Consider the following 56,782-nt stretch of genomic DNA (forward strand, 5'->3'; position numbering starts at 1 on the left):
CCGGGGTCAGGTGGGGACCACGGTGCCTCGGACCTCGCCGAAGCCGATGCGGGTGCCGTCCGGGCCGGGGGCCGTTGCGGTGATCGCGACTTCGTCGCCGTCCTCCAGGAAGGTGCGGGTGGTGCCGTCGGGCAGCTCGAACGGTTCGCGGCCGCCCCAGGACAGTTCCAGCAGCGAGCCCCGCTGGTGCGGCTCCGGGCCCGTCACCGTGCCGGACGCGTACAGGTCGCCCGTGCGCAGGCTCGCGCCGTTGACCGTCAGGTGGGCCAGTTGCTGCGCGGCGGTCCAGTACTGGGTGGCGAACGGCGGGCTCGACACCAGGTGGCCGTTGAGCCGGACCTCCATGGCCAGGTCCAGGCCCCACTTCTCGCCGGCGCGCAAGTATTCGAACGGCTCCGGCTCCTGCGGCGGGCCGGCGACGCGGGCGTGCTCCAGCGCGTCGAGCGGGACGATCCACGGCGACACCGACGTCGCGAACGACTTGGCCAGGAACGGGCCCAGCGGCTGGTACTCCCACGCCTGCAGGTCGCGGGCCGACCAGTCGTTGACCAGGCAGACGCCGAACACGTGCGCCGCGAAGTCCTCTGTGGACACCGGAGTGCCCAGAGTGGACGGGACGCCGACGACGAAGCCCACCTCCGCCTCGATGTCCAGCCGCTGCGACGGGCCGAACGACGGCGCTTCCGCGTTGCGCGGCTTGCGCTGCCCGTTGGGGCGGACGACCGGCGTGCCCGACGCGACCACCGTGCCGGCCCGGCCGTGGTAGCCGATCGGCAGGTGCTTCCAGTTCGGCGGCAGCTCCACCGCGTCGGGCCGGAAGATCTTGCCCGCGTTGAGCGCGTGGTGCTCGCTGGAGTAGAAGTCGACGTAGTCCGCGACCTCGATCGCGAGGTGCGTGGTCACCTCGGTCAGCGGCACCAGGTGCGGCCGCAGCTGATCGGCGTACCGCGGCTCGGTCAGCCACTCACGGATGCTCTCGCGCACCTCCCGCCACGTCGCCGGCCCGGCGGCCAGCAGCGGGTTCAGCACCCCGGACGTCAGCAGCGGCGCGAACGACGCCGCCGTCTCCGCCGCCGCGGCGGTCAGGTCCAGCACCCGGTCGCCGACCGGCACGCCGATCCGGCGCTGCGGCGCCCCGCCCACGGAGAACACGCCGTAGGGCAGGTTGTCCAAGCCGAACGGTGTGTCGTCGGCGAGTTCGAGCCAGGTCACGGTCACTCCTCGTCCCGGGCGGCGCGCGCGGCCACCCACTCGGCGACGGCGGTGGCGAGCACCGGCAGCGGGAGCGTCCCGTTGCCGAGCACGACGTCGTGGAACTCGCGGATGTCGAACGCCTCGCCCAGCGCCTGCTCGGCCTCGGCCCGCAGCCGCTGGATCTCCAGCCGCCCGACCATGTACCCGAGCGCCTGACCCGGGTTCGCGGCGTAGCGGTCGATCTCCGCCTCGATCTCGAGCTGAGCCATCGGCGTGTGCTCGACGAGGTAGTCGACGGCCTGCTGCCGGCTCCAGCCGAGCGCGTGCAGCCCGGTGTCGACGACCAGCCGGCCCGCCCGCATCGAGTCCTGGGTCAGCATGCCCAGCCGCGAGACGTCGTCGGAGTAGAGCCCCATCTCGTCCGCGAGCCGCTCGGCGTAGAGGCCCCAGCCCTCGGCGTACGCGTTGACGTGCGCGATGATCCGCAGCAACGGCAGCCCGGTGAGCTCCTGGGCGAGGCACAGCTGGAAGTGGTGCCCCGGCACGGCTTCGTGGAACGCGATCGCCTCGCTGGTGAACCGCGGGCGCTTCTCGGCCTCGTGGGTGTTGGCGTAGTAGACGCCCAGCCGGGTCCCGTCGAGCGACGGCTCCAGGTAGTACGCGATCGTGCCGCTCGTCGCCTCCGCCTCGGGTACCGGCGCGACGCCGCACTGCTGCGCCGGGACCCGCGAGAACCATTGCGGTGCCACGGCTTCCGCGCGCGTGATGGCCGTGCGCGCGCCTTCCAGCAGCTCCTCGCCGTCGCGCCAGCGCAGCGCGGGATCGGTCCGGATCCGGTCGAAGATCCCGGCCAGGTCCGTGGTGCCGAACAGTTTCCCGCCCAGCTCGCGGTACTCCCCCGCGAGCCGCTCGATCAGCGCCCGGCCGGTGTCGTGCAGGTCCTGCGCCGTGCGCTCTGTCGTCGTCTCCGCGCGGATCAGCGCCGCGTAGCGCTCGGCGCCGCCGGGCAGCTGCCCGATGCCCGCGGACGTCTCGGGCCGGGCCGCCGGCGTGACCTCGTCGGCCAGGAACGCGCGGTAACGCTCGTAACCCGGGCGGACGACCTCGGCGAGCAGCCGGTCGCGCTCGGCCTCGAAGCCGTCGAGCGCGTACGGCGGTGTCACCTTCAGCGGGTCCTTCTCCGGCGCGCCGAGATACCGCTCGACGTAGCCGATCCCGATGCGCACCAGGAACTCCGGCGGCACGAAGCCCTCGGCCACGGCGGCGCGCTGGCGCGCGATCAGCGCGTCGAGGTAGTCCCCGATGCCGGCGAGCCGGCTGAGGTAACCGCGCACCTTCGGCTCGTCGTCCAGCACCGTCTGCGGCAGGTAGAGCAGCAGTTCCAGGGCGGGCGCGGCGAGCCCGTCGCTGACCGCGACGTCGGACCGGCGGGAGTCGATCACGTCGATCTCGGTCTTCGCCTGCGAGACCACGACTTCCCGGGTGATCCGCGTGGCGGCCGGCAGCCCGGTGACGTCGAGCGCCTCGGCCCGCGCCGCGATGTCCGCGTACCGGGCCCGGAAGCGGGCCTCGGCTTCGGCGCTCTGGTCGGCCAGCTTGTCGTGGTGGCCGGGCAGGCCGAACACCGACGGGAAGACCGGCTGCCGCTCGAAGTTCACCGCGACCAGCTCGTCGGCGAGGCTGTCCGGGGTGTCCCCGGCGCCCGCCGCCACCCAGTCCGCGACGACCTTGGCGAGGGCCGTCAGCGGCAGCATCCCGTGGCCCAGTACGACTTCGTGGAACCCGCGGATGTCGAACCGCTCGCCCAGCGCCTGCTCGGCCTCCGCCCGCAGCCGCTGGATCTCCAGCCGCCCGACCATGTAGCCGAGCGCCTGCCCCGGCCACGCCGTGTAGCGGTCGACCTCGGCCTCGATCTCGAGGCGCGCCATCGGCGTGTGCTCGACGAGGAAGTCGATCGCCCGTTGCCGGCTCCAGCCCAGCGCGTGCAGCCCGGTGTCGACGACCAGCCGGCCCGCGCGCATCGAGTCCTGGGTCAGCATGCCGAAGCGCGAGACGTCGTCGGAGTACAGGCCCATCTCGTCCGCGAGCCGCTCGGTGTAGAGCCCCCAGCCCTCGGCGTAGGCGTTGAACATGCCGATCCGCCGCAGCAGCGGCAGCTCCCGCAGTTCCTGCGCCAGGCTGAGCTGGAAGTGGTGCCCCGGCACGGCTTCGTGGAACGCGATCGCCTCGCTGGTGAACCGCGGGCGCTTGTCCGCCTCGTACGTGTTCGCGTAGTACGTGCCCGGCCGGGACCCGTCGAGCGACGGCTGCAGGTAGTAGGCGATCGTGCCGCTCGCCGCGTCCGCCTCGGGGACCGGCGCGACCTCGCACTTCTCCGCCGGGACGCGCGAGAACCACTGCGGGGCCACGGCTTCCGCCCGGGCGATGGCGTCGCGGGCGCCGGCGAGCAGCTCGTCGCCGTCGCGCCAGCGCAGGGCCGGGTCGGTGCGCAGCCGCTCGAAGATCCCGGCGAGGTCGGTGGTGCCGAACACCTTCCCGCCCAGTTCGCGGTACTCCCCCGCGAGCTGCTCGATCAGCGCGAGGCCGGTGTCGTGCAGGTCCTGCGCGGTGCGCTCGGTCGTCGTCTCCGCGCGGATCATCGCGGCGTACCGCTCGGCGCCGCCCGGGACGTGCCCGATCCCCGGCGCCGTTTCGGGCCGCCCGGCCGGTTCGACCTCGGTGCGCAGGAAGTCGCGGTAGCGCGCGTACGCCGGGTGGACGACCTCGGCGAGCAACCGGTCGCGCTCGGCCTCGAAGCCGTCGACCGCCGCGGTCGTGTCCGCCTTCAACGGGTCGCCCTCCGGCGAACCGAGGTAGCGGTCGATGTACTCGACGCCGACCCGGGCGAGGTGGGCCGGCGGCACCAGGCCGTCGGCGAGGCTTTCCCGCTGCCGCTCGGTCAGCTCCGCGAGGAACGGCTCGATCGCGGCGAGCCGGGCGAGGTAGCCGCGCGCCTTCTTCTCGTCGTCCAGCTTGTAGAAGGGCAGTTGCATGAGCAGGCCCAGCGCGGGCGAGGTGAAGCCGGTGCTGACGGCGATGTCGGTCATCCGCGACGCGAGCCGATCGGCCTCGACCTCGGCGGAGGCGACGATGACCTCGCGCGTCACGGCCTCTTCCGGCGTCAGCTCCCCGGCCGGCAGGGCCCGGGCCCGCGCGGCGAGCGCGGTGTACGCCGCGCGGAAGTGTTCCTGGCCTTCCCGGGTCTGGTCGGCGAGCCGGTCGTGGTCTCCGGGCAGGCCGAGCACCGACGGGGCCAGCGGGTCGTGCTCGAACATCAGCGCGCCGAACTCGTCCGCCAGGCCGCCGACGGTGTCGCCGTGCCCGGCCACCCACTCGTCGACGACCGACGTGAGCACCGACAGCGGCAGTGCGCCGCCGGCCAGCACGACGTCGTGGAACGCGCGGATGTCGAACCGGGCGCCCAGCCGCCGCTCGGCGGCCGCGCGGATGCCCTGGATCTCCAGCCGCCCCACCATGTACGCCAGGGCCTGGCCCGGCCACGCGATGTAGCGGTCGACCTCGGCCTCGATCTCGACGCGCGCCATCGGCGTGTGCTCGACCAGGTAGTCGACGGCCTGCTGCCGGCTCCAGCCCAGCGCGTGCAGGCCGGTGTCGACGACCAGCCGGCCCGCGCGCATCGAGTCGCCGGCGAGCATGCCGAGCCGGGCGACGTCGTCGGAGTAGAGGCCCATCTCGTCGGCGAGCCGCTCGCTGTAGAGGCCCCAGCCCTCGGTGTAGGCCGTGAAGTCGCCGATGCGGCGCAGCAGCGGCAGGTCGGTCAGGCCGAGCGCGGTGCTGAGCTGGAAGTGGTGGCCGGGCACCGCTTCGTGGAACGCCGTCGTCTCCGCCGTGTGCCGGAGCCGCTCGGTGGCCTCGTAGGTGTTCGCGAAGTAGATGCCCGGCCGGGAGCCGTCGGTCGCCGGGTGGATGTAGTACGCCATGGGCGCGCCGGGCGCGGCGTCCTCCGGGACCGCCTCGACCGTCCACGGCTGCGGCGGGATCCGGCCGAACCACTTCGGCGCCTCGGCGTCGGCCCGGGTGATGGCCGCGCGGGCGGTCTCCAGCAGCTCTTCGCCGCTGGTCCAGCGCAACGCGGGGTCGGTGCGCAGGCGCTCGAAGATCTCGGCGAGGTCGCCGGTGCCGAACACCTTGGCGCCCAGCTCGCGGTACTCGACGGCGAGCGCGGCGATGATGTCCAGGCCGGTCTGGTGCAGCTCGGCCGGGGCGCGGTCGGTGGTGGTGTGGAGCCGGGCCTGCCGCGCGTAGATCTCCTCGCCGCGCGGCAGCCACGACACGCCGGGCCGGTCGTCCGGGCGGCCGTGCGGCGCCACCTCGGTGACCAGGAACTCGCGGTACCCGGCGAAGGCCGGGCGGACGACGTCGGCGAGCAGCTCGTCGCGCCGGCGCGCGAACTCCTCGTCCGGCGCGGGCTGGCGGCGCAGCGGGTCGGCGGCCGGGTCGGCGAGGTAGCGGTCCACGTGCGCGACGGCGGACTCGACCAGGCGGGCCACCGGGGTCAGGCCGTCGGCCAGGCCCTCGGTGTGCCGCCGGGCGGCCTGGCGCAGGAACTCGGGCACCGCGGCGAGCCGCCCCAGCTGGGCTTCGGCCGCCGCCCCCGCGGTCACGGAGGTCATCGGCAGCGCGGTGAGCAGCATGGCCGCCGGGCCGGTGAACATGTCGGTCACGGTGAACTCGGTCAGCCGGGAGTCGATCGCCGCGATCCGGTCTTCCGCCGAGGTGATCAGGACCTCACAGGTGACGCGGTCTTCGGCCGACAGCGCGGCCGGGTCCAGCGCGCGGGCGCGCTCGGCGAACTCCGCGAGCTGGGTGCGGTGGGCCCGTTCGGCCGCGGCCGTGACGTCCGGCAGCCCGGGCTCCGCCGGGCGCGTGCCCAGCAGCGCGGGCATCAGCGGATCGGCGTCGTACAGGGCTTCGACGAACTCGTCGGCGAGTTCGGTGACCGCGGTCATGGGCAGGACCCCCAGCGTCGATGGTGTGCTCGTTCGCGACCCTAACGGAGATCACCGACAGGAACGCGCGCTCGCCGCCCGGGGGCGGACGGCCTTCGACGCGACCGGACGGGCGAGGCGGTAGCGTGCACCGAGTGGCTGTGACCGATCCCGTGGATACCCGCCTGCTCGCCGCGCTCGCCGAGCTGGGCAAAGCGGCCGTGCACGAGCTCGCGGCCAAGGTCGGCATGGATCCCCGCGAAGTCGCCTACCGGCTGGTCGCGCTGTCCGGCAGCGGGCTGCCCCTGCTCGTCGGCGTCGAAAGCGACCCGAACGGGCTGCGCGCGGCCATCGCGGGGTCGCCGCCGTCGTGGGCGAACCGGCCGCCCGGCTCGCAGCAGTTCCCGGCCCAGGCCCCGCCGTCGCAGCCGATGCCACCGCCGCACGCGCAAGGGGTGCCCTCGGGCCCGTACAACGTCCAAGGCGCGCCTTCAGGACCGTACAACGTCCAGGGCACGCCCTCGGGGCCGTACAACGTCCAGGGCACGCCGTCCGGGCGCTACCCCGGCCCGCCGCCCCGGCCGCCACAGCAGCAACAGCAGTTCGCCCCGCCGCCCCCGGCGCGGCCCGACCCCGTGGTGAGCACGTGGGGCGTGCCGCAGACGGCGTCGTGGGCCCGCGGCGACGAGCCCGCGCGCCCGGCCGGCGCGCCCGGCGGCAAGAAGGGCCGGCTCGGCGAGGTCATGGAGACCCAGGGCCTGGAGGGCGAGCAGCTGACGGTGCAGCTGCTCGAGGTCCAGGACCCGGCGGACTTCCTGTTCGGCGCGGCCGGCTACCGCCTGGAGGAGGGCGAGCGCTCGGTGGTCGTGCACACGGAGATCACCAATCGCGGCGCGATCCCGTTCGCGTCCCTGCCGGACAACTACCTCGAGCTGCTCACCGTCGACGGCAAGACGATCGGCAAGGCCCCGGTCTCGCTGACCTCCCGGCCGCCGCACAAGATCGGCGTCAAACCGGGCGAAACCCTGGGCGGCCACACGGTGTACGTCCTGCCGGACACGACCCGGGTGGTCGCGGTCCGCTGGAGCCCGCGCCCGGAACCGGACGAACGCACCGTGATCTGGTCGATCGAGGACTAATAGCTCTCGTCCTGCAGGATCTTCAGCGCGTTCGCCAGGTCGTCCGGGTACTCCGACTCGAACTGGACCCAGCGGCCGTCCGCCGGGTGGGCGAAGCCGAGCGTCTTGGCGTGCAGCCACTGGCGGTTCAGCCCCAGCTTGCGGGCCAGCACCGGGTCCGCGCCGTAGGTCAGGTCGCCGACGCACGGGTGCTTCAACGCCGAGAAGTGGACGCGGATCTGGTGCGTCCGCCCGGTTTCGAGCTTGATGTGCGCCAAGGACGCGGCGCGGAACGCCTCGACGACCTCGTAGTGCGTCACGCTCGGGCGGCCGCCCTGGACCACCGCGAACTTGTAGTCGTGGCGGGGGTGGCGGTCGATCGGGGCGTCGATCGTGCCGCGCGTCGGGTCCGGGTGACCCTGGACGATCGCGTGGTAGCCCTTGTCGACCGTGCGTTCCTTGAACGCGCGCTTCAGCACGGTGTACGCGTGCTCGCTCTTGGCCACCACCATCACGCCGGTCGTGCCCGCGTCGAGCCGGTGCACGACGCCCTGGCGCTCGGCCGCGCCGGACGTCGCGATGCGCAGGCCCGCCGCGGCGAGGCCGCCGACCACCGTCGGGCCGGTCCAGCCCGGGCTCGGGTGCACGGCGACGCCGACCGGCTTCGAGATCACCACGATGTCGTCGTCGTCGTGCAGGATCTGCATGCCTTCGACCGGCGCGGCGACGATCTCCACCGGGTTCGCCGGCTCCGGCAGCGTGACCTCCAGCAGCCCGCCCGCGGCCAGCCGGTCCGACTTGCCCGCCGGGTGGCCGTCCAGCAGCACGTCCCCGGACTCGGCCAGCTCGGCGACGACCGTGCGGGACAGCCCGAGCATCTTGGCGAGGCCGGCGTCGACCCGCATCCCGTCGAGCCCGTCGGGCACCGGGAGCATCCGCGAGCTCACGCCTGGTCCTCCTGCTTGGTTTCCCCGGCCGGCTCGGCCTGCTTCTTGTCTTTGGGCTTGTCCTTGGTCGACGTGCCGTCGTAGTCCTTGCCCAGCAGGGACAGCAGCACGATCAGCGCGCCGCCGACGCAGATCGCCGAGTCGGCGATGTTGAAGATCGCGAAGCCCTTGCCGTTCGGGGCGAACGCCGAGATGAAGTCGACGACGTGGCCCTGCAGCCCGCCGGGCGCGCGGAAGATCCGGTCGGTGAGGTTGCCCAGCGCGCCGGCCAGCACCAGCCCGAGGCCGATCGCCCAGCCGATCGAGCGCAGCCGCCGCGAGATCCAGATGATCGCGATGACGACGGCGAGCGCGACCAGCGCCAGCACCCACGTCATGCCGGTGGCCATCGAGAACGCGGCACCCGGGTTGCGGATCACCTGCAGATAGATCAGGCCGCCGAGGATCCGGACCGGCTCCTTGCCCTCCAGGTTGGCGGTGACCAGGTTCTTCGTGATCAGGTCGATCGCCCAGAGCACCACCGCGACGGCGAACACCCAGCCCACCCGGCGCTTCGGCAACGTCGCCGCCGTCGCCGCCGGGGTTTCCGGCGTCTCCCGGACGGGCTCGGGCACCGCCTCGGCGGTGGCGTCGGTGTCGGGTTCTCCAGCGCTGGACTCGGTGCTCACCGGTCCATTGTCCACGCCTGGTCAGGGTGCCCCGGCGGCAGTGTCGCGGGGACGCCGCAGGAGGACCGCGAACGCGGCGGCGAACAGCACCCCCGCCGCGCTCAGCGCCCCGGTCACCGGCGTCGAGAACACCAGGCTGACCAGCGCGAACACCAAAGCCACGGCCACCAGGAACCCGCTGCGCTCGTACGCCGCCAGCACCAGCAGCCCCAGCGCCGCCACGAGCGCGCCCCGGACGTCGCCGGCCAGCCGCAGCTCCAGCGCGCCCACCAGGTCGAGCAGCGGGACGGCCGCCAGCGCGCCCAGGGTGCCGAGCACGAAGCGGACGGGCCGGGGCGGCGTGCCGGCGCCTCGCAGGCTCAGCCAGTACCAGCCCGCGACGACGAGGACCACGCAGGCGAGGGCGGCGAGCCAGCCGAGCACCGCCGGGGGCACCACGTCGACCGCGGTGGACCAGCCGCCGTCGGGGAGGCCGGTGCCGCCGACCCCGCCGGTCCCGAGCCCGTGCAGCTCCTGGGTCATCGGGTAGCCGCGCAGGTTCACGAACTCGCCGGTCGCCGGCACCGCCGGCACCAGCGCGACGACCGCCATCACGAGCTGGGCGAACCCCAGCGCGGCCAGCGGGAACCAGAAACGCCGTCCCTCCCCCATCGGGGCAGGATAGCGGCGAACGCCCCGGCCACGAGCACGGTCGCGGAGATCAGCACGCCCGGCAGGTCCGCGATCACCACGGCCACCGCGAGGACCAGCGGACTGCGTTCGTACCAGGCGGCCAGCGCGAGCCCGAGCGTCGCCAGGAGGGGGCCGCGGGTGGCCGCGTCGAGACCGAACCGGCTGAACAGCAGCAGGTCCAGCACCGGGACGGCGAGGATGACGGCGACGATCGACATCACCACCGTCCTCGCGCGCAGCCCGCCCGCCACGGCGTAGGAGACCACCATGGCGAGGAACGCCGCGATGAGTGCGTACTGCCACGCCGGACCGGCGCCGCCGGTGTAGGCCACGACGGTGTCATCGAGGCTGAGGAACCGGGCCTTGGTGCCGTAACCGTCGATCGACAAGCCGAACAGGCCCACGTAGCCGGCGGTCGCCGGCGGCAACCGCGCCGTCAGTTCCGCGGTGACGGCCGACCGGTGGAACAGTTCGGCCGTCACCAGGACCAGTTCCGCGAAACCCAGCAACGCCAACGGAATCCACTGCCGCCCCATCGGCCCAGGCTAGCGCTCAGCAGAACGGCGGCAGTTCCCGCGGGTCGCCGACCGGGGCCCAGCGGCCGCCCGCATTGGTGTACCCCCAGCGCGCGCCGCGGGCGACGATCTGGCGCAGCGCCAGCAGCACCCGATCCACGTGTTCCTCGGTGCTGCCCAGGCCGAGGCTGACGCGCACCGCCTGCTGCCCTTCGCCGCCGGTGACGCCGATCAGGCGCTTGGCCGCGATGTGGGCGCAGAAGGCGCCGTCGCGGACGCCGATGCCGTACTCCGCCGAGAGAACCGCCGCGAGCCAGCCGGGGTCGAAGCCGGCGACGACGAAGCTGACCGTGCCGACGCGGTCGACCGGCGCGTCGAACAGCCGCAGCTCGGAGCAGCCTGGGATGCCCTCGAGGCCCTTGCGCAGCCGGACGAGCAGGGCCTGCTCGTGCGCTTCGACGGCGGCCCAGTTCCGGCTCAGGGTTTCGCAGGCGACGCCGAGCGCGTACACGCCGACGGTGTTGGGCGAACCGGCTTCGTGCCGCTCCGGGCCGGTGTTCCAGACGACGGCGTCCTCGGTGACGAGCTTGGTCGCGCCGCCGCCGGCGAGGTAGGGCCGGGCGGCGCGCAGCCAGTCGGCGCGGCCGATCAGCGCGCCCGCGCCGAAGGGCGCGTACAGCTTGTGGCCGGAGAGGGCGACGTAGTCGACGTCCAAGTCCTGCATGGCGATCCTGCGGTGCGGCGCCAGCTGGGCGGCGTCGAGGGCGATGCGGGCGCCGTGCCGGCGGGCCACCGCGGCGATCTCCGCCACCGGGAGCAGCTCACCGGTCACATTGGACGCTCCGGTGACGACGACCAAACGCGGCCCCTGCGGGGATTCCGCGAGGGCTTCGTCCACAGCGGACACCGCCGCGAGCCGGGTGCGCGGGGTCGGCAGGCGCCGGACGTTCGGGCCCTGCCACGGCAGCAGCGCGGCGTGGTGCTCGGTGTCGAACACGATCACCGCGGTGCGCGGCGGGAGGCTGCGGGCGAGCAGGTTGAAGGAGTCGGTGGTGTTGCGGGTGAACACGACCGTGTCGGTCCGGCGCGCGCCGACGAAGCTGCGCAGCGTGGCCCGGGTGCGCTCGTAGAGCTTGGTCGAGACCTGCGAGGCGAAGCCCGCGCCGCGGTGGACGCTCGCGTACCAGGGCAGGAACTCGTCGACGGCCACGCGGACGGCGTCGAGACAGGGCGCGCTGGCCGCGTGGTCGAGATTGGCGTAGCCGATGTCTCCGCCGGTGACGAGCGGAACTCGCAGCGAGGCACCAGCGACCGTGGGGATACCTTGGGACGCAAGGGAATCCTGGGTCTGTGTGCTGGTGCGGTCGATGGCGAGAGTCATCGTTGGCCTCCTCGGCGTTCCGGGGGGCCCCGGCGAGGGGCCCGCGCTTGCCGGTCGCACGGCGCGACCGGCCCGGTCTTCACCCGGGGCACCCCACCGCGGTAGGAGGGTTGCCGGCCAGCAAGCCGGGGCTTGACGCTGGCACTCATGACCTGATTCAAAAGGTAACCGAGAATCGGCGTGACGGCCAGCCCCCACAGCACATTCTGAGACACCGACCACAAGTCGAGCAGGAATGGAGAAACGTCAGAGCTTCGCGCGGAAACGGCCCGGGAGCTGCGTCACGGCGTGGTCCGAGAGGTGCGTCGCGGTGCCGGTGTACTGGTCCGCACCCGCCGTGAACAGCCAGCCGCCCAACGTCTTCCCGTCGATCGGCTCGCCGTGCGCCGCCGCGACGGTCGTCGAGACCTGGCTGTAGGCGAGGCCGTCCCAGTTCGCCGCGTCCGGCAGTGTCCAGAGCGTGAAGTGCACGTGGGCCCCGGTGCTGCTGCCACCGCACGGCAGGGCGTTGCCCGTCGAGCCGAGCACGTCGCCGGCCTCGACCTGCTCACCGTCGGTGACCTTGATGCCTTCCATGTGGTAGTACCCGGTGCGCCACCCGCCGGCGTGGTCGATGGTCACCCAGTCGCCGCCCGCGCAGTGCTGCAGGTGCACGGTCCCGGCCAGGGGCGCCCGCACGGTCTTGTCGGCCGGGCTGAGGTCGAGGGCGTTCTCCACGCCGGTACTGCCGTCGTCGGAGTGGATGCCGGCGGAGTACACCTGCTGGCCGGCCTTGAACGGCAGCGCCAGCGCCGGAAAGGGCCCCACCTCGGCGGCCGCGCCCGGAGCGGCGGCGAGCCCCACACCCAGGACGATCGCCGCGACCAGACCGGCCCCACGCACGTATCGTTTCGTCACCCTGTGTGCTCCTTCGGCTTTACGTTCACCCATTCGAGGTAATGAATGGAGCGCAGAGTAAGCCAAAAGAGGTAACACAGGGAAGATCAGGTGAGATTTTTGTGAGGATCACTCACCCTCGCGGTAAAAGATCACCAGGTCAACGCGAAGAGCGGACAGGCACCGGACAACCGGCCGGCCCCAACGCAGCCCCCACCACTCCCTGGGGGGCGTCCCCTGTCCAGTCTACCGCCGCTGACCTGCGAAAACGTGGGCGCCGGAAATCTGTGGACAACCGGAGTGGATGTGGACAACTCGCGGAGCCCAGCGGACGACACGACCAAGCGGTCAGATGCCCGATTCGCCGCGCCAGCGGGCCAGGCGGCCGGCGCGGTCGACCGCGCGCAGCCGGCGCTCGGCGTCGTCGCGGGCCGTGGCCGTCGTGACCACCAGGAGCTGGTCGTGCTCCTGCAGGCGGCTGGTCTTCTGCGGCGTGAAGCCCGAGCCCGCGCGCACGACCAGGCTCACCGTCGCGCCCACCGGCAGCCGCAGTTCCGACAGGTAGACGCCGTGCAGCTTCGAGCCCGGCTGGATGCGGACCTGCAGCAGCTCGGCGCCCAGCTCGTCCAGCGGCGCGGAGTCGACGTCGAGCTCGTACGCCTCGGACTTCTTCGACAGCCCGAGCCAGCGCGCGAGCGGGCCGAGGGTCGCGCCCTGAAGCAGCGTCAGCACGATGACCAGCACGAACACCGCGTCGACCAGGCGCTGGGCACCCGGCAAGCCCTCCGACAGCGGGATCATCGCCAGCACGATCGGCACCGCGCCGCGCAGGCCGGCCCACGACAGGAACGCCTGTTCCCGCCACGGCAGCCGGAACGGCAGCATCGACAGCACCACCGAGATCGGCCGCGCCAGCAGCAGCACGACGGCGCCCGCGACCAGGCCCGGCACCAGCGTCTCGAGCAGCCGGCTCGGCGAGGCGAACAGCCCCAGCAGCACGAACAGCCCGATCTGCGCCAGCCAGCCCAGGCCTTCGGCGAACGACAGCGTGTCCGAGCGGTGCGGCAGCCGCGAGTTGCCCAGCACCAGCGCCGCGACGTACGTGGCGAGCAGGCCCGACGCGTGCAGCAGCTGCCCGGACGAGTACGCCACGACGCACACCGCGACCGTGGCCAGCGGGTACAGGCCGGTCGCCGGGAGCGCGGCGCGGCGCAGCGCGATGCCGCCGAGCCAGCCGAACGCCAGCCCGATCGCCAGGCCCGCCGCCAGCTCGTAGACCGCCAGGAACGGCAGCGTCCAGTCCACAGTGGTGCCCTCGGCCAGCACCACGACGGCGATGTAGGCCGGCGCGTCGTTGATGCCGGACTCCAGCTCCAGCGCGCCCACCAGGCGCTTGCCGATCCCGGCCGTGCGCAGCACCGAGAAGACCGCCGCGGCGTCGGTCGACGAGAGCACCGCGCCCCACAGCAGCGCGAGCCGCCAGTCGAGGCCCAGCAGCCAGTGCAGGGCCGCGCCGGTGACCGCGATGCTGACCACGACGGCCACTGTGGACAGTACGATTCCGATGCCCAGCGAGGGTTTCACCGCCGACCACCGGGTCGTCAGCCCGCCTTCGGCGAGGATCATGACGAGCGCGGCGAGACCGAGCGACTGGGTCAGGCCGGGGTTGTCGAAGCGGATGCCGAAGCCGGCTTCCCCCAGCACGACGCCGATGGCGAGGTACAGCAGCAGCGAGGGCAGGCCGAGCCGGATCGAGACGCGCACGGCAAGCACGGAGGCGAGCAGGACGACACCGCCGACGCCGAGCAGCACGGGAAGCTGGTCCATGCCGCCTCCCTCCCGAGTGCTGTGGGGCCCTCAGAATAATGAAGCGGCCGGGTTAACTCGTTCGTGTACCACTGGGACGAGTCGGACAACCGGTGTGTTAGGGCCGGAGCAACGCCAGATCGACGCCGAGCGCGGCGAACGGCTTCTCCGCCGCGGGCAGCACCTTCACCGCGCGATGGCCTTCGGCGGCGACCCAGCCGGCGTCGACGGCCTTGCCGAGCAACGCCGCGGGCAGCGACCCGGCGAGGTGATCGCGGCGCTCCGTCCAATCCAGACAGTCGCGCAGCAGGGCGCGCCGCCCGTCCGGCACCGGCACGCCCAGCTCGGCGAACACCTCGAGGCCGCGGCCGGTCAGCGTCAGCCCGGCGTCGGTGCTGACCAGCCCAGCGGCGATCATGCCGTCACGCAGCGCGACGCCGACCAGGCCGGCGAGGTGGTCGTAACAGGTGCGCGCGAACCCGAGCCGCCGCACCCGCACCGACGACTTGAGCCCGGTCACCGGCCGGTGCTCGGCGTGCTGGGCCAGGTGCTCGATCAGCTCGGCGACGCGCGGGTCGGCGATCCGGACGTAACTGGCCCGCCCCTGCTTCACCCGGGCGACGAACCCGGCGTCGACCAGCCGGGTGACGTGCTCACTCGCCGTCGACAACGCGATCCCGGCCGCCTTGGCCAGCTCGCCGACCGTCCACGCCCGCCCGTCCAGCAGGACGAGGCACATGGTGGCGCGGCTCGGGTCGGCGAGCACCGCGGCCACCTCCGCCAACGCGATCGTCTCCATGTCCCCACGGTACGACCCGCCGGCTTCGGTGGCCGCCGAAGCGTCAGACGCCCTTGAGGAACTTCGCGGCCAGCTGCACGGCCGGCCCCGAGTCGTTCGAGTTCTCCAGGACGACGGCGAAGGCGACGTTCCCGCGGTAGCCGACGAACCAGCCGGTGGCCTGCTGCCCGTCGCCGAACTGGGCGGTGCCGGTCTTGCCGAACACGCTCCCGGCACCCGCCGCCGCCTTGCCGGTACCGCTGGTGACGACCGCGCGCATCATCTTCCGCACCTCGCCCAGCACGGACGCGGGCGGCGGCGAGTAGCCCTTGACGACGACGGTGTCGAGGTCGTGCCACAGCTTCGGCGTGATCGCCTTGCCGCCGGCGACCGTCGCGGCCATCATCGCGCCGCCGAGCGCGCTGGCCTGGATCCGGCCCTGGCCGAACCCGTCCTCGACCTGCTCGTCCTTGCTCGCCGCGGGCTCGACCTTGCCCAGCTCGGTCTTGAGGCCCGGGATCTCGTAGTCGGCGTTGAGGCCCAGCTCGTTCGCCGCTTTCACGAGCCCGTCCGCGGGCAGGTTCAGCGCGAGCTGACCGAACGTGGTGTTGCAGGAGCGCGCGAACGCCGTCTGCAGGTTCGTCGCGCCCAGCTCGAAGCCCTCGTTCTTGACCGTGCGCGTGCCGATCGTCGCGACGCCGGGGCAGTCGACCGGCGAAGCCGCGTTGAGGCCGCTCTGCTGGATCGCCGCGACCGAGGTGGCGATCTTGAACGACGACCCCGGCTCGTACAGGCCGTTCAGGGCCTTCGGCGAGAGGCCGGCGGCCGCGTTCTGCGCGACGGCGAGGATGTCACCCGAGCCGGTGTCGAGCGCGACCAGCATCGCGGACCCCGAATAGCCGTCGACCGCGGCTTGCGCGGACTGCTGCGCGCCCAGGCTCAGGCTCGACGTCAGCGGCTTCGCGCCCTCGTCCGACGCCTTCCCGAAGAGCGTCTCCAGGTTCTTGCCGCTGGTGTCGGTGCGGACGACCGCGAACCCGGTGCCCGCCGCGGCCGTGGCCTGGCCGAGCAACGCGGACCGCAGCAGCGGCGCCGGGTTGCCGTCGGCCGGGCGCAGGCCGCCGGCCCCGCTGATGATCAGCGGCTTGCCGTCGCGGTCGGCGACGGCGGTGCTGTCCTGGACGGCCGTGCTGATCGCCAGCCGCTGGCCCGCTTCGAGCTTCGGGTGCAGCAGCGTCGGCGCCCAGTGCACGAGCCACTTGCCACCGGCCTGGGCCAGGGTGAACGGCACGTCGTAGGACCAGACCTGACGGTCCTTCAGCGTCCAGGCCAGGTGGTAGGTCCCGCTCGTCTGCTTCGCCCCGGCCGGGGTCGGCTGCAGCAAGGTCAGCTTCGCGGACAGCGCCGACGGCTGGAGCGTGTTGCGCGCGTCCCGCACCGCCACCGCCGCCGCCGTGGTGTCGTCGGTCAGCCGGGCCGCGGCGTCCGGGTTGTTCTCGGCGAAATCCTGCAGGTACTCGGTGATCGCCGAGTTCGGGTCGAGCGCGCCGGGGCTTTCGACGGCCGTCTCACCCGGGCCGGCGGCCGCTTCGGGTGTACTCCCGCCGTTCAAGAGGAAGAACGCCGCCACCACGACCGCGACCACGGCCAGCGCGCCGCCGATGAGAATGCCGCGTTTTCTGCCAGGACTCATTTCTCGCGTACCCCTCCCCAGTGCGCGCCTCCCGCGCGCACAAGGGCCCAGCTTGCCGATTCCCGGCCCTTTCGGGTGAGAAAGCGACCGATTCGTGACCGGCCTCGTGAGTGGTAATGAGGGTTCTAACCCTCATTACCACTCACGACGGGTTCAGGCCTTGGCGACCGAGACAGTCACCTTCGTACCGTCACCGACCGTCCCGGCGAAGCCGCCGTCCACCGCCGCGTGGGTCACCGACGTCGCCAGCGTCTCCGAGGCCAGGAACTTCTCGTGCCGCGTCGCCGCTTCGACGACGTCGGGCACCGAGTCGATGGTCAGCGCGATCCGGTCGGCGACGTCGAAGCCGGCGTCGCGGCGGGCCTGCTGCACGACCCGGATCAGGTCGCGGACCAGGCCTTCGGCCGCCAGGTCCGGCGTCACCTCGGTGTCGATCAGGACCAGCCCCGAGCCACCGGGCAGCTCGGCCGCCGCGCCGCCGCCCTTGGCGACCAGCCGCCGGTCGAACTCGCCCTCGCGCAGTGTGATATTGGCCGCGACCACCTTGCCGTCCTGGAGTGACCAGTCACCCGCCTTGACCGCCTTGATCACCGTCTGGACGTCCTTGCCCAGCCGCGGCCCGGCGGCGCGCGCGTTCACCGCGACCTCGAACCCGCCGTGCGCGGCGACGTCGGCGGTCAGCTCGACCGCCTTGACGTTCACCTCGTCGCGCAGGATGTCGGCGAAGGCGCCCAGCGACTCGGCGTCGTCGGCCGCCACGACCAGCGACGACAGCGGCAGCCGCACGCGCAGCTTGTTGCTCTTGCGCAGCGACAGCGCCGACGACGCCACCTGCCGGACCCGGTCCATCGCCGTCACCAGCGCCGCGTCCGCGGGCAGGTCGAGCGCGTTCGGCCAGTCGCTCAGGTGCACCGAGCGGCCGCCGGTGAGCCCGCGCCAGACCACCTCGGTGGTCAGCGGCAGCAGCGGCGCCGCGACCCGCGACGTCACCTCCAGGACCGTGTGCAGCGTGTCGATCGCGTCCGCCTCGCCCGCCCAGAAGCGGTCGCGGGAGCGCCGGACGTACCAGTTGGTCAGGGTCTCCAGGAAGTCCCGGACCGTCTGGCACGCGCCCGCGACGTCGTAGTGGTCCATCGCGGACTCGACGTCGGTGACCAGCTCGTGCGTCTTCGCCAGCACGTACCGGTCGAGCACGTGCGGGGAATCGGTGCGCCACTTGCCTTCCACGCCCTCGGCGTTCGCGTACAGCGCGAGGAAGTAGTACGAGTTCCACAGCGGCAGCACGGCCTGGCGGACGGCGTCGCGGATGCCCTTGTCGGTGACGACCAGGTTGCCGCCGCGCAGGATCGGGCTCGCCATCAGGTACCAGCGCATGGCGTCGGAGCCGTCGCGCTCGAAGACCTCGTTGACGTCCGGGTAGTTGCGCAGCGACTTGGACATCTTCGCGCCGTCGGAGCCCAGCACGATGCCGTGCGAGACGCAGGTGCGGAACGCCGGCCGGTCGAACAGCGCCGTGGCCAGCACGTGCAGCAGGTAGAACCAGCCGCGGGTCTGGCCGATGTACTCGACGATGAAGTCGCTCGGGTAGTGGTGCTCGAACCACTCGGCGTTCTCGAACGGGTAGTGCACCTGGGCGTAGGGCATCGAGCCCGAGTCGAACCAGACGTCCAGGACGTCCGGGACACGGCGCATGGTGGACGCGCCCGTCGGGTCGTCCGGGTTCGGCCGGGTCAGCTCGTCGATGTGGGGCCGGTGCAGGTTGTCCAGCCGCACGCCGAAGTCGGCCTCCAGCTCGTCGAGCGAGCCGTAGACGTCGGTGCGCGGGTAGGCCGGGTCGTCCGACTGCCACACCGGGATCGGCGTGCCCCAGTAGCGGTTGCGCGAGACCGACCAGTCGCGCGCGTTCTCCAGCCACTTGCCGAACTGGCCGTCCTTGACGTTCTCCGGGTACCAGGTGATCTGCTGGTTGAGCTCGACCATCCGGTCCTTGAACTGCGTCACCGCGACGAACCACGACGACACCGCGCGGTAGATCAGCGGGTTCCGGCAGCGCCAGCAGTGCGGGTAGGAGTGGTCGTAGGTCTCGTGGCGCAGCAGCACGGAACCCTGCTGCCCGGCCGAACCCGTGCCGTTCTTGAGGTCGCGGACGATGTTCGGGTTGGCGTCGAAGACCTGCTGCCCGGCGTAGTCGGGCACGGTGTCGTCGAACTTGCCGTGCGCGTCGACCGGCGTGACCGGCGGGATCCCGGCGGCGTCGGTGACGGCCTTGTCCTCTTCACCGTAGGCGGGCGCGATGTGCACGACGCCGGTGCCGTCGTCGGTGGTGACGTAGTCGGCCGCCAGCACGCGGTGCGCGTTCTCGGTGCCGGTGAAGTACGGGAACGGGGGTGCGTAACGGTTCCCGAGCAGCTGCGCGCCGGTGTAGCGCGCGACGACCGCCGGCTCCTCGCCGAGCTCACGCGCGTACGCGGCGACCCGCGCCTCGGCGAGCAGGAACCGCTTGCCGGGGAAGTTCTCGCTCTCGACGACGACGTACTGCACCTCGGGGTGCACCGCGGTGGCGAGGTTCGACGGCAGCGTCCACGGCGTGGTCGTCCAGATCAACAGGTAAGTGCCGTCGAGCTCGTTGTCGTTGCCCGCCATCCGGAACCCGACGGTGACGGCCGGGTCCTGGCGGTTGCGGTAGACGTCGGCGTCCATGCCCAGCTCGTGGTTGGACAGCGGCGTCGCGTCGCGCCAGCAGTAGGGCAGGACGCGGTAGCCCTCGTAGACGAGTCCCTTGTCCCACAGGCGTTTGAACGCCCACAGCACCGACTCCATGTAGGTGACGTCGAGCGTCTTGTAGTCGTTGTCGAAGTCGACCCAGCGCGCCTGGCGGGTGACGTAGTCGCGCCACTCGCCGGTGTAGCGCAGCACGGACTCGCGCGAAGCCTCGTTGAACTTCGCGATGCCCATCTCTTCGATCTCGGACGTCTCGGTGATGCCGAGCTGGCGCATCGCCTCGAGCTCGGCGGGCAGGCCGTGGGTGTCCCAGCCGAAGCGACGCTCGACCTTGCGGCCCTTCATCGTCTGGTAGCGCGGCACCAGGTCCTTGACGTACCCGGTGAGCAGGTGGCCGTAGTGCGGCAGGCCGTTGGCGAACGGCGGGCCGTCGTAGAAGACGTACTCGTTGTCACCGTGCTCGCCGGCGGGGCGCGCGTCGATGCTCGCCTGGAACGTCCGGTCGCTCTCCCAGTAGGCGAGGACGTGGGTCTCCAGCTCGGGGAAGGACGGCTGCGACGGCACTCCGGCGCTGTCGCCGAGCTTGGCCTGGGGGTACATCCGGGTGCTCCTCGGTTCGTCACTCTCGTACGGACGACCGGCTCCCGGTCACCCACACGGGGACGAGACGCCTTCCGGCGTTCCGCGGTACCACCCCGCTTGCCCGGCGGTGGAGCTGCCGGGCCGCTCGTTCCACGGCTGTCACGGGCCGCACCCGTCCGGTTCTACTGCGAGCGGTGAGGCTCGGTTCTTCCGGAAGCTCCCCGGTGATGGCCGGATCGACGCTGTGCTGATACCAGGTTAACCGCTCCACGCAACCGGGTTGTCACGAGGGCCGCCGCCGGAAATGGAGGCGCCTTCGCGGACGCGTCGCCGCTAGCATCGCCGGGCGCCGTTTTTCGGCGTGCAGCGGGGAAACACGGGGGACGTTCATGGATTTGTCCGGCGTGGAGCTGGTCGACCTCGCCGAGCGGGAGTCCTTGCTGGGCCGGGCCACCGGCGCGATCCGGGCCCGGTTCGACGAGCAGTGTCCCGAGCCCACCGGCGAGCTGCTGGCGTCGCGGCTGATGGCGGCGGCGAACCGCGACGACCCCGCTGCCGCGTCGCGAGACCTCGAGCGGGCCGCCGCGGTGGCCGAGGAGGCGGGCAACGCCGTGCTGGCCGAGTCGGCACGGGGCGCCCGGCTCCTGCTGCTCGCGCCGGCGGCCGCCGAGACCGCGCTCGAAGCCGTCGCCGACCGGGTGGCGGCGCTCGGCGACGCCGAAGGACACAGCTTCGCCTTGCTGCGGCTGGCCACCGCGCACTTCGCGCGGCAGGACTTCCGGGGCGCCCGGGAGGTCCTCGACCGCGCCGAAACCCCCATTCACGCGACCGGCAAGCCCGAGCTGGCCGGGCTGTGGCTGGCCCGCCAGGCGGTCCTGTCCGCCAACCTCGGCGACTTTCCGCGGGCGATCGAGCTGGCCGCGGAGGCCGCGGCGCACTACACCGAAGCCGGGTCCCCGGAGCGCACCGCGCACGCCCGGCTGCTGGCCGCGCGATTCCGCCGGAGCCTGGGCGACGTCGAAGGCGCGTTCGCCGCCACCACCGGCATCGACGCCGGCACGGATCTGGGCATCCAGGCCCAGGTCGGCCGATTCCGGGGGAGGCTGGCCCGGCGGCTGGACCGCCCGGATGACGCGATCGTGGCGTTCAACTCGGCGATCGCGGACTTCACCGCGGCGGAGCAGCCGGTCGACGCGGCCGCCACCCGCGTCGACCTCGCACGGGTGTACCTGGACCTCGACCGCCCGGAGGACGCGGCGGCGGCCGTCACCGACGCGGAGCCGGTACTGGCGCGGGCCGGGGCCGAGCGGGAACAGGCGAACGGCCGGTCGCTGCTGGGCCACGCGTACCGCGCTCTCGGCCGCCCGGCGCAGGCGGCAGCGTTGTTCGGTGAGGCGGCGGCGTACTTCGCCGTCGCCTCACCCGCCGCCGCGGGCGAGGCGAGGGAGGCGCTGGCGGACGTCCTCACCGAGCTGGACCGCGACGCCGAGGCGGCGGCCGACTACACCCGAGCGGCGGGGCACTTCGAGCAAGCAGGCCTGAGGGCGGCCGAACTCCGCGCGCTGCGGCGACCGCCGTCGGCCTGGCTCCGGAGCGGCGACGCCGACCGGACGCTGACGGCGCTGGCCACAGCGGACGCGGCCGAGTCGGACCCCACGGACCCGGACGCGGCGTGGGAGCACGCGATGACGACCTTCGACGGCGCTCGCGTGCTGTCGGAGCTGGGCCACCCGGAGGCGGCGTACGCCCGGGCGACCACGGCGGCGGCCGAACTGCGGGCGATCGACGCGACTCCGATGATCGTCGTAGCGGAGTTCCTGTGTGGACAGTTGCTGGTCGAACTCGGAAAGTTCGCCGAGGCCCGGGAAAAGCTGACCGAGACGCTGGCCCTGCTGCCGGAAGACGCGGGCCGCAAACGGAGAGATGTCGAGGCGCTGCTGGCGGACCTGCCGGACTAGGAAGGGCCCCGCCGAAACTCCCCCCACCCTTCCCTGGGGGGCGGCCCCGAGGCCAGTCTATCGGCGCCCCCGGACAACAATGGCGTCGAAGCCACCAGCCGCCCCGGGTTGTCCACATTCCGGGGCGGCTGTGGACAACCCCGGCGGTTCACCGGTCGACAGCCTCCCGGGTTCGCACGCCGGCGAGTGTCACGAGGATCGCCGTCAGCCACAGGGCCGCCGCGATCGCGCCCGCCGTGCGCGGGCCCGTCACGAAAGTCGCCGTCCGGGTCGGTTCGCCGACCGCGCTCGGAGAGCACCTCCGCGACCGCAGCCGTCGTTGGCAGGCCACGCCCACGCCAGCCCAGGAGGGTCGGCAGCAGGCGGGATATCCGCACCAGCACCAGGTTCAGCATCCCGAGCACGCCCAGGGCCAACCCCGACAACATCAGGGACCGCGCGGACACTTCCGGCGCGGTGGAAGTGTGCCGGGGGCACCATGGACCGCATGAACGGTGACGCCGACATCGCCCGCACCGCCGCGCTGTTCGCGGATCCGGCGCGGATCCGCGTGCCACTCGGGGACGGCCGCGCCCTGGCCACGTCGGTGCCGGCCGCCGAGGCCCGGCTGTCCGCGCAGGGCGTCAGCGCGCACCTCGCGAAGCTGCGGGCGGCGGGCCTGGTTCGCCGTCACCTCGGCGCTGCCGGCCCGGGGCGCACTGGCCACCGTGGACGGTGAGCGGACCACGCGCCGCCGCGCGGGCGACCGGATTTTCGGCTCCCCTGCGCGATCACCCGTACACGCTGGGTTCCCGGGCCGCCGAGGTGTTCGCCGGGCTGGGGGTGGACGTCGACACGGCCGCGGCCGGACGCCGCTGAAGTTCTGTTCGGACTGGAGCAGCGCCACCACCTGGCGGGCGCGCTGGGCGCCGCCGTCGCGACGCGGTTCGTGGACGCGGGCTGGGTCACCCGCCGGGCCCGGGCGCACGCGCTTGACGCCGGCCGGCGAACGGGCGCTCGAAACCTGCCTCGGCGTGGTCAGCGGTGAGCGGCCACCAGCGTCGCGTCCGGGGCGCAGCGAGCACACGGGGTGAAGCCCAGCTGCCGGGCTTCGCCGATGCCGATGGGGATCGTGTCGCGGGTGCCGACCCAGGTGCAGCCCCGGACGTGGTAGCGGGGGTGCTCGTCGACGACGACGACCTCGTCCTCGAGGTCGGCCAGCACCGCGATGTCCGCGTCCGACGTCGATTCCTCACCGGGTTCGGCGTCGTCGGGTTGTTTTTCCGCCACGGAAGCCGCGGAAGCCGCGGACGCGGCCGTGGCGGCAGAAGCAACGGGTGCCTCAGGAGACTCGGAAACCTCGGCGGCGGGCTCTTCGACGACGTCGGGTTCGGGCGTGTCGGCCGGATCTCCCAGCTCACCGGCGGCGGGAATGAGGACGGTTTGTTCCTCGTCGACCGGTTTCTCCGGCTCCTTGAACAGGCTCGGCTCCGCGTCGGCCGCCGGTTCCGAAGGTTCGGCGACGGAAGCAGGCGCGGCGGAGGGTGTCGCGGATCGCCGGCGACGGCGCAGCCAGTCGACGACGAGGATCACCCCGGCGAGCACCGAGAGGCCGATGGAAACCCACGCCCACAGCGAAGAAGCCGTGATGAGCGCGGAGACGAGCAACCCCAGAGCCGCCAGTACCAGTACCAGCACGATGTAGAGCACGGTGAATTACAGCATGAACGGGCCGGGTTCGGTCCACGACCCGCCCACGTGCGGTACCGGATCGACTCCTGACCGTGGCAGAACCCCGCCGGCGCCGCAGAACTGCCGGCGCCGGCGGGGTGTGCCCGGAGAAATCAGCCCGCTTCGGCCCGGGGGCCGAAGGAGTAGCCCTGGCCGCCGCCCGACGATCCGGACGACTGCCCGGAGTTCGAGGAGGCCGAGGCCGGTGCGGCGGAGCCGCGGTCGTCGAGCTCGCGCAGCTGGGACTCGAGGAACCCGCGCAGCCTCGTGCGGTACTCCCGCTCGATGGTGCGCAGCTCTTCGATCTTCTTGCCCAGCCCGCCCTTCTCGGAGTTCAGGCTGTTCATCGTCTCGGTGTACTTGCGCTGCGACTCGCGTTCCAGCGTGGTGGCCTTGTCGCGCGCCTGGCGCTCCAACGTCTCCGCACGGGTCCGCGCGTCGTTCAGCATCGTGTCGACGCGCGTGCGCGCCTCGTTGACCATCGAGTCGGACTTCGCCCGGGCGTCCGAGAGCAGCTGCTCGGACTTGGTGCGGGCCTCGGCCAGCATCCCGTCGGACTCGGTCTTCGCCTCGGCGGTCAGCCGGTCGGCCATCTCCTGGGCGAGCCCGAGAACCTTGGCCGCCTGCACGTTGGGCTCGCCGCTGTCGGCCACCATCGAGTGGGCCTGGGTCTGCTCCATCGCGGACGCCGGCGGCGGCACCGGCGCGAGACGCCGGGACGGCTCTTCCCGCATCGGGGGCTGTGCGGATTTCGCGCTGTCGAGCTCGCCACGAGTCGATTCGAGCTCGGCGTCGAGCTGCTCCATCTGCTGGCGCAGCTCGTTGTTGTCCTCGATCAAGCGGGCCAGCTCGGTCTCCACCAAGTCGAGGAACGCGTCCACCTCGTCCTCGTTGTAGCCCCTCTTGCCGATGGGCGGCTTGCTGAACGCGACGTTATGCACGTCAGCGGGGGTCAACGACATCAGATCACCTCACGCACTCCATGGTCTGCAGGGTCCACCCAAGTCTCCCCGATCAACTTGGAGTCGCCAGTTGCATCGCGAAGAACACAACCAACAGCAGAACCATAATCGATAAGTCCAGTCCGACGCCGCCGATCCGCACCATCGGGATGATTCGCCTGAACAGGCGAACCGGCGGGTCCGTCACTGTGTAGATGGTCTCGAGCGTCACCGCAACCCCTCCGGCCGGGTGCCACTCCCGTGCAAAGGTGCGGACGAGTTCGACCACGATACGTGCCGTCAGCAACAGCCAAAACGCGAACAGCACGTACCAGACGACCAGCCACACAGCTTCCACGTACCTACTCTAACCGGGCGTCCTCGTCGAAGACGCAGTTGAGGGGGTCGACGCGGCATCGGGTCGACAAAATCACGTTTGCTTGCGCTCAGCGGTCCGCGCGACTTCAGCCGCGCAGAAACAATCCGCCCTCGGCAATCCGCCGGCGGTCTTCCGCGGTCACGTCCACATCGGGCGGTGAGAGAAGGAACACCTTGTTGGTGACCTTGTCCATCGACCCGCGCAGCGCGAAAGCGAGCCCGGCGGCGAAGTCGACGAGCCGCTTGGCGTCCGCGTTGTCCATCTCGGTGAGGTTCATGATCACCGGGATGCCCTCGCGGTAGTGCTCGCCGATGGCGCGCGCTTCCGCGTAGCTGGTCGGGTGCAGCGTCGTGATCCGGCTCAAGGGGTCACGCACCGGCTGGCGCACGACCGGCTCGGTGACCGGTCGCAGGCGCGCCACGGGCTCCGGCTGACGGTCCATGGCGAGCGCGCCGTGGACCGCGGGTCCCGCACCGGGCACGGAGCGTGAACGGGCTCGGCTGACGGGCTCGTCGTACGTGTCCTCGCTGTCGCGGTACCGTGAGCGCGACCGAGGAGCAGGCTCCTCGTAGGAGTCGTACTCGTCGTCCGCGTAGCCGCGTCGATAATCTTCTTCGACGTCGTAACCGTCGTCGTCAGCGGGCACCATCCCGAAGTAGGCCTTCAGCTTCTGCAGCGCGCTCATGCCTCTCCCTAGCCCTAGCCGCTCCCGCACCAACGCTTCTCCACGCCGTCAGTGCCCCGTATGGACGACCACTAAACGTGACCGGCATACGAGCTCCCTACGGCGAGGCTAAACCGCGCCCGCCGAGCAGTGCGGTTCCGACACGCACACAGGTTGAGCCGTGCGTGATCGCCTGCTCGAGATCATGGCTCATCCCGGCGGAGACTTCTGCGGCATTCGGGTGATCTTTTCGGAGGGTTTCCGCCGCGCGGGCGAGCTTCTCGAAGGCTTCCCCGGGATCGGCGCCGAGCGGGGCGACGGCCATCAGGCCACGAAGCCGCAGTTCACCCGTGTGAGTGACGTGCTCGGCGAGCGCCGCGAGCTCGCCGAGCGGGCAGCCGCCGCGCTCGGTGTCGTCGTCGAGGCTCGCCTGGATCAGGACGTCGAGCGGTTCGTCACGTTTACCGGCGTAACGCACGGTGTGCACGGCCTTCGCGAGCGCGTCGGCGAGCCGGGCCGAGTCGAGCGACTGCACCTCGTGTGCCCACTCCACCACGGACCGGGCCTTGTTCCGCTGCAGCCGGCCGACCATGTGCCACCGCAGCGCGGACCCGGGACGCAGTTCCGCGACCTCGGCCGCCTTCGGCCCGGCCTCCTGATCGCGGTTCTCGCCGACGTGGGTGACGCCGAGATCGGCGAGCAGCGCGGCGTCCGACGCCGGGAAGGTCTTGGTCACGGCGATCAGCTGGACCTCGTCGCGGGCCCGCCCGGCGGCGCGGCACGCGGCCGCGATCCGCGCCTCGACCTCGGCCAGGTTCGCGGCCAGCTCGGCCTTGCGGTCGGTCATGCGGTCGGTCATGCGGTCGGTCACGCCTCGATCCAGGTGATGCCGGCGAGCCGCCCGGTCGTCCCGTCGCGCCGGTAGCTGAAGAGCGTCTTGTCCTCGTTCGTGCACCGCGGGTCGACGCCGATCTTGCCGACGCCCAGGCCGGCGAGCTGCTGCCAGAGCCCGGCACGCAGGTCGAGCCCGGGCGTGCCCTTGCGGGTCTTGCAGGCGGTGCCGGGGACGTGTTTCTCGACGTCGGCGGCCATCGCGGCCGGCACCTCGTAGCAGTCGCCGCAGATCGCCGGGCCCAGCAGCGCCTCGATCCGCCGCGGCTCGGCGCCCGCGTCCCGCATCGCCGCCACGGCGGCCGGGACGACGCCGACCCGGGTGCCGACGCGGCCCGCGTGCACCGCCGCGACCACCCCGGCCTCGGCGTCGGCCAGCAGGATCGGGACGCAGTCGGCGACGAGCACCACCAGCGCGACGCCCGGCGTCGCGGTCACCAGCGCGTCGGTCGCCTCGGCGGCCCCGGTCTCCGAGCCGTCCACGGTGGTCGCCGTCCGGCCGTGGACCTGTTCCATCCAGGCCAGCTTGTCCTCGGCCAGGCCCAGCTCGGCCGCGAGCCGCTTGCGGTTCGCGTAGACGTCACCCTCGTCGTCGCCGACGTGGTCCCCCAGGTTGAACGTGTCGTACGGCGGTCGTGACGCGCCGCCCGCCCTGGTCGTGACCACTTGCCGAACCCGCATGGTGCCATCCTCCCAAACGCCGTGAAGGCCTCCTTCCCGGCCTTTAGAGCCGGTAAGGAGGCCTTCACGGACCACAGTTTCTAGCGCCGCATGAACGGCGGCACGTCGACCTCGTCGTCCGACGGGTCGTCGTGCACCGGCATGGCGCGCCCGGGCAGGCTGCCCTGGGTCGCGTTAGAGCCCATCGGCGAGTAGCCGCGCGAACCGCCGCCGGGCTGCGGGAGCCCGCCGGTGTTCTGGCCGCCGGCAGACGGCAGCGGCGTGTGCGACCGCGGCGGCGCGACCGGGTAGCCCGACCCCGAGGCCGACGGCACCGGGGTGGCCCCCGACGGCGGCCCCTGCTGGTTCGAGACCTGCCCGGCCGAAGCCGACGCCGTGCCCTGGCGCGAGCCGGAGCCGAACGTCGACGGGTCGAGCTTCTTGTGGGTCGGCGCGCCGGCGTCGAAGCCGGCCGCGATCACCGTGACGCGCACCTCGTCGCCGAGCGAGTCGTCGATGATCGTGCCGAAGATGATGTTGGCGTCCGGGTGCGCGGACTCCTGCACCAGCGACGCCGCCTCGTTGATTTCGAACAGGCCCAGATCCGAACCACCCGCGATCGAAAGCAGTGCGCCGTGCGCACCATCCATGGAGGCTTCGAGGAGGGGCGAGTTGATCGCCTTCTCCGCGGCCTGGATGGCTCTGCCTTCACCGCGTGCGCTCCCTATACCCATCAGGGCGGAGCCCGCGCCGGACATGACGCTCTTGACGTCGGCGAAGTCGAGGTTGATCAGGCCGGGGGTGGTGATCAGGTCGGTAATGCCCTGGACACCGGAGAGCAGCACCTCGTCCGCGGAGCGGAACGCGTCCATCAGCGAGACGCCGATGTCGCCGAGCTGCAGCAGCCGGTCGTTCGGGATCACGATGAGGGTGTCGCACTCGTTGCGCAGCGACTGGATGCCGTCTTCGGCCTGCTTGCCGCGGCGCTTGCCCTCGAAGGTGAACGGGCGCGTCACGACGCCGATGGTCAGCGCGCCCAGCTTGCGGGCGATCTGCGCCACGACCGGGGCGCCACCGGTGCCGGTGCCACCGCCTTCGCCGGCCGTCACGAACACCATGTCGGCGCCCTTGATGACCTCTTCGATCTCTTCACGGTGGTCTTCGGCGGCCCTCTGGCCGACCTCGGGGGCGGCGCCCGCGCCGAGGCCACGGGTCAGCTCGCGGCCGATGTCCAGCTTGACGTCGGCGTCGGACATGAGCAGTGCCTGGGCGTCGGTGTTCACCGCGATGAACTCGACACCCTTGAGGCCGACCTCGATCATGCGGTTCACGGCGTTCACGCCGCCACCGCCGATGCCGACCACCTTGATCACCGCAAGGTAGTTGTGCGGGGGCGTCATCGAAGTCCGCCTTCCTGATCGTTGTGCCCGTACAGCCCGCCGACCGGTGATCAACTCTCAACCTAAACCCCAGATTGAGAGTTATGTCAACCGCCGACGTTAGGCAGGACGGTAGGCACCAGGCAGGCTCTAATCCAGTAGGCACGCCGTGTGTCGCAAAGGTGTTTTGCCACAACACGTTCGTGCGCGCAAGAGCGAGGAGCCGGAAGTGGCCCCCGCGCCCGGTCTGCTATGGCCCGCGAACAGCCGCAGATCAGCCGCAGATCAGCCCCGGAACAGCCGCAGATCAGGCCGGCATCGGCATGACCAGCGCGATGGTCGACGACGGTGCCCCGGTCGTCGATCCCCCGGTCTGCTCGACGCTCAGCCCGACCTGTTCGGCGCCGCCGATGCCGTCCGCGACCACCAGGGAACCGTCGTCGGCGCCGGTGATCAGCCCGGCCGGGCGCGGCGGGGTCGTGCCCGCTATCAGCCAGGCCTGGTAGACGTGCCCTTCGGTGGGCGCGGGCAGGCCGGCGTCCATCACCATCACGCGGTTGAGCGAGCGCGACGCGATCACCGTGGCACCGCCGCCGAGGGGCGACGTGCCGTGCCCGGTCTTCGCGTCCGGCGCCGAGAGCAGCGCCGCCACCGGCGCGTACTGCGCCTTCGCCTGGTCGAGCTGGGTCTGCGCGGACTGCAGCTCCTGCTGCTGGGTCAGCGCGATCCCGCCGAACACCCCGCCCGCGGCGAGCCCGACGACGGCCGCGGCGGCCGCCGTGAGCACGGCCCAGCGCGGAGCGCGCCCCGACCGGCGGTGCCGCTCGGGCGAGCCGGGCCGGGTGCGCGGCGGCAGCTGGCGGGTCGCGTGCATGGCCACCATGACGCGGTCCTTGAACTCCGGCGGCGGTTCTTCGGCCATCGCCGCACCGAGGCGGGCCGCGGTCGCGCGCAGCTCGGCGACCTCCTGCGCGCACGACTCGCACTGCTCGAGGTGGCGCGAGAACTCCGCGCGCTCGATGTCCGACACGGCGTCGAGCGCGAACGCCCCCGCCAGCGTGTGCATCTCCGGTGTGCTCACGCGGTCACCCCCAAACAGTCCCGCAGGCGGATCAGGCCGTCCCGCAACCGCGTCTTGATCGTTCCTTGCGGCGTCGACAGCACTTCGGCCACCTCGCGATAGGTGTAGCCCTGGTAGTAGGCCAGCAGCACGGACTCGCGCTGCAGGTCGGTCAGGAAGGACAGGCACCGGCGGACCTGGGAGCGTTCCAGGCTCGCGGTGACGGATTCGGCCACCTCGTCGAACGGGCGGCCGCGGGCGGCTTCGAAGGTCGCCTTCTGCTCGCGCTCGGTGCTGGCGCGCGCCGAGCGGACGCGGTCGACGGCGCGGCGGTGCGCCAGCGTCATCGCCCAGTTCAGCGCGGAGCCCTTCTCGGACGAGTAGCGCGTCGCGGTGCGCCAAAGCTCGACGAGAACCTCCTGCGCGACCTCTTCGGACTGCGCGGAGTCGCGCACGATCCGGCGGACGAGCCCGAAGATCGGCCCGGAGAACTGGTCGTAGAGCAGCTCGAACGCCCGCTCGTCGCCCTTGGCGACGCGCACCATCAGCTCCTCGGCACTGGGGCCGGCCTGCCCCTCGGGTTCTTCCGAGGGCACGGGGGCCATGTGGCGCTGGCGAGCCGCCTCATCCATGCAGCTGTCCTCCGGCGTTCTGCGGGGTGCGCGGGATGACCGGCGCCTTCCGCAGCCACAGGGCGATCCCGTGGCGGCGGATCAGCGCGGACACCCGCTGCGGCAGCAGGGGCCGGGCCAGGACCAGCCGGGCCAGCCACCGCGGGCTCGCCGGGCGGCGAACTCCCCGAAGCGTAGCGACCAGCGGTGTGGTGCCGCCGCGGCGCAACGCCACCGTGAGGTCGAGCAGCGCTTCCGGGTGGGGCAGGCGCATCCGGTACTCGCCGTCCATCTCCTGGAACGGCGAGACGTAGAACTCCTTCTCCGCGCGCGCGAGCCCGGCCTCGTCCGGGTGCAGCAGGTAGGCGTGCCGGCCGCCGTAGGTGTTGTGCACCTCGGCGACGACGCACTCGAGCGTGCCGTCGGGACCGTGGCACCAGTAGACGCTGATCGGGTTGAACACGTACCCGAGCACGCGCGCGGCGGCCAGCATCACGACCTTGCCGCCGCGCAGGTCCACCCCGCGCTCCGCGAGCCACCCGTCGAGCTTCTCCCGGATCCCCCGCTCGTCGCCGGCCACGAAGTGGTCGCGGCGGTCGAAACCGGCGAACGGGCGCGCCCACCACGGCAACCGCGGCGGCGCGTCGAGATCGACCAGCCACAGGTACACGCGGTGCGCGAAGGCGTGCGGCGGGTCGATCCGCCGCACGTGCGCGACGGTGGCGTCGTAGAGCGCGGTCGTCACCAGGTGACCCCCAGGGTTTCGGCGGCCCGCGCCCCGGAGGCGCAGCCGTCTTCGTGGAAGCCCCAGCCGTGGTAGGCGCCGGCGTAGGCGATCACGCCGTCGTTCAGCTCGGGCAGCCGTCGTTGCGCCGCAACGGCTTCCGGCGTGTAGACCGGGTGCTCGTAGCGCATCTTGGCGACCAGCCCGGTCCGGCCGGCGCCCTCGCCCGGGTTGAGCGTGACGACGTACCCGGTCGGCTCGTCCAGCCGCATCAGGCGGTTCATGTCGTAGCTGACCTGGACCGCGCCGGTCGGGGCGCCGCACTCGGGGGCCCGGTAGTTCCAGCCCGCGCGGGCGTCGGCCAGCGACGGCAGCACGCTGGTGTCGGTGTGCAGCCAGGCCTCGTTCTCCGAGTAGCGGAACGCGCCGAGCACGTCGCGTTCGGCGTCGGACGGGTTGGCCAGCAAGGAAAGCGCCTGATCCGCGTGCGTGGCGATGACGACCCGGTCGACGCGGTGCGGGGTGTCGGCGTCGTCGCGGATCTCGACGCCGCCGCCCGCGGTCCGCAGCACCGACCGCACCGGCGTCGACAGGTGCACGGCGGTGAGCTGCTTGGCCGCGCGTTCGACGTATTCGCGGGACCCGCCGACGACGGTCCGCCAGGCGGGCGAGTTCTTGACGCTCAGCATGCCGTGGTTGCGGAGGAACTCGAACAGGTAGCGCGCCGGGTACCGCAGGGTGTCACTGCGGTCGGCGGACCAGACCGTCGACACCACCGGCAGCATGAAGTGGTCGACGAAGTAGCGGGAGTAGCCGCCGATGGCGAGGAACGCGCCGAGCGTCACATCGCCGGCGTCGGTCGCCTCCAGCAGCCGCTTCGCGTGGCGGTGGAACCGCTTCACCTCGGCGAGCATGCGCACGTAGCGCGGGCGGACGACGTTGCCGCGCTGGGCGAACAGCCCCGGCAGCCCCTTCGCGCCGGCGTACTGCAGGCCACAGCCGTCGCAGCTGATGCTCATCGACATCTCGGTGTCGCGCGTCTGCACGCCGAGCTCGCCGAACAGCCGCAGCAGCGTCGGGTAGGTGCGCTCGTTGTGGACGATGAACCCGGAGTCCACGCCGACGGTGCCGCCGTGGGCGCTGGGCACGTCGTGGGTGTGCGCGTGCCCGCCCAGGCGGTCGTCGGCCTCGAACAGCAGGACCTCGTACTTGCGTTGCAGCAGGTAGGCGGCAGTCAGTCCGGCCACCCCGCTGCCGATGACGGCGATGCGTTCTCCCGTGATCTCCACACCGGTACTTCGCCGCCGGGCCCGACGTGGATTGGATGAGCGCGGCACCAATCCGCCGCGCAGCAGGGAGCGAATCCCGGACATGCCGAACAGCACCGCGCACCGCCTCGCCTCGTTCGCCGAAAAGCTCCTCGGCGGGCAGCTCCCCATCGGCCTCCGGACGTGGGACGGAACCCGCGCCGGACCAGTGGACGCGCCCACCGTGGTGCTGCGCAACCGCCGCGCCCTCCGTCACCTGCTCTTCGCGCCGGGTGAGCTGGGTCTCGCCCGCGCCTACGTCACCGGTGACCTCGACGTCGAAGGCGATCTCGCCGACGGCTTCCGCCGCATCTGGTCCGTCACCCGCGCGGGTGAGCTCAAGCGGGTGAAGCTGGGCCCGCGCGAGTGGGCGGAGGCCGCCAAGCTCGCCGGTGCGCTCGGCGTCATCGGCCTGCCCCCGAAGCCGCCCGTCGAAGAGGCCCGGCTGTCCGGGAAGCTGCACAGCCTGCTGCGCGACAAGTCCGCCATCGCCCACCACTACGACCTGGGCAACGCCTTCTACCAGCTGCTGCTGGACGACTCGATGGCCTACTCCAGCGCGTACTTCACCTCCGACGAGCCGGGCTACGGCCTGGCGGAGGCGCAGTCCGACAAGCTGGAGATGATCTGCCGCAAGCTGGGCCTGCGCCCGGGCATGCGGCTGCTCGACGTCGGCTGCGGCTGGGGCTCGCTGCTGGTCCACGCGGCCAAGCACCACGGCGTGCACGCCGTCGGCATCACGCTCTCGGCCGAGCAGCTGCAGCACATCCGCGGCCGGCTCGCCCAGCACGACCTCGAAGACCGTGTCGAGGTCCGGCGCCAGGACTACCGCGAACTGCCGGACGCGCCGTTCGACGCGGTGGCGTCGATCGAGATGGGCGAGCACGTCGGGGAGGTCAACTACCCGGCCTACGCCGCGACGCTGCACAAGATGGTCAAGCCCGGCGGACGCGTGCTGATCCAGCAGATGTCCCGCGGCAACGTCGCCCCCGGCGGCGGCGCGTTCATCGAGCGCTACATCGCGCCCGACATGACCATGCGCCCGGTCGGCCGGACCGTCGAACACCTCGAAACCGCCGGGCTCGAGGTGCGTGACGTCCACGCGATGCGCGAGCACTACGTCTGGACGGTACGGGCCTGGGCCGACACCCTGGAGGAGAACTGGGCCGACGTCGTCGCGCTCATCGGGGAGTCCGGCGCGCGGGTGTGGCGCCTGTACCTGGTGGGCGGGGCGCTGGCGTTCGAGGAGAACCGGATGGGTGTGGACCAGATCCTGAGCGTGCGACCGGACGTGAACGGCGTCAGCGGCATGCCGGCGACCCGGGAGTGGAACTGATGCCCCTGGGCGGCACGTTGCTGGTCACCGCCGGCGTCACGGTCGTGGCGGTGGTGGTGACCTTCGGGATCGCGCGAGCGCGCAAGCGCTACGACACGATCGACACGTTCTGGGGGCTCGGCTTCGCGATCGTCGCGCTGGCCGCGTTCCCGTTCGGCGACGGGCCGCTGCCGCTGCGGCTGGTGGTGACGGCGCTGACCGTCGTGTGGGGCGTGCGCCTGTCGGCGCACCTGCACCTGCGCAACCACAAGCTGCCGGAGGACCCGCGGTACGTGCGGATGGCCAAGCACGCTTCGCCGGCGAAGATGTTCGTGCGCGTGTACCTGGTGCAGGCCGTGGTGCTGTACTTCGTGTCGCTGCCGGTGCAGTTCGCGCAGTACGGCACCGGGATCGGCGTGCTGGGCTGGCTCGGCGTCGTCGTGTGGCTGGTCGGGTTCGCCTTCGAGACGGTCGGCGACGACCAGCTGCGCCGCTTCAAGGCCGACCCCGGCAACAAGGGCAAGGTGCTCGACACCGGGCTCTGGCGCTACACGCGGCACCCGAACTACTTCGGCGACGCGTGCGTCTGGTGGGGCCTCTACCTGCTGGCGTGCTCGACGTGGCCGGGCGCGCTGACGATCCTCTCCCCGATCGCGATGACCTACACCCTGGCGAAGGGCACGGGGAAACCGTTGCTGGAGAAGGGAATGGCCCGCACGCGTCCGGCGTACGCGCACTACGTCGAGCGCACCAGCGGGTTCTTCCCCCTGCCGCCCAGGCGCGTCACTCCCCCGTGAGCCCGTCGGTCAGCTCGCGCAGCACGTCGAGGTGGCCGACGTGCCGGGCCGTCTCCTCGATCATGTGCGCGACGACCCACCGGACGTTGAACGTCTCGTCCTTGTACGTCACCTCGTCCGCGAGGTCGTGCTTCGCGACGATCTCGCGGCTGCGGACGCACTGGGTTTCGTAGTCGGCGAGCAGCTGCTCCACCGTCACCTCGGGCGCGACCCGGAACTCCGCGTCCGGGTCCTGCTCCAGCTTCTCCTCCCAGGTGTCCGGTTCGCCGTCGACGACCACGGCGAACCAGTACCACTCGTTGAGCGTGAGGTGCGCGAGCAGCCCGGCGACGGTCGTCAGCTCGCTCGGCAGGTGGACCTGCCGGGCCTGCTCGAGGCTCAGTCCGCCGCTCTTCCAGGCGACGGTGGCGCGGTGGTAGTCGAGCAGGCTGGCGAGGATCTCCCGCTCGCCGCCGGTGAGCGGGATCTTCGGGCGGTCCGGTCGTTCGGTCATGGCCGGGACTCTGCCAGAAGGGTCCGACACTTTCCGTTACGCGGCGCGCGGCCCCGCACTCGAGCCCCGACTTGGGCTCCCGCTCAGGACTGGGGCATGGCCGCGAGGTGTCGATGGAGGATTCGGGACGCCGGACGGCCAGAAACCTCCATCGACGAGCACTGAGGCCCCTGCCGTGACGCGACCCCGAAGGTTGGCCGATTACCTTGCGCACGATGTAATCGTGGGCTAGGTTTGCTGACGTGCCGGATGAGTTCTCGTTGGACGAGCAAGCCTGCTTCGCGCTGTACGCGGCGTCCCGGGCCGTGACGGACACGTACCGTCCCCTGCTCGGCGAACTGGGCCTCACGTACCCGCAGTACCTGGTGCTGCTGGTGCTGTGGGAGTCCGGCGACCGGCCGGTCAAGGAGATCGGCGAACGGCTGCACCTGGACTACGGCACGCTTTCCCCGCTGCTCAAACGACTCGAGGCCAACGGACTGGTGACGCGGACGCGGCGGCCCGCCGACGAACGCACCGTGGTGGTCGGCCTGACCGAGGAGGGCCGGTCGATGCGCGAGCGCGCCACCGGCGTCCCCCCGGCCATCGGCTGCGCACTGGGCCTCGACGACACCGAGCGGCGACAGCTGATCGAAACCCTGCGGCGGCTGACGACGTCGGCCGCCGCGTACCCACCTGGAGGCACCCATGCCCAGCCGTGACGCGACCACCCACTGGACCGGCGGACTGCAGAAGGGGAAGGGCGAGGTCACGCTGGACTCGTCCAACGCCGGCACGTTCTCCGTCTCGTTCCCGACCCGCGCGGGCAACCCGGACGGCCAGACGAGCCCCGAAGAGCTCATCGCCGCGGCGCACTCGTCGTGCCTCGCGATGAACCTGTCGGGCGTGCTGGAGGCCGAGAAGCTGACGGCGGACTCGATCGACGTCAGCGCGGAGGTCACCCTCGGCCCGGCCGCCGGCGGCGGCTTCGAGATCAGCGGCATCGCGATCACGCTGCGCGCGGCGCTGCCCGGCGTGAGCGCGGAGCAGTTCGCGGAGTACGCGGAGACGGCGGAGAAGACGTGCCCGGTGTCGAAGGCCCTCGCGGGCACGACGATCACCCTGGACGCGGCGCTCGTCTGAGGTGGTTTTGACTGGCCGCCCCGCTTCGGCGGGGCGGCCGTTCGTCATCAGTGGGCGGCTGTGCGCCTCTTCAGACGAGCTTCCCGCGCTCTGGACAACCACGACGACGCCAGGCTCGCCGAAGCCCGGGCCGACGGCATCGACACCAGGCAACCGGCGACGGCCTGGTGTCGAGATCCGCCCCGGCAACCTAGCCGGTCGAGACCGGTATCCCCGAGAGCTGAACCGCAGCGGGCCTGCGCTGCGGGCCGCAGGCAACTGTCGCGCGGCGGGGCGGCCGTTCGCCGTCAGTGGGCGGCTTTGGCTCGATAAGTCGACTTCTTCGCCTGGTTCCCGCAGACGTCCATCGAGCACCACCGCCGCGTTCCCGGCCTCGACGTGTCCAGGAACAGCGCCCCGCAGCGCGCACCCGCGCAGTGGCGGATCCGGTCGAACGCCGGGGAAGTCACCAGGTCCAGGGCGTCGCGGGCCAGCACCGAGCACATCGCCGACGCGGGATCCCCGGCGCGCCAGCGGAGTTCGCCCGACGGGGTCAGCGCAGGAGCCGGGACCGGCGACGCCGCGAAGCGGTTCAGGCGCTGACGGGTCGCCGGGCGGCACGATGCGGCGCCGTCCGACACCAGCTCGTGGATCGCCTCGCGCAGCACCCGGGCGTCGCGGACCGATTCCTCCGGCACGACGGCCTCTCCGAACTTGCCGAACTCCTCGATCCACGCACGCCAGGAGGCGCCGTCCGGCAACTCCTCCGTAGCATCGGACGTGCCGCGATACCGCAGCGTGCGCACGAAATCGAGGCACAACCTGCCCGCGCCCGACCGGAACCGCTCTGTCATGCACGTCACCATACCTCGGGAACCGGTTTGACTGGTACCGTCCGGGAACCGATCAAACCGGTTCCCGAGGGGTGACGATGACCGAGACGAAGCCGCAGCAGGAAGCACCGCCCGGCTGGCTGGTGCTGTTGCTGGCCGTCTCCTGTGGACTGACGGTCGCCAACCTGTACTACGCCCAGCCGCTGCTCGCCGAGCTGCGGCACACCTTCGGGGTCGGCGAGGCCGCCGCCGGCGGGATCGTCACCGCGACGCAGATCGGGTACGCCGCGGGCATGCTCCTGCTCGTCCCGCTCGGTGACCGGCTGGAGAACCGAACCCTCGTCTCGAGCCTGCTCGCCGTCACCTGCGCGGGGCTCGTCGGCACCGGCTTCGCACCCGGGTTCGCCGTGCTGCTGCTGGCTTCCCTGCTCGTCGGGGCGACGTCGGTGGTCGTGCAGATCCTCATCCCGTTCGCCGCCGACCTGGCCCCCGACGCCATCCGCGGGCGGATCGTCGGGCGCGTGGTGAGCGGGCTCGTGTTCGGCATCCTGCTCTCGCGCGTGATCGCCAGCCTGCTCGCGGAGGTCACCAGCTGGCGCGTGGTGTTCCTCATCTCCGCCGTGGCGATGGCCGTGCTCGCCGTCGTGCTGCGGTTCAGCCTGCCGAAGCGGGCGCCCAAGACCGACGTCGGCTACGGGCAGCTGATCCGCTCGACCCTGGCGATGGTGCGGAAACACCCCGCGCTGCGCCACCGCGCGCTCTTCCAGTCGGCGATGTACGGCGCGTTCAGCGCCTTCTGGACGACGATCGCGTTCGTGCTGACGGCCCCGCCGTTCAACTACTCCCAGCTGGGCGTCGGCCTGTTCGCCCTGGCCGGCGCCGGCGGCGCGCTGATCGCCCCGCTCGCCGGGCGCTGGGCCGACCACGGGCACGGCGCCCGGCTCACCACGACCGCGTTCATCGTGTGCGCGGCCGCCTTCGCGGTCGCCGGGCTCGGCGCGCACAGCGTCATCCTGCTGGCCATCGCCGCGATCGCCATCGACGCGGCGGTGCAGGCCACCCTGGTCGTCGGCCAGCACACGATCTACCAGCTCGACCCGTCGGCGCGCGCCCGGATCAACAGCATCTACCTGGCGACGTTCTTCGTCGGCGGCGCCATCGGTTCGCAGGCCGGCTCGATCGCCTACCACCTCGGCGGCTGGACGGCGGTCACCGTCTTCGCCGGTGTGCTGCCGCTGCTCGCCCTGGCCGGGATGACCCGCACCCGGCGCTGACGCAAAGTCACCGCAGCCCCGCGAATTTCCCCCGTTCTTGTCAGCGCATGGCCGCTGTCCGGGTATCGCGAAACTGCTACCGTACGCCCTTGGGCTGCTACCCAGGGGAGCGATCCATGACCCTCGCGGACCTCGGGCTCGACGCCACCGCCGAGCGCGCGTACCGCCATTGCCTGCGGGACAAGACGATGACCGCCGCCGGTCTCGCCGAAGCCCTGCACCTCGACCGCGCGGAAACCGCCGGGATCGTCCGCGAGCTCGTCCGGCTCGGGCTGGTCCGGCAGGTCGACGCGCAGACGTTCGAGGGGCTCGACCCCGCGATCGCCCTGGAGAACCTGATCTCGCTCGAGATCGCCCGGCTGCGGGACCAGGTCGGCCGGCTCGACGCGTGCCGGAGCCGGATCGGCCCGCTGTGCGAGGACTTCACCACCGCCGCGCCCCGCGGCACCCGGCCGGACGTCCAGCACGTCCAGGGTCTCGACCGCGTCCGGGAGAAGCTCGACGAGCTGGCCTTCTTCGCCCGCAGGGAAATCATGGGCCTGCAGCCGAGCGGGCCGTGGAGCCCCGAGACGATCTCGGCCGCCCGGCCGCTCGACCTGCGCTGCCTGCGCCGCGGCGTCCGGATGCGCACGGTGGTGCGGGCCGAGATCCTCGACGACGAGCGGACCCGGTCGTACCTGCTCGACCTGTGCGCGCACGGCGCCGAGGTCCGCACGGCCGAAGGCGGCCGGCTCGAACGGCTGATCCTGTTCGACCGCACGGTCTTCGTCGCCCCGATCGACGCCGAGGACAGCAAGCGCGGCGCCGTCGTCGTGTCGCAGCCGGGGCAGGTCGCGAACATGGTGAGCCTGTTCGAACGCGTCTGGCGGCAGGCGACGCCGGTGGGCGCCGCCGACCCGACCGCGCGTGCCGGCCTGAGCACCACCGAAAAGCAGGTCCTGGCGATCCTCTGCCAAGCGGACAAGGACGAGCTCGGCGCGCGCGAGATGGGCGTGTCGGTTCGGACGTTCCGCAAGCACGTCGCCGACGTGATGGCCAAACTCGGTGCGGCCAACCGGTTCCAGACCGCGTTGCTGGCCAAGGAACGCGGCTGGATCTGAGCGGGTTCCGTCAGGCGAAGTGCTCCCGGCGCGCGGCGGCCCACTCGGCGTAGGTCGTCCCCGGGCGCCCCAGCAGTTCTTCGACGACGCCGGTCGGCACCTCCGGATCGCGCGTGGTCGTTGCGAAGCCGGTCAGCAGCCAGTCGGCGACCTCTTCCGGGACGCCGAAGCCGAGCCACCGCGCGCGTTGTTCACCAGGAGTCAGCTCGTGGAACCGGATCTCCCTGCCCAAAACGGCTTCGAGCGTCGCGACCTGCCGCCGCAGACTGATCGGTTCGGGTCCACTGAGGACGTAGGTGGCGCCGACGTGCCCGTCGGTGGTCAGCACGCGCGCGGCGACCGCGGCGATGTCACCGAGGTCGATCGGGGTCTGCGTCGAATCGCCGTAGGCCATGGCGACCTCGCCCCCGCGCACCATGCCGGCCCAGTCGAGGGTGTTGTTCATGAAGGACCCGGGCCGCAGGAAGGTCCGCGCGAACCCGGCCCGCTCGACCGCCGCCTCGACGGCGGCGTAGGCGTTGCCGCTGGAAGCTGCGTGCCCATCGCCGATGCTGCTGCCGGACAGCGCGACGACCCGCTCGATACCCGCGTCGGCCGCCAGGTCGCAGAACCGCCGCACGGTCCGCGCCATCGGAGCCAGGTACACGGCGTCGACACCCTCGAGCGGCAGGGAATCCGGCTTGGCCAGGGAGCCGACGACGACCTCGGCTTCCTTCGGGAGGCCGGCCCGCCCGGGATCGACGGTCAGCGCGCGCACGTCCTCGCCGGCCGCCACCAGCTCGTCCACGACCAGCCGTCCGACGCTGCCGGTCGCGCCGGTCACCAGGATCGTCATCATGCCCTCCCGAGTTGTCGTATGCCGTACGAGATCGTACGGCATACGAGAACTCGGGGCACACGAGTTTCCGGAAGGGATCCAGCGGAAATCAGGACGTGATCGTCGGCAGCTCGGGTGCCGCGACGTCGTAGACCTTGCCCTCCTGGGTGAGCAGCGCCGCCAGGACCTTGGCCTTGCGGTCCGTCTGCTCCGCGGTCCCCCAGCGGACGATCTTCCCGCTCGACAGCGTGAACTCCACGCTCGCCGGAGTCTTGGCCGTCGCCGTTGTCACCTGCTTCAGCAGCTGCTCCGGGATCACGCCGAGGACCGCCGTCACCGCCCGGGTCACCGGGTCGTCCGCCGACACCTTGGGCAGCTTCAGCTCCGGCAAGCCCGCCGGGCGGGCCGGGACCGTCTTGAAGACGACGCCGCCGCCGTCGACCAGGTGGACGCCGTCGCCGCCCGGGCCGCTGTCGAAGAACGCGATCGCCGTGCGCTCGGTCACCGTGATGTCGACCGTGTTCGGCCACGAGCGCGACACCTCGACCGTGGCGATGCCCGGCATGCCCGCCACCCGGTCGCGGATCTCGTCGGTGCTCAGCCGCAGCAGGGGCTTGTCGAGCGGGACCGCGGCCATCGCGCGGATCTGGTCGGCCGTCACCGTGCGCGAGCCCGTGACCGAGACGTCCTTCGCGCCGAGCATCGAGCTGAAGAACAGCAGGTAGACCAGCGCGATCAACGTCAGCACGCTGAGCAGCGCGACCCAGCGGCGCCGGATCTCGACGCGCCGGTTCGGGCGGGTGGCGCGGGCCCGGGCCTGCGGACGCGTGGAGGTGGCGCGGGTCCGGCGGCGTTCCTCTTCGGACCGCCGGCCGCGCCGCTCCCGGGCCAGGGCAGCGCGATCCCGCTCGTCCTCTTCGGACGGACGGCGGCGCTGGCTGGTCGAACTCATGGCGTCAGCGCTTGTCCAGCTCGGCGAGGATCTCCGGGCCCAGCTGCGTGACGTCGCCGGCGCCCATGGTGACGACGAGGTCGTGGCCCTTCACCAGCCCGGCGACCAGTTCGGCCGCGACGTCGAAGGCGGGCTCGTAGTGCACCGGCACCGTCACCGCGTCCGCGATCAGCGCGCCGTTCACGCCCGGCTCCGGCTCCTCGCGCGCGCCGTAGACGTCCAGCACGACCACTTCGTCCGCCAGGGACAAAGCCGAAGCGAACTCCGCCGAGAACAGCTTGGTCCGCGAGTACAGGTGCGGCTGGAACACGACGACGACCCGGCCGGTCCCGGCCGCGGTCCGCACCGCGCGCAGCTGCGCGGCCACCTCGGTCGGGTGGTGGGCGTAGTCGTCGTAGACGCGGACGTCGCCGGAGCGGCCCTTGAACTCGAACCGGCGGCGCACGCCGCCGAACGCGGCGAGCCCTTCGGCCAGACCGTCGGCGGGCGCGCCCAGCTCGAGCCCGGCGAGCAGCGCGGCGACCGCGTTGAGCGCCATGTGCTCACCCGGCACCGCGACCCGGACGGAAAGCTCCGCACCGTCCAGGTCGAGGCGGACGACGCCGCCGTCCGGGGCCGGCGTGTAGTCGAGGATGCGGGCGTCGCCGTCACCGGTGACCGTGCGGCCGTAGCGCCGGACGCGGACGCCCAGCTCCGCGGCCTGGTCGCCCAGGTCGTCGGCCGCGGGGTCGTCACCGCAGACGATCAGCAGGCCGCCTGGCACGATCCGGCCGACGAACTCGGTGAACACCTTGGTGTAGGCCTCGGCGGTGCCGTGGTGGTCCAGGTGGTCCGGCTCGACGTTGGTCACGACGGCGACCGACGGCGAGTAGGTCAGGAACGAGCCGTCGCTCTCGTCGGCTTCGGCGACGAAGACGCCGCCCTCGCCGTGGTGGGCGTTGGCGCCGGACTCGTTGAGGTCGCCGCCGATGGCGAACGACGGGTCGAGCCGGCAGTGCTGCAGCGCCACGGTGAGCATCGACGTCGTCGACGTCTTGCCGTGCGTGCCCGCGATGCAGGCGACGCGGTGGCCTTCCATCAGCCCGGCCAGCGCCTGCGCCCGGTGCAGCACCGGGATGCCGGCGGCGCGGGCCGCGGTCAGCTCGGGGTTCGTCTCCTTGATCGCCGTCGAGACGACGACCGCGGACGGCGATTCGGCCAGCTCGCCGAGGTTCTCGGCCCGCTGGCCGATGAACAGCTCGGCGCCCTGGGCCCGCAGCGACAGCAGCGCGCGCGACTCCTTGGCGTCCGAACCGGACACGAAGGCCCCGCGGGCCAGCAGGATCCGCGCGATCCCGGACATGCCGGCGCCGCCGATCCCGATCAGGTGCGCGCGGCGCAGTTCTTCGGGGAGCTCAGGCACCTGCGGCCTCCAGGACGATCTTGGCGAGCAGCTCGTCGGCCTCGCGGTGGCCCATGCCGACCGCGGCGGCGCTCATCTTGGCGACCCGGTCGGCGTCGACGGTCAGCGGGACGACCAGCTCGGCGATCTTCGCCGCGGTGAGGTCGGCGTCCTCGACCATCAGCGCCGCGCCGGCCGTGACGGCGGGGCGGGCGTTGGTCGCCTGCTCGCCGTTGCCGTGCGGCAGCGGGACGAACACCGCGGGCAGCCCGACCGCCGTCACCTCGGCGACGGTCATCGCGCCCGAGCGGCACACGGCGACGTCGGCCGCCGCGTAGGCCAGGTCCATCCGCTCCAGGTAGGGCACCGGCACGTACGCCGGCTTCCCCGGGAACTCCTGCACGACCAGGGTGTTCTTCGGGCCGTGCGCGTGCAGCACGCCGATGCCGGCGTCGGCCAGCTCCTTCGCCGCGCCGGACACCGCGCTGTTGATCGACTGCGCGCCCTGCGAGCCGCCGAACACCAGCAGCGTCGGCGCGTCCGGGTCCAGCCCGAAGTGCTCGCGGGCCTCGGCGCGCAACGCGGCGCGGTCGAGCGAGGTGATCGACCGGCGCAGCGGGATCCCGACGACCTCGGCCTTGGGCAGCGGCGTGCCGGGGACGGCGACCGCGACGCGCGCGGCGAACCGCGCGCCGACCTTGTTCGCCAGGCCCGGCGACTGGTTGGCCTCGTGCACGACGATCGGGGTGCGCCCGCGCGCGGCCAGGTAGGCCGGGAGGGCGACGTAACCACCGAAGCCGACGACGACGTCCGCGCCGACCCGCTCCAGGACCTCGCGGGTCCTGCGCACCGAGTCGCGGACCTTCAGGGGCAGCCGCAGCAGCTCCGGCGTGGGCTTGCGGGGCAGCGGGACCGGCGGGATCAGCTCCAGCGCGTACCCGCGGGCCGGGACGAGCTTGTTCTCCAGGCCGCGCTCGGTGCCGAGCGCGACCACCGTCGCGTCCGGGCGCAGCCGCATGACGGCGTCGGCCAGGGCGAGGGCGGGTTCGATGTGTCCTGCGGTGCCACCACCGGCGACCACGACCACGGGTGCCTTGCCCGCGACGGCTCGCTCGGTTCCCTTGACGGGCTTACTCACCAATGACCTCTCCGGTTCGCGGTACTCCGGGTACCACGGCTCGCTGTTGTCCGCGCGGCCCCGCGAGACGTGGCCGTGCTCGTCCGTGCCGCGCTGCGGCGCACCGGCTCGCGGACCGACTTGCGCCGTTCCTGCGCCGGGGCGGGCCGCGCCGCACGGGGCGCGGGCCTGGCCGCCTTCGCACCGGCGCGCGCCGCCCCCTTGCGCGTGGCGGGCGGGCGGTACGGGTCGGGCGCGGGCAGCCGCAGCAGACGTCCGAATTTACCCGGCCCCTGTGTCCGCAGCGCGGCCACCGCCTCCGGTTCGTGCCGGGCGGCGTTCGCGAGCACGCCCATGATGAGCATGGTGATCACCAGCGAGGTGCCGCCGTAGGAGATCAGCGGCAGCGTGACGCCGGTGACCGGCAGCAGGCCGACGACGTAGCCGATGTTGATGCCGGCCTGCGCCACCAGGAACACGGTCAGCGTGCCGGAGACGATCCGGATCCACGGGTCGATATTGCGGGTGGCGATCCGCAGGCCCACGACGGCGACCCCGCCGAACAGGGCGAGCACGACGACGCAGCCGACGAGCCCGAGCTCCTCGCCGATCAGGGCGAAGATGAAGTCGTTCTGCACGTTCGGCAGGTAGCCCCAGTTGGACGCGCCCTGGCCGAGCCCCTTGCCCAGGAAGCCGCCGTCGGCGAGGGCGAGCTTGGCCTGGTTGGCCTGGAAGCCGGCGGCGCTGGTGTCCGGGTCCGGCGAGAGGAACGACATGACGCGCGCGAGGCGGTACGGCGCGATCAGCGCCAGCACGAGGACGCCGGCCAGGCCGCCCGCGAGGATGACGCCGAACAGCCGTTTCGGCGCGCCGGCGAACCACAGCAGGGCCAGCAGGACCACGGCCAGGGTGACCGTGCCGCCGAGGTCGGGCTGCAGCATGACCAGGGCGAACATCAGCAGCGCGATCGGCACCACGGGCACCAGCAGGTGCCGCCACTGGTGGATCACGTTGTACTTGATCACCAGGATGTGCGCGCCCCAGAACGCGAGCGCGACCTTCGCGGCCTCGACCGGCTGGAAGGTGAAGTCGCCGATCCGGAACCAGCCCTGCGAGCCGTTCACGGTCGAGCCGAGCGGGGTCAGCACCAGGACCAGCAGGCCGAGGCAGACGACCGTGGCGGTGGCCGACATCCGCCGGATCCGCTCGAGCTTGACCCGCATGCCCACCCAGAACACGACGCCGCCGAGCGCGACGAAGACCAGGTGCTTGGTGAACAGCGCGTACACGCCGCTGCCGGTCTTCGGGTCGTACGAGCCGACCGACGACGCCGAGAGCACCATGACGATGCCGATCACGGTGAGCACGCCGGTGAGGGCGAGCACGAGGTGGAAGGACGCCAGCGGGCGCGAGAGCCACGCGGTCAGTGCGGTCCGGAAGACGACGAAGCCGCTTTCCTTGCGCTCCCGGCGCGGCCGCTTCGGCGGTGGCTGCCGCTTCTTGGCCTGCTCAACTGCCGTCACTCGGCGCCCCCGCTGCGTCGTCGTGGAGGACGCGCACCGCGGCGGCGAACGCGTCGCCGCGCTCGCCGTAGTTGCGGAACATGTCCAACGACGCCGCGGCGGGTGCGAGCAGCACCACGTCACCTGGCCGGGCCATCGCGCTGGCCGCACTCACCGCCGCAGTCATGGGTTCATGGTCACCCGGATGGAGGCTGTTCACCGGGACATCCGGCGCGTGTCGCGCAACCGCGGCGGCGATCACGGGTGAATCCACCCCGAGTAGCACGACTCCGCGCAGGCGGCCCGCGATGCTGCTCACCAGTTCGTCGACCGAGGCGCCCTTGAGCTGGCCGCCGGCGATCCACACGATGCTCTCGTGCGCGCGCAGCGACCCGGCGGCCGCGTGCGGGTTGGTCGCCTTCGAGTCGTTGACGTACCGGATGCCGGCGACCTCGGCGACCTCGACGGCCCGGTGCGGCGCCGGCTGGTAGTCGCGCAGGCCCTTGAGCACGGCGTCGGGCGTGACGCCGTGGGCGCGGGCCAGCGCGGCCGCGGCCAGCGCGTTCGAGACGTTGTGCGGGCCGGCCGGGCGGACGTCGGCGATCGTGGCCAGCTCCTCGGCGCTGACCGCCGGGTCGGCGGTGAAGGCGCGGTCGACCAGCAGGTCCTCGACCAGGCCGAGCTCGCCGGCGAACGGCGTGTCCAGCCGGAACGCGACGCGGCGGGCGCCCTCGGGCGCGTGCTCGTCGGCGATCCGCTTCGACCACTCGTCGTCGGCGTTGTGCACCACGACCTTGGCGTTGGCGTACGCGCGGCCCTTGGCGGCGCCGTAGTCGTCCATCGAGCCGTGCCAGTCGATGTGGTCCTCGGCGAGGTTCAGCACCACGGCGGCGTCCGGGGAGAGGGTCGAGGACCAGTGCAGCTGGAAGCTCGAGAGCTCCACGGCCAGCACGGTGTAGCCCGCCTGGACGGCGTCGAGCGCGGCGTAGCCGATGTTCCCGCAGGCCACGGCGTGGGCGCCGGCGGCCCGCAGGATCGACTCGAGCATGCCCGCGGTGGTCGTCTTGCCGTTGGTACCGGTGACGACCAGCCACGACGGCGGGTGCTCGCGCAGCTGCCCGACCCGCCAGGCCAGCTCGACGTCGCCGATCACCTCGACGCCCGCCTCGGCCGCGGCCACCAGCAGCGGCGACGTCGGGCGCCAGCCGGGGCTGGTGACGACGAGGACGACGTCGGACGGCGGCTCGGTCAGCCCGGGCACCAGCTCGGCGCCCAGGCCTTCGAGCTCGGCCAGGCGCTCGGCGTTGCCGTCCGTGACGGTGACGCGCGCGCCCAGCTCGACCAGCACGGGAACGATCGACTTGCCGGTCACACCGGCACCGGCGACCAGGACGTGACGACCGTCGATCTGCACGTCAGCCCCCGAGCTGCTCGGAGTAGAACAGGCCGAGGCCGAACATGCAGCAGATCGCCGACAACAGCCAGAACCGGATGATCACCGTGGTTTCGGCCCACCCGGCGAGCTCGAAGTGGTGGTGGAAGGGGGCCATCCGGAACAGTCTTCGCCGGGTGGTCCGGAACACCGCGATCTGCGCGACCACCGAGATCATCTCGACCATGAACAGGCCGCCGATGACGATGGCGAGCAGCTCGGTGCGGGTGGTCATGGACAGCCCGGCGACCAGGCCGCCGAGGGCCAGCGAGCCGGTGTCGCCCATGAAGATCTTCGCCGGGGCCGCGTTCCACCAGAGGAACCCGACGCACGCGCCGGCCGCCGCCGCGGCGACCACCGCCAGGTCGAGTGGATCGCGGACGTCGTAGCAGGCGGCCGCCGGGCCGTTCGCGCAGGAGAGCCGCTCCTGCCAGAACGAGATGACCACGTAGGTGGCCAGCACCATCGCCGCCGCGCCGCCGGCCAGGCCGTCGAGGCCGTCGGTGAAGTTCACCGCGTTCGACCAGCCGGAGATCACGATGTAGCAGAAGATCACGAAGATCACCGACGGGAAGGTGATCAGCGCGAGGTCACGGGCGTAGGAGAGGCTCTCCGACGCCGGCGTGATGCCCTGCTCGTTCGGGAAGTTCAGGGCCAGGACCGCGAAGGCGATGGTGACGACGAGCTGGCCGACCAGCTTCGCGGTCTTGTTCAGCCCGAGGTTGCGCTGCTTGCGGATCTTGATGAAGTCGTCGAGGAAGCCGACGACGCCCAGGCCGACCGCGAGCATCAGCACGAGCAGCCCGGAGACCGTCGGCGCGCCGCTGCGGGCGTTGAACATCCAGTTGATCAGGTGCGCGGCGAAGTACCCGACGACCATCGCGATGATGATCGCGACACCGCCCATGGTCGGGGTACCGCGCTTGGACTTGTGTCCCTGGGGGCCTTCCTCGCGGATCTCCTGGCCGAAGCCCTGCCGGGAGAAGACCCGGATCAGGTAGGGCGTGAGCAGGATGGAGACCAGCAGGCCCGCAGCGGCCGCGATCAGGATGCTGATCACGCGTCACCACCGTTCGAGCGTTCTCGGTTGTCTTGGGGGGAGTTCCCGGGGTCGAGCAGAGCTTCGGCCACCCGCCAGAGACCGGCGGATTTGGAGGCCTTGACCAGCACCACGTCCCCGGGACGGAGCTGATCATGCAGCAGGGCGGCGGCGGCCTCGACGTCGGGTACCAGCTTCGCTTCCTCGCCCCAGGAGCCCTCCTGGGTGGCCCCCTGGTGCATGGCCGCCGCCTCGGGGCCGATCACGACGAGCTTGGCGATGTTGAGCCGCACGACGAGCCGGCCGATCTCGTCGTGCGCGGGGATCGTGTCCGCGCCGAGCTCGCCCATCACGCCGAGCACGGCCCAGGACCGGCGGCCGCTCTCGCGCGTCATCGCCGCCAGGGCCTTCAGGCCGGCCCGCATCGACTCGGGGTTGGCGTTGAAGGAGTCGTTGAGGATCGTGACGCCGTCGGCGCGCGTGACGACCTCCATGCGCCGCGCGGACCGCCGTTCGAGCGACGACAGCCCGGCGGCGATCGCCGCCGGGGTCGCGCCCAGTTCGAGGGCGACCGCCGCAGCGGACAGCGCGTTGCCGACGTGGTGCTCGCCGTGCAGCGGCAGCGTGACGTCGGCGTCGCCGGCCGGGGTGATCAGCCGGAAGGACGCGCGGGCCTCGTCGTCGAGGGTGATGCGCTCCGCGCGGATGTGGGCGGACGCGGTCTCGCCGACGAACACCACGCGGGCCTTCGTCCGGCTCGCCATGGCCGCGACCAGCGGGTCGTCCAGGTTGAGGACCGCGACGCCGTCTTCGGGCAGCGCCTCGACCAGCTCGCCCTTGGTCTTCGCGATGCCGTCGCGGGAGCCGAACTCGCCGACGTGCGCGGAGCCGACGTTGAGCACCACGCCGATCTTCGGCGGGGCGATCTCGGCGAGGTGGGCGATGTGGCCCGGCCCGCGCGCGGACAGCTCCAGCACCAGGTGCCGGGTGCTCGCGTCGGCCCGCAGGGCGGTCCAGGGGTGGCCCAGCTCGTTGTTGAACGACCCGGGCGGCGCGACCGTCGGGCCGAGCGGCTCGAGCAGCTGCGCGATGACGTCCTTGGTGGACGTCTTGCCCGACGAGCCCGTGACGCCGACGACGGTCAGGTTGCCCTCGGCCAGGCGCTGCACGACGTAGCGGGCGAGCTTCGCGAGCGCGCCCAGCACCGCCGCGCCGGAGCCGTCCTGGTCGCCGGTCAGCGCGACCGACCGCTCGTGGGCCTCCCCCTCCCCCAATGGAGGCACGACGATCGCGGGCGCGTCGACCTCCCGGGCGGCCAGCACGGCGACGGCACCGGACTCGACGGCCTTCGCCGCGAAGTCGTGGCCGTCGACCTTCTCCCCCGGCAGGGCGACGAACAGGCCGCCGGGGACGAGCTTCCGGGTGTCGAACTCCACGCTGCCGGTCACCTGGGCGCCCGGGTCGGCGCGGTGCAGCCGGCCGCCGACGACGTCGGCGATCTCGGCCAGGCTGAGCACGATCACACACTCACCTCGAGTTTGTTGCGGATGGCCGCGGCCAGCTCGTCGCGGTCGGAGAACGGGTGCACGACGCCGCCGGCCTCCTGGCCGGTCTCGTGCCCCTTGCCGGCTAAGAAGACGATGTCGCCCGGGCCGGCGAGCGCGACGGCGCGCGCGATGGCCTCGCGGCGGTCGCCGATCTCGACGATCTCGCCGCCCTCGGCCGGGCCGACCCCGCGGGCGCCGGCCAGCATCGCCGCGCGGATGGCGGTGGGGTCCTCGGAGCGCGGGTTGTCGTCGGTGACGATCAGGACGTCGCTGCGGCGAGCCGCCGCCTCGCCCATCATCGGGCGCTTCGCGGTGTCCCGGTCGCCGCCGCAGCCGAGCACGGTGATGATCCGGCCCTCGGTGCGGGCACGCAGCGCGTCCAGGCCCTGGGCGACGGCGGCCGGCTTGTGGGCGTAGTCGACGACGGCGGTGAACTCCTGGCCGACGTGGACGCGCTCCATCCGGCCCGGCACCTGCACCCGGGCGAGCCCGGCGACGATGTGCTCCAGGCTCACCCCGGCGGTGCTCAGGATCGCGGCGGCGAGCACGGCGTTGGCGACGTTGAACTCGCCCGGCAGCGGGATCCGGGCGGGCGCGCTGACGCCGTCCGGGCCGTGCAGGGTGAACGTCTGCTCGCCGTGCGGGGTGGCTTCGAGGTCGGTGGCCTTCCACGCGGCGTCGGTGCCGGGATCCGTCGACACGGTGACCGTCTGCGGCGTGAGCAGCGCCTGCCCCCACGCGCTGTCGACCACGACGACCTCGGTGGTCGAGCGGCCGTCGAACAGCAGCGCCTTCGCGGCGAAGTACTCCTGCATGTCCTTGTGGAAGTCCAGGTGGTCCTGGGAGAGGTTGGTGAACGCGCCGACGGTGAACCGGGTGCCGTTGGCCCGGCCGAGCGCGAGCGCGTGGCTGGAGACCTCCATCGCCACGTGCGTCACACCGCGCTCCAGCATCACCGCGAGCAGCGCCTGCAGGTCCGGGGCCTCCGGCGTGGTGAACCCGCTGACCAGGCGTTCGCCGGCGATCCGGGTCTCGACCGTGCCGATCATGCCGGTGGTCAGCCCGGCGGCCTCGAGCCCGGCGTCGACCAGGTAGGACGTCGTGGTCTTGCCGGAGGTGCCGGTGACGCCGAGCACGGACAGCCGCAGCGACGGCTCGCCGTAGATCCAGGCGGCGATCTCGCCGAGGGCGGCGCGCGGGTCGGCGTGCACGAGGATCGGTACGCCGGCGTCGCGCAGCGCGGGCCGTTCGGCGCCCGCGGCGTCGGTGAGGACCGCGACGGCCCCGGCGGCGACGGCCTGGTCGCTGAAGTCCGCGCCGTGCGCGCGGGCGCCGGGCAGCGCGGCGAACAGGTCGCCGGGCAGCACGTGCTGGGCCCGCAGCGTGGTGCCGGTGACGGTGAGGCCGTCGGCGTCGGGCGAGCCGGCGATCAGGCGGGCGTCCGCCCTGGCGAGCAGCGTCGCCAGCGGGACCGGGACGATGCGCGCCGGGCGCGGCGGTGCGGGGACCGCTTTCACCGGGCTTTCCGGCACCGGGGAACTGGACGAGGACACGGACACGGCCAAGAGGCTACCGGCGGCCGGTTCGGGGGCCCTCACGCGGTACGGCGATTGCGTGCGCGCCCGGCACATGTGCTAGACGCGCCGCCAGACCCTCTTGTGGCGCAACAGTTTCCCGCACGCGCGGGGCCGAAGTGGACGGTGAGCACGGAAAAGCCCTCTCACCGCGGTGAGGGGGCTTTCACGGACCGTGCTCGCGGTTCCGCTCACGGTTGGATGAGCGGGACCTCCGGCGCCGGGCCGTCGGACAGCGGGATCTGGAACCGCTGCGTCAGGTACGACGCGATGGTGTGGAACAGCGGCGCGGCGGAGTGGCCCACCGGCAGCGTGGTGTCCGGCGCGTCCAGCCGGATGCCGACGACGAACCGCGGGTGGTCGGCGGGCAGGATGCCGGCGAAGGTGATGTTGTAGAGGTGGTCGCTGTAGGCCTTCGTCCGCGGGTCGACCTGCTGGCCGGTGCCGGTCTTGCCGGAGATCTGGTACCCCTCGACCGCCGCCGTCGGCGCGGTGCCCTTCTGCAGGCCCTTGCCGTTCTGCGCGACCGCGCGCATCATGTCGCGCACCGTCTTCGCCGTCGGCGCGGGAACCACCTGCACCGACTTCGGCGCCGGCTCGGTCACGGTGGTGCCGTCCGGGTTCACCTTCGCCTTGACGATCCGCGGTTCGACGCGCAGGCCGTCGTTCGCGATCGCCTGGTACATCCCGGCCATCTGCAGCACGGTCATCGACAGGCCCTGCCCGATCGGCAGGTTGCCGAACGTGGTCGCCGACCACTGGCTCTGCGCCGGCACCACACCCGCGCTCTCGCCGGGCAGGCCGACGCCGGTGCGCTGGCCGAGCCCGAACTTCTTGAGCAGGTCCGAGTAGCGGTCCGGGCCGATCTTCTGCGCCAGCAGCAGCGTGCCGATGTTGGACGACTTGGCGAAGATCCCGGCGGTGGTGAAGTTCTGCGTGCCGTGGGTCCAGGCGTCGTGCACCGTCTTGTCGGCGATCTGCAGCGCGCCGGGCACCGCGGTGGTCGACTCCGGCGTCGCGACGCCGTACTCGATCGCCCCGGTGGCGGTGACGATCTTGTTCACCGAGCCGGGTTCGAACGGCGTGGTGACCGCGGGGTTGGCCAGGTCGTCGGTCGTCCACGTCGACTGGTCGTTGGGGTCGAACGACTTGTCGTTGGCCAGCGCGTAGACCTCGCCGGTCTTCGCGTCCGTGACCACGGCCTGCCCGCCCTTGGCGTGCGACTGCTGGACGTAGTCCGTCAGCTGCCGCTGCACCTCGTACTGCAGGTCGGAGTCGATGGTCAGCTCGAGATCCGACCCCGGGACGGCGGCCTGCAGGTCGCGCTCGGTGCCCGGGATGACGACGTTGTCGCTGCCGTTCTTCGTGTTGACCAGCATCCGCCCCGGCGTGCCCGCCAGGTCGTTGTCGCGGACCAGCTCCAGCCCGACCAGGCCGTGCAGGTTGTGCTTCGAGACGTCCGGGTCGTCGGAGCGCCAGTTCGCGGCGCCGACGATGTTGGAGGCGAGGCTGCCGCCCGGGTACTCGCGCAGCGCGCGCTTCTCGACGCCGATCCAGGGGAACTGCTTGACGATGTCGGCGGCGACCGACGGCTCGACGTTGTTCTCCAGGTAGGTGAAGGACGCCTGCTTGTGGAACAGGTCCAGCAGCTGCTGCTCGGTGAGCTGGCTCGGCACCTTCGCGGCGATGTACTTCGCGGCCGCGGCGGTCTCGGTGTCGAACGTCTTCTTCGTGCCGGGGGTCTTCACGGCCAGGTCGTCCATGCTCTTGTGGAACGCCTTGAGGTTCACCGACAGCGTGCGGACCTCGACGCTGAACGCCAGCTTGGCGCCGTTGCGGTCCACAATGGACCCGCGCTGGGCCGGGATGTCGATGGTCTGGGTGCGCTGCTTCTCCGCGGCCAGCGACAGCTCGCCGGCCTCGAACCACTGCACCTGCACCAGTTTCGCGCCCGCGACGACGAGCACGGCGACCAGGATGAGGCGCACCGCGGAGAACCGGCTGCGGTGGCCGCCGTTGCCCCGGCTCGCGGCCGCGCTCCGGGTCCCGGCGGCGTAGGTCCGCCGCGCGCTGCCCGCGTTGCGCGCCCGGGCCTGGCCGCCCCGGCTCGCGGCCATCACTGGCCCCCGGGCTGGGCCGGCGGCGGCGCCGGCTGGTCTTCGGCGGGCACCGCGGGCTGGTCGCCCTCGATCGGCGCGCCCTGCTGCGACTGCGTGCCCGCGGCGGGGGCGGCCGGCGGCGCGGCCGGCACCGCCGGGGTGTCCGCCTTGGCCTTCTTGGGCTCGCCGACCAGCGACGTCTTCCCGTCGGGCCCGACGAGGATCCGCGCCGGGTCGCCACCGGGCACCATGCCCAGCTGCTGGGCCGCGGGGGCCAGCGACGCGGGCGACTCGGCCTTGGCGACGTCGCGCTGCAGCTGCTCCTTCGTCTCCGCCAGGTTCGAGTTGGTGGTGCGCAGCTGCTCGAGGCGGTAGGAGTCGGCGATCGCCTGCGTGGTCAGCCACAGCGTGGTCGCCACGCCGGCGGCCAGCAGCGCCATCATGAGCAGCACGAACGACGCCCGCGACTTCGGCAGCCGCAGCTTCAGCTTGGGCACGTCCTCCCGGCGCTCCGCCGGCTTCGCCTTCGGCGCGGCACGGGGCTCGCGCTCCTTCAGCAGGTCGGCGCGCTGGGCGCGGCGGGCGTAGGCGCGCTCGGCCGCGGACGTCCGCCCGCGCGACGCGCGCCGGGGCGCGGCCTGGCCCGGCTCGTCGGTCTTCGGCTCGGTTTCCACCTCGACGGTGGTCCCGCGCGCGACACTACTGTCACGCTTGCGCGTCGCGGGCCCGCCGGCCCGGCGCTTCGTGGGAGCGGTCATCGCGGCTCTCCGATCCTCTCGGCGGCCCGCAACCGCACCGAAGCGGCGCGCGGGTTGTGTTCGGTCTCCTCTTCGCCGGCCTTTTCGGCCCCTCGGGTCAGGAGCTTCAGCTCCGGTCCGTGCCCCGGCAGCTCCACGGGAAGCCCTTCCGGCGTGCGGGACTTCGCGAGCTCGGCCAGTGCCTGCTTGACCAGCCGGTCTTCCAGTGACTGGTAGGACTCGACGACGATCCGGCCGCCGACGGCGAGCGCGCGCAGCGCGGCGGGCATGGCCCGGCGCAGCACTTCGAGCTCGCCGTTGACCTCGATCCGCAGCGCCTGGAACGTCCGCTTGGCCGGGTGCCCGCCGGTGCGCCTGCTCGCCGCCGGGACGGCGTCGTAGAGCAGCTCGACCAGGCGCCCGCTCATCGTGAACGGCTCCTTCTCGCGGGCGTTCACGACCGACCGGACGATCCGCTGCGCGAACCGTTCCTCGCCGTACTCGCGCAGGATCCGGATCAGATCGCCGGGCGCGTAGGTGTTGAGGACGTCGGCGGCGGTGAACCCGGTCGTCGGGTCCATCCGCATGTCGAGCGGCGCGTCCTTCGAGTAGGCGAACCCGCGCTCGGCGCGGTCCAGCTGCATCGAGGAGACGCCGAGGTCGAACAGGATGCCGTCCACACGGGACAGTCCCAGCCCGGCCAGTGCCTCGGGGAGCTCGTCGTAGATCGTGTGCACGAAGTCGACGCGGTCGCCGTGGCGGGCCAGGCGTTCGGCGGAGCGCTCCAGCGCGGCGGGGTCCCGGTCGAGAGCGACCAGCCGCAGGCGCGGGAAGGCTTCGAGGATGGCGTCGGAGTGCCCGCCGAGCCCGACGGTCGCGTCCACGAGGACCGCGTCGCGATCGGCGAACACGGGAGCGAACAGCTCGACGATGCGGTCGAGCAGCACCGGGACGTGCTCGGGTGCCGTCATGTCCCCTCCCCCCTTTCTCGGTGCCCGTTTTCCGTGGGCGACTCGGGGGGAAATGCAGCGGATGCCGTCAGGTCCCTGTCCGCCCGCTGCTGACCTGGTACCGGGGAAGGTGCACCAGGGCCATTGAGCGGACAGAGGCCTCACGGCATCCGGGTGGGCGTCTCCACGGTGCGCGGGCGGTGGCGTACCCCCGTCCCCCGACGACGTGGGTGCACCGCGACCACGCGCCTAGAAGACGCCCGGCAGTACTTCCTCTCGAGCCTTCGCGTAGCTGTCTTCGTGTTCCTCCAGGTACCCCTGCCACGCTTCGGCGTCCCAGATCTCCAGCCTGGTGATCGCCCCGATCACCACGCATTCCTTGCTGAGCCCCGCGTAGCGGCGGAGCTCGGGCGCGATGCTGATGCGCCCCTGCCCGTCAGGGCGTTGCTCGTCCGTCCCGGCGAACAGGTAACGCTGGTAGGCCCGGACGGCCTCGTTCGTGAACGGGGCCTCGGCGACCTTGCGCGCCATCTGCTCGAACTCGGCGCGGGGGAAGACGAAGAGACAGTGATCCTGCCCCTTCGTGAGCATCAGCCCGCCGGCCAAGGCGTCGCGGAACTTCGCGGGCAGCGCGAGCCGCCCTTTGTCGTCCAGCTTCGGGGTGTGGGTGCCGAGGAACACGGCCTCCACCTCCCTACCGCATCCGGTGGCGGACCACCGGCTGCGGCTCCGGGGCTTCCCTTCCGCCCCACTGGCCACCACCGTACCCCACTTTTCACCACAGTCAACGCGACAAAACCGCGTCTCACTCCGTCGTGTCTCCCGTTTGCGCTGGTCAGCAAGGTGGGGGTGAGTGGGGGGTGCGGTGGGGCACCGTGGCCAAGATCCCCCGCCGTGGTGGACCAAAGCAACCTCAGCTGCCCCCGGAACGTCCGCATAACGGCCGCGAAAGAACCAGTACCCCCTTCCGTGGGGCCGGGTGGGGACACGGGTGGGGCCCGGTGGGGATCCGGGTGGGGTCCGGTGGGGACGCGGGTGGCGCGAAGCGGGGAACCCGGATGACCAGCGCACCGACGTGACGGAACCCGGATCGGCGTGACCAGAGGGTCAGCACGCGTGACGGGAACGCCAACTCACGTGATTGGGGGGTCGACACGCCGTCTGCCGCCGTGTCGACCCCCCAATCACGCGTGCTGACTCTTCGATCACGCGTGATGGCTCCCGGATCACCGGGACTGCCCGTCCGGCCACGGTTCGTGCCCCTTCGGGCACCCGGGTCAGGCTTCGGGGGTGACCAGAGCGGCGACGCGGGACGCGAGGCGGGCGCTGTCGACCGGGGTGACGGTCACCCACTCCTGCCCGCCGCGGCCCGCGGTCTTCGTCGCGCAGTACGCGCCGACGTCGGTGTCGAACCACGTCAAGCCGCCCGTGCGCTCGACCCGGCCCGACGCGGCCCGGCGGCTGACGCTGAACTGGCCCGCCGCGTACACCGGGCGGGCCTGGATCGCCAGCACCTCCCGCAGCTGGGCCGACGACGCCGCCGCCGAGCGCGCGCCGCGTTCGGCGAACACCGGGTCTTCGACGCCGGAGTCGAGCGCGGCCGCGGCGAGGCTGACGCCGTAGCCCGGGCCCGCCGTCAGCTCCGGCAGGACGTCGACGATCGCCGTGCACAGCTCGCTTTCGCGGATGCCGTCCAGGCTGATGGTCTGCTCCGGCTGGACGGCCAGCACGCCGCGGCGGCCACGGACCGCCGTCACCGCGCGGAACGGCACCTCCGCCGTCATGTCGGCCAGCGCCTCGCACGCGACGAACACCTCCCCCGCCGCGAGCAGCTCCAACCGGTGCGCCAGCGCGGGTTGGAGCCGGGTCCCGTCGTAGAGCCCGCGCCCGGCGAGGTTCTCGTAGACCGCCTTGCGGACTTCGCCGCGCTCCGCGTCGGTCCCGCCGACGCTGCGCACGCCGAGCGGCTCCGGCGGCCGGTCGTGGCCGAGGTCCGTCCAGAGGATGTCGAACGCCGACGCGGAGACGCGGATCAAGCCTGCCCCAGCGCCGGCGGGGCCGCGAACGTCTCGGCCGGGACGTGCCCGTGCAGGGCCGTGTCCCGGGTCCGGAGGACGTCGATCGCCTTCTGCCGCGCGGCTTCCGCCTCGGCGCGCCGCGCCTCCATCTCGTCGGCCAGCCCGGCCAGCACGAGGATGTTGCCGGCGCCGGCGGCGTCGCGGATCATCGCCGCCGGGTCGTAGGTCACCGGCGGCGGCATGTCGGCCCGGGCCCGCGCGGCCGCGTCCGCCTGCGCGCCGACCGCGGTGCCGACCGACGCCGACACCGCGGCGGAGTCCGACAGCCACTGCGCGGCCCGGCCGAGCGAGGCCCGCGCCGCGTCACCGCCCGGCCCCTGCCAGGTCTCGTGCGTGCCGGCGATCAACGCGGCCAGGTCGGCGGTCGACTCGTGCAGCCGCTTCGCGAGCCCGTCCCAGCGGGCACCCACCTCGCCCGCGG

The 56,782-nt window shown here is 72.3% G+C and carries 50 protein-coding genes and 1 riboswitch (1 of these 51 cut by a window edge); of the genes, 10 read left to right on the forward strand and 40 right to left on the reverse strand.

What is annotated here, in order from left to right; genetic code table 11:
• Window positions 1-6 precede the first annotated feature (6 nt).
• Together fahA and ACLJQZ_RS10085 are read right to left on the reverse strand one after the other, a co-directional pair.
• Window positions 7-1,218, reverse strand: a complete 1,212-nt coding sequence (gene fahA / locus ACLJQZ_RS10080; protein ID WP_410619756.1) for a fumarylacetoacetase — start codon at window positions 1,216-1,218, stop codon at window positions 7-9.
• Entirely contained in the window at window positions 1,215-6,203 is a 4,989-nt protein-coding gene (locus ACLJQZ_RS10085) for a DUF885 domain-containing protein (protein ID WP_410619757.1), read from the reverse strand. The genes fahA and ACLJQZ_RS10085 overlap by 4 nt, the downstream gene beginning before the upstream one ends.
• A gap of 134 nt (window positions 6,204-6,337) precedes the next feature.
• On the opposite strand from ACLJQZ_RS10085, the gene ACLJQZ_RS10090 reads away from it, so the two are divergent.
• A complete protein-coding gene (locus ACLJQZ_RS10090) occupies window positions 6,338-7,321 on the forward strand; it encodes an AsnC family protein (RefSeq protein WP_410619758.1) in 984 nt (327 codons plus the stop codon).
• Here the strand turns inward: ACLJQZ_RS10090 and ACLJQZ_RS10095 are convergent.
• The 10 genes from ACLJQZ_RS10095 to ileS all read right to left on the reverse strand — a co-directional run bounded on the left by ACLJQZ_RS10095 (window position 7,318) and on the right by ileS (window position 19,957).
• Entirely contained in the window at window positions 7,318-8,247 is a 930-nt protein-coding gene (locus tag ACLJQZ_RS10095) for an RluA family pseudouridine synthase (RefSeq protein ID WP_410619759.1), read from the reverse strand. The genes ACLJQZ_RS10090 and ACLJQZ_RS10095 overlap by 4 nt on opposite strands.
• Window positions 8,244-8,861, reverse strand: a complete 618-nt coding sequence (gene lspA, locus ACLJQZ_RS10100; RefSeq protein WP_410620001.1) for a signal peptidase II — start codon at window positions 8,859-8,861, stop codon at window positions 8,244-8,246. Before lspA ends, ACLJQZ_RS10095 begins: the two co-directional genes overlap by 4 nt.
• Before the next feature lie 75 nt (window positions 8,862-8,936).
• Entirely contained in the window at window positions 8,937-9,566 is a 630-nt protein-coding gene (locus tag ACLJQZ_RS10105) for a hypothetical protein (RefSeq protein ID WP_410619760.1), read from the reverse strand.
• Complete coding sequence (locus tag ACLJQZ_RS10110) at window positions 9,506-10,123, reverse strand: hypothetical protein (protein WP_410619761.1); 618 nt, start codon at window positions 10,121-10,123, stop codon at window positions 9,506-9,508. The genes ACLJQZ_RS10105 and ACLJQZ_RS10110 overlap by 61 nt, the downstream gene beginning before the upstream one ends.
• A gap of 16 nt (window positions 10,124-10,139) precedes the next feature.
• Window positions 10,140-11,483 (reverse strand): aminotransferase class V-fold PLP-dependent enzyme, encoded by a 1,344-nt coding sequence (locus tag ACLJQZ_RS10115; protein WP_410619762.1) that lies wholly within the window; start codon window positions 11,481-11,483, stop codon window positions 10,140-10,142.
• A 38-nt stretch (window positions 11,484-11,521) separates the two neighbouring features.
• A riboswitch (SAM riboswitch) is annotated at window positions 11,522-11,636 on the reverse strand.
• Window positions 11,637-11,729: 93 nt separating this feature from the next.
• Window positions 11,730-12,380 carry a M23 family metallopeptidase gene (locus ACLJQZ_RS10120; protein WP_410619763.1) on the reverse strand — a complete coding sequence of 217 codons (651 nt, stop codon included), beginning with the start codon at window positions 12,378-12,380 and terminating at the stop codon, window positions 11,730-11,732.
• A gap of 327 nt (window positions 12,381-12,707) precedes the next feature.
• Window positions 12,708-14,186 carry a potassium/proton antiporter gene (locus tag ACLJQZ_RS10125; protein WP_410619764.1) on the reverse strand — a complete coding sequence of 493 codons (1,479 nt, stop codon included), beginning with the start codon at window positions 14,184-14,186 and terminating at the stop codon, window positions 12,708-12,710.
• A gap of 97 nt (window positions 14,187-14,283) precedes the next feature.
• A complete protein-coding gene (locus ACLJQZ_RS10130) occupies window positions 14,284-14,964 on the reverse strand; it encodes an ArsR/SmtB family transcription factor (protein ID WP_410619765.1) in 681 nt (226 codons plus the stop codon).
• Window positions 14,965-15,007: 43 nt separating this feature from the next.
• Window positions 15,008-16,636, reverse strand: a complete 1,629-nt coding sequence (locus ACLJQZ_RS10135; protein WP_410619766.1) for a penicillin-binding transpeptidase domain-containing protein — start codon at window positions 16,634-16,636, stop codon at window positions 15,008-15,010.
• Between the two features lie 153 nt (window positions 16,637-16,789).
• The gene (gene ileS / locus ACLJQZ_RS10140) at window positions 16,790-19,957 is read right to left on the reverse strand and encodes an isoleucine--tRNA ligase (protein ID WP_410619767.1); all 3,168 of its coding nucleotides are present in this window, start codon (window positions 19,955-19,957) and stop codon (window positions 16,790-16,792) included.
• Between the two features lie 371 nt (window positions 19,958-20,328).
• Between ileS and ACLJQZ_RS10145 the strand changes: the two genes are divergently transcribed.
• The 3 genes from ACLJQZ_RS10145 to ACLJQZ_RS10155 all read left to right on the forward strand — a co-directional run bounded on the left by ACLJQZ_RS10145 (window position 20,329) and on the right by ACLJQZ_RS10155 (window position 22,755).
• Window positions 20,329-21,897, forward strand: coding sequence for a hypothetical protein (locus ACLJQZ_RS10145; protein ID WP_410619768.1), 1,569 nt, complete (start codon window positions 20,329-20,331; stop codon window positions 21,895-21,897).
• Between the two features lie 487 nt (window positions 21,898-22,384).
• A complete protein-coding gene (locus ACLJQZ_RS10150) occupies window positions 22,385-22,615 on the forward strand; it encodes a hypothetical protein (RefSeq protein ID WP_410619769.1) in 231 nt (76 codons plus the stop codon).
• Complete coding sequence (locus ACLJQZ_RS10155; RefSeq protein WP_410619770.1) at window positions 22,612-22,755, forward strand: hypothetical protein; 144 nt, start codon at window positions 22,612-22,614, stop codon at window positions 22,753-22,755. The genes ACLJQZ_RS10150 and ACLJQZ_RS10155 overlap by 4 nt, the downstream gene beginning before the upstream one ends.
• Window positions 22,756-22,914: 159 nt before the next feature.
• Here ACLJQZ_RS10155 and ACLJQZ_RS10160 read toward each other — a convergent pair whose 3' ends face one another.
• The 11 genes from ACLJQZ_RS10160 to ACLJQZ_RS10210 form a co-directional block, all read right to left on the reverse strand.
• Window positions 22,915-23,586, reverse strand: coding sequence for a hypothetical protein (locus tag ACLJQZ_RS10160; RefSeq protein ID WP_410619771.1), 672 nt, complete (start codon window positions 23,584-23,586; stop codon window positions 22,915-22,917).
• A gap of 134 nt (window positions 23,587-23,720) precedes the next feature.
• The gene (locus ACLJQZ_RS10165) at window positions 23,721-24,569 is read right to left on the reverse strand and encodes a DivIVA domain-containing protein (protein WP_410619772.1); all 849 of its coding nucleotides are present in this window, start codon (window positions 24,567-24,569) and stop codon (window positions 23,721-23,723) included.
• Window positions 24,570-24,621: 52 nt separating this feature from the next.
• On the reverse strand, window positions 24,622-24,897 hold the full coding sequence (locus ACLJQZ_RS10170; protein ID WP_013224824.1) for a YggT family protein: 276 nt from the start codon (window positions 24,895-24,897) through the stop codon (window positions 24,622-24,624).
• A 115-nt stretch (window positions 24,898-25,012) separates the two neighbouring features.
• Window positions 25,013-25,612, reverse strand: a complete 600-nt coding sequence (locus ACLJQZ_RS10175) for a cell division protein SepF (protein WP_410619773.1) — start codon at window positions 25,610-25,612, stop codon at window positions 25,013-25,015.
• A 97-nt stretch (window positions 25,613-25,709) separates the two neighbouring features.
• Entirely contained in the window at window positions 25,710-26,438 is a 729-nt protein-coding gene (locus tag ACLJQZ_RS10180; RefSeq protein WP_410620002.1) for a YggS family pyridoxal phosphate-dependent enzyme, read from the reverse strand.
• Window positions 26,439-26,458: 20 nt separating this feature from the next.
• On the reverse strand, window positions 26,459-27,163 hold the full coding sequence (gene pgeF, locus ACLJQZ_RS10185; RefSeq protein ID WP_410619774.1) for a peptidoglycan editing factor PgeF: 705 nt from the start codon (window positions 27,161-27,163) through the stop codon (window positions 26,459-26,461).
• Between the two features lie 80 nt (window positions 27,164-27,243).
• Window positions 27,244-28,542 (reverse strand): cell division protein FtsZ, encoded by a 1,299-nt coding sequence (gene ftsZ, locus ACLJQZ_RS10190; RefSeq protein ID WP_410619775.1) that lies wholly within the window; start codon window positions 28,540-28,542, stop codon window positions 27,244-27,246.
• A 286-nt stretch (window positions 28,543-28,828) separates the two neighbouring features.
• Entirely contained in the window at window positions 28,829-29,587 is a 759-nt protein-coding gene (locus tag ACLJQZ_RS10195) for an anti-sigma factor domain-containing protein (RefSeq protein ID WP_410620003.1), read from the reverse strand.
• 11 nt (window positions 29,588-29,598) lie between these two features.
• Entirely contained in the window at window positions 29,599-30,213 is a 615-nt protein-coding gene (sigK, locus tag ACLJQZ_RS10200) for an ECF RNA polymerase sigma factor SigK (protein ID WP_410619776.1), read from the reverse strand.
• The gene (locus tag ACLJQZ_RS10205; protein ID WP_410620004.1) at window positions 30,206-30,940 is read right to left on the reverse strand and encodes a DUF1365 domain-containing protein; all 735 of its coding nucleotides are present in this window, start codon (window positions 30,938-30,940) and stop codon (window positions 30,206-30,208) included. The genes sigK and ACLJQZ_RS10205 overlap by 8 nt, the downstream gene beginning before the upstream one ends.
• Window positions 30,934-32,205: an NAD(P)/FAD-dependent oxidoreductase gene (locus tag ACLJQZ_RS10210; protein ID WP_410619777.1), complete on the reverse strand. Its 1,272-nt coding sequence runs from the start codon at window positions 32,203-32,205 to the stop codon at window positions 30,934-30,936. The genes ACLJQZ_RS10205 and ACLJQZ_RS10210 overlap by 7 nt, the downstream gene beginning before the upstream one ends.
• Window positions 32,206-32,287: 82 nt before the next feature.
• Between ACLJQZ_RS10210 and ACLJQZ_RS10215 the strand changes: the two genes are divergently transcribed.
• Window positions 32,288-33,559, forward strand: coding sequence for a class I SAM-dependent methyltransferase (locus ACLJQZ_RS10215; protein WP_410619778.1), 1,272 nt, complete (start codon window positions 32,288-32,290; stop codon window positions 33,557-33,559).
• Window positions 33,559-34,335, forward strand: coding sequence for a DUF1295 domain-containing protein (locus ACLJQZ_RS10220; RefSeq protein ID WP_410619779.1), 777 nt, complete (start codon window positions 33,559-33,561; stop codon window positions 34,333-34,335). The genes ACLJQZ_RS10215 and ACLJQZ_RS10220 overlap by 1 nt, the downstream gene beginning before the upstream one ends.
• On the opposite strand, the gene ACLJQZ_RS10225 is transcribed toward ACLJQZ_RS10220, so the two are convergent.
• The gene (locus tag ACLJQZ_RS10225) at window positions 34,322-34,828 is read right to left on the reverse strand and encodes a DinB family protein (RefSeq protein WP_410619780.1); all 507 of its coding nucleotides are present in this window, start codon (window positions 34,826-34,828) and stop codon (window positions 34,322-34,324) included. The two genes, ACLJQZ_RS10220 and ACLJQZ_RS10225, sit on opposite strands and share 14 nt — an antisense overlap.
• Window positions 34,829-35,070: 242 nt before the next feature.
• Here ACLJQZ_RS10225 and ACLJQZ_RS10230 point away from each other — a divergent pair, with 242 nt between their 5' ends.
• On the forward strand, window positions 35,071-35,529 hold the full coding sequence (locus ACLJQZ_RS10230) for a MarR family winged helix-turn-helix transcriptional regulator (RefSeq protein ID WP_410619781.1): 459 nt from the start codon (window positions 35,071-35,073) through the stop codon (window positions 35,527-35,529).
• The gene (locus tag ACLJQZ_RS10235) at window positions 35,516-35,950 is read left to right on the forward strand and encodes an OsmC family peroxiredoxin (protein WP_410619782.1); all 435 of its coding nucleotides are present in this window, start codon (window positions 35,516-35,518) and stop codon (window positions 35,948-35,950) included. Before ACLJQZ_RS10230 ends, ACLJQZ_RS10235 begins: the two co-directional genes overlap by 14 nt.
• Before the next feature lie 287 nt (window positions 35,951-36,237).
• Here the strand turns inward: ACLJQZ_RS10235 and ACLJQZ_RS10240 are convergent, their stop codons facing one another.
• Window positions 36,238-36,783 (reverse strand): CGNR zinc finger domain-containing protein, encoded by a 546-nt coding sequence (locus tag ACLJQZ_RS10240; RefSeq protein WP_410619783.1) that lies wholly within the window; start codon window positions 36,781-36,783, stop codon window positions 36,238-36,240.
• A gap of 77 nt (window positions 36,784-36,860) precedes the next feature.
• Between ACLJQZ_RS10240 and ACLJQZ_RS10245 the strand changes: the two genes are divergently transcribed.
• Both ACLJQZ_RS10245 and ACLJQZ_RS10250 read left to right on the forward strand, forming a co-directional pair.
• Window positions 36,861-38,036, forward strand: coding sequence for an MFS transporter (locus ACLJQZ_RS10245; RefSeq protein ID WP_410619784.1), 1,176 nt, complete (start codon window positions 36,861-36,863; stop codon window positions 38,034-38,036).
• A 116-nt stretch (window positions 38,037-38,152) separates the two neighbouring features.
• Complete coding sequence (locus ACLJQZ_RS10250; RefSeq protein ID WP_410619785.1) at window positions 38,153-39,136, forward strand: LuxR C-terminal-related transcriptional regulator; 984 nt, start codon at window positions 38,153-38,155, stop codon at window positions 39,134-39,136.
• Between the two features lie 10 nt (window positions 39,137-39,146).
• Here the strand turns inward: ACLJQZ_RS10250 and ACLJQZ_RS10255 are convergent, their stop codons facing one another.
• From ACLJQZ_RS10255 to ACLJQZ_RS10325, 15 genes are all read right to left on the reverse strand, one after another.
• Window positions 39,147-39,971, reverse strand: coding sequence for an NAD(P)H-binding protein (locus ACLJQZ_RS10255; RefSeq protein WP_410619786.1), 825 nt, complete (start codon window positions 39,969-39,971; stop codon window positions 39,147-39,149).
• 91 nt (window positions 39,972-40,062) lie between these two features.
• The gene (locus ACLJQZ_RS10260) at window positions 40,063-40,905 is read right to left on the reverse strand and encodes a cell division protein FtsQ/DivIB (protein ID WP_410619787.1); all 843 of its coding nucleotides are present in this window, start codon (window positions 40,903-40,905) and stop codon (window positions 40,063-40,065) included.
• 4 nt (window positions 40,906-40,909) lie between these two features.
• Window positions 40,910-42,307, reverse strand: a complete 1,398-nt coding sequence (gene murC, locus ACLJQZ_RS10265; protein WP_410619788.1) for a UDP-N-acetylmuramate--L-alanine ligase — start codon at window positions 42,305-42,307, stop codon at window positions 40,910-40,912.
• Entirely contained in the window at window positions 42,300-43,424 is a 1,125-nt protein-coding gene (gene murG, locus ACLJQZ_RS10270; protein ID WP_410619789.1) for an undecaprenyldiphospho-muramoylpentapeptide beta-N-acetylglucosaminyltransferase, read from the reverse strand. The genes murC and murG overlap by 8 nt, the downstream gene beginning before the upstream one ends.
• On the reverse strand, window positions 43,421-44,926 hold the full coding sequence (gene ftsW, locus ACLJQZ_RS10275; protein ID WP_247054578.1) for a putative lipid II flippase FtsW: 1,506 nt from the start codon (window positions 44,924-44,926) through the stop codon (window positions 43,421-43,423). Before ftsW ends, murG begins: the two co-directional genes overlap by 4 nt.
• Entirely contained in the window at window positions 44,913-46,319 is a 1,407-nt protein-coding gene (gene murD / locus ACLJQZ_RS10280; protein ID WP_410619790.1) for a UDP-N-acetylmuramoyl-L-alanine--D-glutamate ligase, read from the reverse strand. The genes ftsW and murD overlap by 14 nt, the downstream gene beginning before the upstream one ends.
• Window position 46,320: 1 nt before the next feature.
• Window positions 46,321-47,397, reverse strand: a complete 1,077-nt coding sequence (mraY, locus tag ACLJQZ_RS10285; RefSeq protein WP_247054583.1) for a phospho-N-acetylmuramoyl-pentapeptide-transferase — start codon at window positions 47,395-47,397, stop codon at window positions 46,321-46,323.
• Window positions 47,394-48,899 carry a UDP-N-acetylmuramoyl-tripeptide--D-alanyl-D-alanine ligase gene (locus tag ACLJQZ_RS10290; protein WP_410619791.1) on the reverse strand — a complete coding sequence of 502 codons (1,506 nt, stop codon included), beginning with the start codon at window positions 48,897-48,899 and terminating at the stop codon, window positions 47,394-47,396. The genes mraY and ACLJQZ_RS10290 overlap by 4 nt, the downstream gene beginning before the upstream one ends.
• Window positions 48,896-50,440 carry a UDP-N-acetylmuramoyl-L-alanyl-D-glutamate--2,6-diaminopimelate ligase gene (locus tag ACLJQZ_RS10295; protein WP_410620005.1) on the reverse strand — a complete coding sequence of 515 codons (1,545 nt, stop codon included), beginning with the start codon at window positions 50,438-50,440 and terminating at the stop codon, window positions 48,896-48,898. The genes ACLJQZ_RS10290 and ACLJQZ_RS10295 overlap by 4 nt, the downstream gene beginning before the upstream one ends.
• A 248-nt stretch (window positions 50,441-50,688) precedes the next feature.
• Window positions 50,689-52,614 (reverse strand): peptidoglycan D,D-transpeptidase FtsI family protein, encoded by a 1,926-nt coding sequence (locus ACLJQZ_RS10300; RefSeq protein ID WP_410619792.1) that lies wholly within the window; start codon window positions 52,612-52,614, stop codon window positions 50,689-50,691.
• Complete coding sequence (locus tag ACLJQZ_RS10305) at window positions 52,614-53,354, reverse strand: hypothetical protein (RefSeq protein ID WP_410619793.1); 741 nt, start codon at window positions 53,352-53,354, stop codon at window positions 52,614-52,616. Before ACLJQZ_RS10305 ends, ACLJQZ_RS10300 begins: the two co-directional genes overlap by 1 nt.
• Window positions 53,351-54,304 carry a 16S rRNA (cytosine(1402)-N(4))-methyltransferase RsmH gene (gene rsmH, locus ACLJQZ_RS10310; RefSeq protein WP_410619794.1) on the reverse strand — a complete coding sequence of 318 codons (954 nt, stop codon included), beginning with the start codon at window positions 54,302-54,304 and terminating at the stop codon, window positions 53,351-53,353. The genes ACLJQZ_RS10305 and rsmH overlap by 4 nt, the downstream gene beginning before the upstream one ends.
• Before the next feature lie 228 nt (window positions 54,305-54,532).
• Window positions 54,533-54,964, reverse strand: coding sequence for a division/cell wall cluster transcriptional repressor MraZ (gene mraZ, locus ACLJQZ_RS10315; RefSeq protein ID WP_247054593.1), 432 nt, complete (start codon window positions 54,962-54,964; stop codon window positions 54,533-54,535).
• 596 nt (window positions 54,965-55,560) lie between these two features.
• Complete coding sequence (locus ACLJQZ_RS10320; RefSeq protein WP_410619795.1) at window positions 55,561-56,319, reverse strand: ESX secretion-associated protein EspG; 759 nt, start codon at window positions 56,317-56,319, stop codon at window positions 55,561-55,563.
• Window positions 56,316-56,782, reverse strand: the 3' portion of a protein-coding gene (locus ACLJQZ_RS10325; protein ID WP_410620006.1) for a PPE domain-containing protein. It continues 37 nt past the right edge of the window; the window shows 467 of its 504 coding nt (coding positions 38-504); the start codon falls outside the window, past its right edge; the stop codon is at window positions 56,316-56,318. The genes ACLJQZ_RS10320 and ACLJQZ_RS10325 overlap by 4 nt, the downstream gene beginning before the upstream one ends.

It is taken from the genome of Amycolatopsis sp. cmx-8-4, assembly GCF_046548675.1.
Lineage (GTDB): Bacteria > Actinomycetota > Actinomycetes > Mycobacteriales > Pseudonocardiaceae > Amycolatopsis.

What these genes read in the sequence shown, in the direction of transcription:
- ACLJQZ_RS10085 (WP_410619757.1), bottom strand. Translation starts at nt 6,203, where the DNA reads ATGACCGCGGTCACCGAACTCGCCGACGAGTTCGTCGAAGCCCTGTAC.
- ACLJQZ_RS10105 (WP_410619760.1), bottom strand. Translation starts at nt 9,566, where the DNA reads ATGGGGGAGGGACGGCGTTTCTGGTTCCCGCTGGCCGCGCTGGGGTTC.
- ACLJQZ_RS10110 (WP_410619761.1), bottom strand. Translation starts at nt 10,123, where the DNA reads ATGGGGCGGCAGTGGATTCCGTTGGCGTTGCTGGGTTTCGCGGAACTG.
- ACLJQZ_RS10115 (WP_410619762.1), bottom strand. Translation starts at nt 11,483, where the DNA reads ATGACTCTCGCCATCGACCGCACCAGCACACAGACCCAGGATTCCCTT.
- ACLJQZ_RS10125 (WP_410619764.1), bottom strand. Translation starts at nt 14,186, where the DNA reads ATGGACCAGCTTCCCGTGCTGCTCGGCGTCGGCGGTGTCGTCCTGCTC.
- ACLJQZ_RS10130 (WP_410619765.1), bottom strand. Translation starts at nt 14,964, where the DNA reads ATGGAGACGATCGCGTTGGCGGAGGTGGCCGCGGTGCTCGCCGACCCG.
- ACLJQZ_RS10135 (WP_410619766.1), bottom strand. Translation starts at nt 16,636, where the DNA reads ATGAGTCCTGGCAGAAAACGCGGCATTCTCATCGGCGGCGCGCTGGCC.
- ileS (WP_410619767.1), bottom strand. Translation starts at nt 19,957, where the DNA reads ATGTACCCCCAGGCCAAGCTCGGCGACAGCGCCGGAGTGCCGTCGCAG.
- ACLJQZ_RS10145 (WP_410619768.1), top strand. Translation starts at nt 20,329, where the DNA reads ATGGATTTGTCCGGCGTGGAGCTGGTCGACCTCGCCGAGCGGGAGTCC.
- ACLJQZ_RS10150 (WP_410619769.1), top strand. Translation starts at nt 22,385, where the DNA reads ATGAACGGTGACGCCGACATCGCCCGCACCGCCGCGCTGTTCGCGGAT.
- ACLJQZ_RS10165 (WP_410619772.1), bottom strand. Translation starts at nt 24,569, where the DNA reads ATGTCGTTGACCCCCGCTGACGTGCATAACGTCGCGTTCAGCAAGCCG.
- ACLJQZ_RS10175 (WP_410619773.1), bottom strand. Translation starts at nt 25,612, where the DNA reads ATGAGCGCGCTGCAGAAGCTGAAGGCCTACTTCGGGATGGTGCCCGCT.
- ACLJQZ_RS10180 (WP_410620002.1), bottom strand. Translation starts at nt 26,438, where the DNA reads ATGACCGACCGCAAGGCCGAGCTGGCCGCGAACCTGGCCGAGGTCGAG.
- pgeF (WP_410619774.1), bottom strand. Translation starts at nt 27,163, where the DNA reads ATGCGGGTTCGGCAAGTGGTCACGACCAGGGCGGGCGGCGCGTCACGA.
- ftsZ (WP_410619775.1), bottom strand. Translation starts at nt 28,542, where the DNA reads ATGACGCCCCCGCACAACTACCTTGCGGTGATCAAGGTGGTCGGCATC.
- ACLJQZ_RS10195 (WP_410620003.1), bottom strand. Translation starts at nt 29,587, where the DNA reads ATGCACACGCTGGCGGGGGCGTTCGCGCTCGACGCCGTGTCGGACATC.
- sigK (WP_410619776.1), bottom strand. Translation starts at nt 30,213, where the DNA reads ATGGATGAGGCGGCTCGCCAGCGCCACATGGCCCCCGTGCCCTCGGAA.
- ACLJQZ_RS10215 (WP_410619778.1), top strand. Translation starts at nt 32,288, where the DNA reads ATGCCGAACAGCACCGCGCACCGCCTCGCCTCGTTCGCCGAAAAGCTC.
- ACLJQZ_RS10220 (WP_410619779.1), top strand. Translation starts at nt 33,559, where the DNA reads ATGCCCCTGGGCGGCACGTTGCTGGTCACCGCCGGCGTCACGGTCGTG.
- ACLJQZ_RS10225 (WP_410619780.1), bottom strand. Translation starts at nt 34,828, where the DNA reads ATGACCGAACGACCGGACCGCCCGAAGATCCCGCTCACCGGCGGCGAG.
- ACLJQZ_RS10235 (WP_410619782.1), top strand. Translation starts at nt 35,516, where the DNA reads ATGCCCAGCCGTGACGCGACCACCCACTGGACCGGCGGACTGCAGAAG.
- ACLJQZ_RS10240 (WP_410619783.1), bottom strand. Translation starts at nt 36,783, where the DNA reads ATGACAGAGCGGTTCCGGTCGGGCGCGGGCAGGTTGTGCCTCGATTTC.
- ACLJQZ_RS10245 (WP_410619784.1), top strand. Translation starts at nt 36,861, where the DNA reads ATGACCGAGACGAAGCCGCAGCAGGAAGCACCGCCCGGCTGGCTGGTG.
- ACLJQZ_RS10250 (WP_410619785.1), top strand. Translation starts at nt 38,153, where the DNA reads ATGACCCTCGCGGACCTCGGGCTCGACGCCACCGCCGAGCGCGCGTAC.
- ACLJQZ_RS10255 (WP_410619786.1), bottom strand. Translation starts at nt 39,971, where the DNA reads ATGACGATCCTGGTGACCGGCGCGACCGGCAGCGTCGGACGGCTGGTC.
- ACLJQZ_RS10260 (WP_410619787.1), bottom strand. Translation starts at nt 40,905, where the DNA reads ATGAGTTCGACCAGCCAGCGCCGCCGTCCGTCCGAAGAGGACGAGCGG.
- ACLJQZ_RS10300 (WP_410619792.1), bottom strand. Translation starts at nt 52,614, where the DNA reads ATGGCCGCGAGCCGGGGCGGCCAGGCCCGGGCGCGCAACGCGGGCAGC.
- ACLJQZ_RS10305 (WP_410619793.1), bottom strand. Translation starts at nt 53,354, where the DNA reads ATGACCGCTCCCACGAAGCGCCGGGCCGGCGGGCCCGCGACGCGCAAG.
- rsmH (WP_410619794.1), bottom strand. Translation starts at nt 54,304, where the DNA reads ATGACGGCACCCGAGCACGTCCCGGTGCTGCTCGACCGCATCGTCGAG.